General features: G+C 44.1%; 53 protein-coding genes, 1 tRNA gene, 1 pseudogene and 1 riboswitch. Of the genes and pseudogenes, 45 read left to right on the forward strand and 10 right to left on the reverse strand.

Annotated elements, in window-relative coordinates:
• Window positions 1-355: 355 nt before the first annotated feature.
• The 36 genes and pseudogenes from hpf (at window position 356) to H540_RS0127830 (ending at window position 36,704) form a co-directional block, all read left to right on the forward strand.
• On the forward strand, window positions 356-889 hold the full coding sequence (gene hpf / locus H540_RS0127640; RefSeq protein ID WP_028403328.1) for a ribosome hibernation-promoting factor, HPF/YfiA family: 534 nt from the start codon (window positions 356-358) through the stop codon (window positions 887-889).
• Between the two features lie 424 nt (window positions 890-1,313).
• Window positions 1,314-3,821 carry a preprotein translocase subunit SecA gene (secA, locus tag H540_RS0127650; protein ID WP_028403330.1) on the forward strand — a complete coding sequence of 836 codons (2,508 nt, stop codon included), beginning with the start codon at window positions 1,314-1,316 and terminating at the stop codon, window positions 3,819-3,821.
• Between the two features lie 200 nt (window positions 3,822-4,021).
• A protein-coding gene (gene prfB / locus H540_RS0127655) for a peptide chain release factor 2 (RefSeq protein ID WP_155891167.1) occupies window positions 4,022-5,123 on the forward strand; the annotation gives its coding sequence in 2 pieces (ribosomal slippage) (window positions 4,022-4,093 and window positions 4,095-5,123; 1,101 coding nt in all).
• A gap of 212 nt (window positions 5,124-5,335) precedes the next feature.
• On the forward strand, window positions 5,336-5,470 hold the full coding sequence (locus H540_RS35345; protein WP_281172552.1) for a hypothetical protein: 135 nt from the start codon (window positions 5,336-5,338) through the stop codon (window positions 5,468-5,470).
• A 252-nt stretch (window positions 5,471-5,722) separates the two neighbouring features.
• Entirely contained in the window at window positions 5,723-6,589 is an 867-nt protein-coding gene (locus H540_RS0127665) for a YitT family protein (protein WP_028403333.1), read from the forward strand.
• Window positions 6,590-6,646: 57 nt separating this feature from the next.
• Window positions 6,647-6,973: a cytochrome c551 gene (gene cccB, locus H540_RS0127670; RefSeq protein ID WP_028403334.1), complete on the forward strand. Its 327-nt coding sequence runs from the start codon at window positions 6,647-6,649 to the stop codon at window positions 6,971-6,973.
• Between the two features lie 318 nt (window positions 6,974-7,291).
• Complete coding sequence (gene ftsE / locus H540_RS0127675; protein WP_051317323.1) at window positions 7,292-7,978, forward strand: cell division ATP-binding protein FtsE; 687 nt, start codon at window positions 7,292-7,294, stop codon at window positions 7,976-7,978.
• On the forward strand, window positions 7,968-8,861 hold the full coding sequence (gene ftsX, locus H540_RS0127680; RefSeq protein ID WP_028403336.1) for a permease-like cell division protein FtsX: 894 nt from the start codon (window positions 7,968-7,970) through the stop codon (window positions 8,859-8,861). Before ftsE ends, ftsX begins: the two co-directional genes overlap by 11 nt.
• 122 nt (window positions 8,862-8,983) lie before the next feature.
• Window positions 8,984-10,420: a S41 family peptidase gene (locus tag H540_RS0127685; RefSeq protein WP_028403337.1), complete on the forward strand. Its 1,437-nt coding sequence runs from the start codon at window positions 8,984-8,986 to the stop codon at window positions 10,418-10,420.
• Between the two features lie 134 nt (window positions 10,421-10,554).
• Window positions 10,555-11,745, forward strand: a complete 1,191-nt coding sequence (locus H540_RS0127690) for a PDZ domain-containing protein (RefSeq protein ID WP_028403338.1) — start codon at window positions 10,555-10,557, stop codon at window positions 11,743-11,745.
• A gap of 184 nt (window positions 11,746-11,929) precedes the next feature.
• Window positions 11,930-12,544: a LysE family translocator gene (locus H540_RS0127695; protein WP_028403339.1), complete on the forward strand. Its 615-nt coding sequence runs from the start codon at window positions 11,930-11,932 to the stop codon at window positions 12,542-12,544.
• Between the two features lie 128 nt (window positions 12,545-12,672).
• A complete protein-coding gene (locus H540_RS32780; RefSeq protein WP_081415309.1) occupies window positions 12,673-12,816 on the forward strand; it encodes an AsnC family protein in 144 nt (47 codons plus the stop codon).
• 782 nt (window positions 12,817-13,598) lie between these two features.
• A pseudogene (locus H540_RS35060) lies at window positions 13,599-13,676 on the forward strand (YjcZ family sporulation protein); the annotation flags it as partial.
• 372 nt (window positions 13,677-14,048) lie between these two features.
• Window positions 14,049-14,233, forward strand: a riboswitch (cobalamin riboswitch).
• Window positions 14,234-14,363: 130 nt separating this feature from the next.
• The gene (locus tag H540_RS0127710; protein ID WP_425388195.1) at window positions 14,364-15,335 is read left to right on the forward strand and encodes an ABC transporter substrate-binding protein; all 972 of its coding nucleotides are present in this window, start codon (window positions 14,364-14,366) and stop codon (window positions 15,333-15,335) included.
• Window positions 15,298-16,356 carry a FecCD family ABC transporter permease gene (locus H540_RS0127715; protein ID WP_028403341.1) on the forward strand — a complete coding sequence of 353 codons (1,059 nt, stop codon included), beginning with the start codon at window positions 15,298-15,300 and terminating at the stop codon, window positions 16,354-16,356. The genes H540_RS0127710 and H540_RS0127715 overlap by 38 nt, the downstream gene beginning before the upstream one ends.
• A gap of 2 nt (window positions 16,357-16,358) precedes the next feature.
• Entirely contained in the window at window positions 16,359-17,822 is a 1,464-nt protein-coding gene (locus tag H540_RS0127720) for an adenosylcobinamide amidohydrolase (protein ID WP_028403342.1), read from the forward strand.
• 296 nt (window positions 17,823-18,118) lie between these two features.
• Window positions 18,119-18,697: a bifunctional adenosylcobinamide kinase/adenosylcobinamide-phosphate guanylyltransferase gene (locus H540_RS0127730; protein ID WP_028403343.1), complete on the forward strand. Its 579-nt coding sequence runs from the start codon at window positions 18,119-18,121 to the stop codon at window positions 18,695-18,697.
• Window positions 18,694-19,485, forward strand: a complete 792-nt coding sequence (cobS, locus tag H540_RS0127735; RefSeq protein ID WP_028403344.1) for an adenosylcobinamide-GDP ribazoletransferase — start codon at window positions 18,694-18,696, stop codon at window positions 19,483-19,485. Before H540_RS0127730 ends, cobS begins: the two co-directional genes overlap by 4 nt.
• Entirely contained in the window at window positions 19,443-20,063 is a 621-nt protein-coding gene (locus H540_RS0127740; RefSeq protein WP_028403345.1) for a histidine phosphatase family protein, read from the forward strand. The genes cobS and H540_RS0127740 overlap by 43 nt, the downstream gene beginning before the upstream one ends.
• Window positions 20,015-20,455 carry a bifunctional adenosylcobinamide kinase/adenosylcobinamide-phosphate guanylyltransferase gene (locus H540_RS0127745; protein WP_028403346.1) on the forward strand — a complete coding sequence of 147 codons (441 nt, stop codon included), beginning with the start codon at window positions 20,015-20,017 and terminating at the stop codon, window positions 20,453-20,455. The genes H540_RS0127740 and H540_RS0127745 overlap by 49 nt, the downstream gene beginning before the upstream one ends.
• A 185-nt stretch (window positions 20,456-20,640) precedes the next feature.
• Window positions 20,641-22,617, forward strand: a complete 1,977-nt coding sequence (gene uvrB, locus H540_RS0127750) for an excinuclease ABC subunit UvrB (protein WP_028403347.1) — start codon at window positions 20,641-20,643, stop codon at window positions 22,615-22,617.
• A gap of 7 nt (window positions 22,618-22,624) precedes the next feature.
• Entirely contained in the window at window positions 22,625-25,495 is a 2,871-nt protein-coding gene (gene uvrA / locus H540_RS0127755) for an excinuclease ABC subunit UvrA (protein ID WP_034672112.1), read from the forward strand.
• A 63-nt stretch (window positions 25,496-25,558) separates the two neighbouring features.
• Window positions 25,559-25,870 (forward strand): magnetosome magnetite crystal formation protein family, encoded by a 312-nt coding sequence (locus tag H540_RS0127760; RefSeq protein WP_028403349.1) that lies wholly within the window; start codon window positions 25,559-25,561, stop codon window positions 25,868-25,870.
• Between the two features lie 139 nt (window positions 25,871-26,009).
• The gene (locus tag H540_RS0127770) at window positions 26,010-26,384 is read left to right on the forward strand and encodes a phage holin family protein (RefSeq protein WP_028403350.1); all 375 of its coding nucleotides are present in this window, start codon (window positions 26,010-26,012) and stop codon (window positions 26,382-26,384) included.
• A gap of 259 nt (window positions 26,385-26,643) precedes the next feature.
• Complete coding sequence (gene hprK, locus H540_RS0127775; RefSeq protein WP_028403351.1) at window positions 26,644-27,573, forward strand: HPr(Ser) kinase/phosphatase; 930 nt, start codon at window positions 26,644-26,646, stop codon at window positions 27,571-27,573.
• 21 nt (window positions 27,574-27,594) lie between these two features.
• The gene (gene lgt, locus H540_RS0127780) at window positions 27,595-28,407 is read left to right on the forward strand and encodes a prolipoprotein diacylglyceryl transferase (protein WP_028403352.1); all 813 of its coding nucleotides are present in this window, start codon (window positions 27,595-27,597) and stop codon (window positions 28,405-28,407) included.
• Between the two features lie 99 nt (window positions 28,408-28,506).
• Window positions 28,507-28,650 carry a hypothetical protein gene (locus tag H540_RS33725; protein ID WP_155891168.1) on the forward strand — a complete coding sequence of 48 codons (144 nt, stop codon included), beginning with the start codon at window positions 28,507-28,509 and terminating at the stop codon, window positions 28,648-28,650.
• A 14-nt stretch (window positions 28,651-28,664) separates the two neighbouring features.
• Window positions 28,665-29,297: a pyrophosphatase PpaX gene (gene ppaX / locus H540_RS0127790; protein ID WP_028403353.1), complete on the forward strand. Its 633-nt coding sequence runs from the start codon at window positions 28,665-28,667 to the stop codon at window positions 29,295-29,297.
• A gap of 14 nt (window positions 29,298-29,311) precedes the next feature.
• A complete protein-coding gene (locus tag H540_RS0127795) occupies window positions 29,312-29,839 on the forward strand; it encodes an acyltransferase (protein ID WP_028403354.1) in 528 nt (175 codons plus the stop codon).
• Between the two features lie 238 nt (window positions 29,840-30,077).
• Window positions 30,078-31,592: a tetratricopeptide repeat protein gene (locus H540_RS0127800; RefSeq protein ID WP_028403355.1), complete on the forward strand. Its 1,515-nt coding sequence runs from the start codon at window positions 30,078-30,080 to the stop codon at window positions 31,590-31,592.
• 78 nt (window positions 31,593-31,670) lie between these two features.
• On the forward strand, window positions 31,671-32,624 hold the full coding sequence (gene trxB, locus H540_RS0127805) for a thioredoxin-disulfide reductase (RefSeq protein WP_028403356.1): 954 nt from the start codon (window positions 31,671-31,673) through the stop codon (window positions 32,622-32,624).
• Window positions 32,625-32,910: 286 nt separating this feature from the next.
• The gene (locus H540_RS0127810; protein ID WP_028403357.1) at window positions 32,911-33,369 is read left to right on the forward strand and encodes an NUDIX hydrolase; all 459 of its coding nucleotides are present in this window, start codon (window positions 32,911-32,913) and stop codon (window positions 33,367-33,369) included.
• Between the two features lie 15 nt (window positions 33,370-33,384).
• Window positions 33,385-34,263 carry an RNase adapter RapZ gene (gene rapZ, locus H540_RS0127815; RefSeq protein ID WP_028403358.1) on the forward strand — a complete coding sequence of 293 codons (879 nt, stop codon included), beginning with the start codon at window positions 33,385-33,387 and terminating at the stop codon, window positions 34,261-34,263.
• 2 nt (window positions 34,264-34,265) lie between these two features.
• Entirely contained in the window at window positions 34,266-35,216 is a 951-nt protein-coding gene (locus H540_RS0127820) for a gluconeogenesis factor YvcK family protein (RefSeq protein ID WP_028403359.1), read from the forward strand.
• Between the two features lie 218 nt (window positions 35,217-35,434).
• Window positions 35,435-36,382, forward strand: a complete 948-nt coding sequence (whiA, locus tag H540_RS0127825; RefSeq protein WP_028403360.1) for a DNA-binding protein WhiA — start codon at window positions 35,435-35,437, stop codon at window positions 36,380-36,382.
• A 64-nt stretch (window positions 36,383-36,446) separates the two neighbouring features.
• Window positions 36,447-36,704 carry an HPr family phosphocarrier protein gene (locus H540_RS0127830; protein ID WP_028403361.1) on the forward strand — a complete coding sequence of 86 codons (258 nt, stop codon included), beginning with the start codon at window positions 36,447-36,449 and terminating at the stop codon, window positions 36,702-36,704.
• 44 nt (window positions 36,705-36,748) lie between these two features.
• Here the strand turns inward: H540_RS0127830 and clpP are convergent, their stop codons facing one another.
• The 8 genes from clpP to H540_RS0127875 form a co-directional block, all read right to left on the reverse strand.
• Window positions 36,749-37,333: an ATP-dependent Clp endopeptidase proteolytic subunit ClpP gene (clpP, locus tag H540_RS0127835; RefSeq protein WP_028403362.1), complete on the reverse strand. Its 585-nt coding sequence runs from the start codon at window positions 37,331-37,333 to the stop codon at window positions 36,749-36,751.
• Between the two features lie 451 nt (window positions 37,334-37,784).
• Entirely contained in the window at window positions 37,785-38,654 is an 870-nt protein-coding gene (locus H540_RS0127840; protein ID WP_028403363.1) for a DUF421 domain-containing protein, read from the reverse strand.
• An 18-nt stretch (window positions 38,655-38,672) separates the two neighbouring features.
• Window positions 38,673-38,879 (reverse strand): DUF1657 domain-containing protein, encoded by a 207-nt coding sequence (locus tag H540_RS0127845; protein WP_028403364.1) that lies wholly within the window; start codon window positions 38,877-38,879, stop codon window positions 38,673-38,675.
• Between the two features lie 12 nt (window positions 38,880-38,891).
• Complete coding sequence (gene spoVAE / locus H540_RS0127850; protein WP_028403365.1) at window positions 38,892-39,242, reverse strand: stage V sporulation protein AE; 351 nt, start codon at window positions 39,240-39,242, stop codon at window positions 38,892-38,894.
• The gene (spoVAD, locus tag H540_RS0127855; protein WP_028403366.1) at window positions 39,243-40,256 is read right to left on the reverse strand and encodes a stage V sporulation protein AD; all 1,014 of its coding nucleotides are present in this window, start codon (window positions 40,254-40,256) and stop codon (window positions 39,243-39,245) included.
• Window positions 40,257-40,733 carry a stage V sporulation protein AC gene (spoVAC, locus tag H540_RS0127860; protein ID WP_028403367.1) on the reverse strand — a complete coding sequence of 159 codons (477 nt, stop codon included), beginning with the start codon at window positions 40,731-40,733 and terminating at the stop codon, window positions 40,257-40,259. It lies immediately after the preceding gene.
• Window positions 40,734-41,022: 289 nt separating this feature from the next.
• Entirely contained in the window at window positions 41,023-41,487 is a 465-nt protein-coding gene (locus tag H540_RS0127870; RefSeq protein WP_028403369.1) for a YhcN/YlaJ family sporulation lipoprotein, read from the reverse strand.
• Between the two features lie 80 nt (window positions 41,488-41,567).
• The gene (locus H540_RS0127875; protein ID WP_028403370.1) at window positions 41,568-41,771 is read right to left on the reverse strand and encodes a DUF1657 domain-containing protein; all 204 of its coding nucleotides are present in this window, start codon (window positions 41,769-41,771) and stop codon (window positions 41,568-41,570) included.
• Window positions 41,772-42,303: 532 nt separating this feature from the next.
• Between H540_RS0127875 and H540_RS0127880 the strand changes: the two genes are divergently transcribed.
• A tRNA-Arg gene (locus tag H540_RS0127880) sits at window positions 42,304-42,379 on the forward strand.
• Window positions 42,380-43,183: 804 nt separating this feature from the next.
• Window positions 43,184-43,339 carry a protein YhfH gene (gene yhfH, locus H540_RS32790; RefSeq protein WP_245592381.1) on the forward strand — a complete coding sequence of 52 codons (156 nt, stop codon included), beginning with the start codon at window positions 43,184-43,186 and terminating at the stop codon, window positions 43,337-43,339.
• A gap of 113 nt (window positions 43,340-43,452) precedes the next feature.
• Here the strand turns inward: yhfH and H540_RS0127885 are convergent, their stop codons facing one another.
• Complete coding sequence (locus H540_RS0127885; protein WP_028403371.1) at window positions 43,453-43,971, reverse strand: hypothetical protein; 519 nt, start codon at window positions 43,969-43,971, stop codon at window positions 43,453-43,455.
• Between the two features lie 546 nt (window positions 43,972-44,517).
• On the reverse strand, window positions 44,518-44,946 hold the full coding sequence (locus H540_RS0127895; RefSeq protein ID WP_028403372.1) for a cell wall hydrolase: 429 nt from the start codon (window positions 44,944-44,946) through the stop codon (window positions 44,518-44,520).
• 233 nt (window positions 44,947-45,179) lie between these two features.
• Here H540_RS0127895 and rpoN point away from each other — a divergent pair, with 233 nt between their 5' ends.
• The 7 genes from rpoN to gpmI form a co-directional block, all read left to right on the forward strand.
• Window positions 45,180-46,457 (forward strand): RNA polymerase factor sigma-54, encoded by a 1,278-nt coding sequence (gene rpoN, locus H540_RS0127900; protein WP_028403373.1) that lies wholly within the window; start codon window positions 45,180-45,182, stop codon window positions 46,455-46,457.
• Between the two features lie 13 nt (window positions 46,458-46,470).
• A complete protein-coding gene (locus H540_RS0127905) occupies window positions 46,471-46,719 on the forward strand; it encodes a glutaredoxin family protein (protein ID WP_028403374.1) in 249 nt (82 codons plus the stop codon).
• 129 nt (window positions 46,720-46,848) lie between these two features.
• On the forward strand, window positions 46,849-47,874 hold the full coding sequence (locus H540_RS0127910) for a sugar-binding transcriptional regulator (protein ID WP_028403375.1): 1,026 nt from the start codon (window positions 46,849-46,851) through the stop codon (window positions 47,872-47,874).
• Between the two features lie 34 nt (window positions 47,875-47,908).
• Window positions 47,909-48,916, forward strand: coding sequence for a type I glyceraldehyde-3-phosphate dehydrogenase (gap, locus tag H540_RS0127915; RefSeq protein WP_028403376.1), 1,008 nt, complete (start codon window positions 47,909-47,911; stop codon window positions 48,914-48,916).
• A gap of 639 nt (window positions 48,917-49,555) precedes the next feature.
• Complete coding sequence (locus H540_RS0127925) at window positions 49,556-50,767, forward strand: phosphoglycerate kinase (RefSeq protein WP_028403378.1); 1,212 nt, start codon at window positions 49,556-49,558, stop codon at window positions 50,765-50,767.
• On the forward strand, window positions 50,760-51,515 hold the full coding sequence (tpiA, locus tag H540_RS0127930; RefSeq protein ID WP_028403379.1) for a triose-phosphate isomerase: 756 nt from the start codon (window positions 50,760-50,762) through the stop codon (window positions 51,513-51,515). The genes H540_RS0127925 and tpiA overlap by 8 nt, the downstream gene beginning before the upstream one ends.
• The coding region (gene gpmI / locus H540_RS31105; protein WP_034672117.1) for a 2,3-bisphosphoglycerate-independent phosphoglycerate mutase at window positions 51,515-52,871 on the forward strand (1,357 nt) is incomplete at its 3' end. The genes tpiA and gpmI, both read left to right, overlap by 1 nt.

Here is a 52,871-nt window from a genome sequence, read left to right on the forward strand (position 1 = left end):
CCTCCGCCACAAAAAGGCAAAAAGCGCCTTTTAGGGCGGAGAACCTTGGTCTCTGCACCTGAACGAGCCGGTTGCGCTTTTCCTGGTGTCCAGCTCCGCCGGCTAGGCACTGCCACCTAAGGTTCTCCGCCTAAACAAGCCGGCTCCGCTTTTCCTAAAATGTAACAAATTTTTCACACATTTGTTCGTTTTATGCAATGTTTATAGGTTAAATTATGAGTATAGATACATCTTCTCTTTCAACATTTTTCGATATTTTTTTTATAAATTTTGGATTTTTTTCTGAATGATTGGAAGGGATGTTCGGCCTTTGTGCCGAATATAGTATGTATAGCTTGAAAGGAGGAGTTCACCTATGAAATTCAACATTCGTGGTGAGAACATTGAAGTAACTCCGGCATTAGGAGAATATGTGGAGAAAAAGCTGAGCAAGCTTGACCGCTACTTTGACACATTCCCGGAAATTAAGGTTAACTTGCGAGTATACTCTGACAAGCAGCGCGTAGAGGTGACGATTCCTTTCTCAGATTTGATGCTTCGCGCGGAAGAAACTCATGATGATATGTATGCCGCTATTGATCTCGTTGTAGATAAATTAGAGCGACAAATCCGTAAGCATAAAACGAAGGTGAACCGCAAAATTCGCACGAAAGCAGTGTTTGTAGGGACGGAAGCGCTGGTTGCCGTACAGGAAGAAGTGGAAGAAGACGATATCGAACTTGTTCGTACGAAGCGATTCGATTTGAAACCTATGGATGTGGAAGAAGCGGTTCTGCAAATGAACATGCTTGGCCATAACTTCTTCGTTTTCACAAACTCCGATACAAATGAAACAAACGTCGTATATACTCGCAGAGACGGTAAATACGGTTTGATTGAAACGAAATAACGCACAAAAAGCGCAGCTGAGGCAGCTGCGCTTTTTATTATGGTTATGAGAAAACAAAAGAAGGGCTGCACAAAGGAAAAGAAGGGCTGCACAAAGGCAAAAAGCGCCTTTTTGGGTGGAGAACCTCTGCCTTCCGGAGCTGAACGAGCCGATTCCGCTTTTCGTGATGTCCAGCTCCGCCGGCTAGGTGCTGCCACCAGAGAACCTCTACCACATAAAGGCAAAACGCGCCTTTAAGGGTAGAGAACCTCTGGTTCTGCACCTGAACGAGCCGGCTCCGCTTTTCTCTTGACAAGTGCATGCGGGCATAGTATTGTTGTCATATTTATAGTTCAAGTGTTACAATTATTTGTGGGTTTCTATCGATATTTTCATCTTGCTCAAAAGATTTTCTTATATATCTCACAAAGAGGAGCGTATTCCTATGATTGGTATTTTGAAAAAGGTATTTGATACGAACCAGCGCCAAATCAATCGCATGCAAAAGATTGTAGATCAGGTTGATGCGCTTGGTCCGGAAATGACAAACTTAACAGATGAACAATTAAAAGCGAAAACACCGGAATTCAAGGAGCGTCTCGCGAAGGGAGAAACAGTGGATGATTTGCTGCCGGAAGCATTTGCCGTAGTTCGGGAAGCTGCTACCCGCATTCTTGGCATGCGCCCGTATCCGGTACAAATCATGGGCGGTATCTCGCTTCATGAAGGGAATATCTCTGAGATGAAAACAGGGGAAGGTAAAACATTAACTTCCACTATGCCTGTGTATTTAAATGCCTTGACCGGAAAAGGCGTTCATGTTGTGACAGTCAACGAATACCTGGCGCATCGTGACGCGAATGAAATGGGACAGCTGCATGAGTTCCTTGGTTTAACGGTCGGCTTGAACTTAAACAGCATGTCACGCGAAGAAAAGCAAGAGGCGTATGCTGCGGACATTACGTACAGCACAAATAATGAGCTAGGCTTTGATTACTTGCGCGATAACATGGTTTTGTACAAAGAACAGCGCGTACAGCGTCCGCTTCATTATGCCGTAATCGATGAAGTAGACTCCATCTTAATCGATGAAGCGCGTACGCCGCTCATCATTTCCGGACAAGCCAAAAAATCCGCGGAGCTGTATTTATTCGCAAATGCTTTCGTGCGTACGCTCCGTCAGGAAACAGATTTCTCTTATGATGAAAAAACAAAGAATGTCATGCTGACAGAAGAGGGCATTAACAAAGCGGAAAAATCATTCCATGTAGAAAATTTATTCGATTTGAAGCATGTAACATTGCTTCATCATATTAACCAAGCATTGCGCGCTCACGTAGTCATGAGTCTCGATATTGATTACGTTGTGCAAGACGGCGAGATCGTAATTGTAGACCAATTTACAGGCCGTCTTATGAAGGGACGCCGCTACAGCGAAGGCTTGCATCAAGCGATTGAAGCAAAAGAAGGCGTGGAAATTCAAAATGAAAGCATGACGCTGGCAACCATTACGTTCCAGAACTACTTCCGTATGTATGAAAAGCTTTCCGGTATGACGGGTACAGCGAAGACAGAGGAAGAAGAGTTCCGCAACATCTACAATATGCATGTTATTGTAATTCCTACAAATAGAGATATAGCGCGTGATGACCGCCCTGACTTGATTTTCAAGACGATGGAAGGAAAATTTAACGCCGTTGTAGAGGATATCGTAGAGCGCTACAAAAAAGGCCAGCCTGTGCTTGTAGGTACGGTTGCGATTGAAACATCTGAATTAATTTCCAAAATGCTTCTGCGCAAAGGCGTAAAACATAACATATTGAACGCGAAAAACCATGCGCGCGAAGCGGATATCATTGCGGATGCCGGTCAAAAGGGCTCGGTTACAATCGCTACAAACATGGCGGGCCGCGGTACGGATATTAAGCTCGGCGAAGGCGTGAAAGAGGTTGGCGGTCTTGCGGTTATCGGTACAGAACGTCATGAAAGCCGACGCATCGATAACCAGCTGCGCGGACGTTCCGGCCGTCAAGGAGATTCGGGGGTTACGCAATTCTATCTTTCCATGGAAGATGAATTGATGCGCCGTTTCGGTTCTGACAATATGAGAATGATGATGGACCGCCTTGGCATGGACGATTCTCAGCCGATTGAAAGCAAGATGGTATCACGTGCCGTAGAGTCTGCGCAAAAACGCGTAGAGGGTAATAACTACGATGCGCGTAAACAATTGCTTCAATACGACGACGTGCTTCGCCAGCAGCGCGAGGTTATTTACAAGCAGCGTCAAGATGTATTGGAATCCGAAAATCTGCGCAGCATTATTGAAGACATGATTCATGGCACAATTGAACGCGCAGTGGGTACTCATACAATAGAGGAGCTTGACGAAGATTGGAACATCAAAGGCTTGATTGACTATCTAGAAGCATCCGTCCTTGAAGAAGGCGACGTAACAGAGGATGAGCTTCGCCGTCTGGCACCGGAAGAAATGACGGACCTTATCTTCGGCAAGGTAAAACAGCACTACGATGCGAAGGAAGAAATACTTCCATACGAGCAAATGCGCGAGTTTGAAAAGGTTGTTGTGCTTCGTGTGGTAGATACGAAGTGGATGGATCACATCGATGCGATGGATCATTTGCGCGAAGGTATCCACTTGCGCGCTTACGGCCAAATCGACCCGCTTCGCGAATACCAAATGGAAGGCTTCGCTATGTTTGAGGCAATGATTGCTGCTATTGAAGAAGAGATAGCCCGTTACATCATGAAGGCACAAATCGAAAATAACCTGGAGCGCCAAGAAGTAGCGCAAGGTGAAGCAGTTCACCAAGGCGACGGCGAGGAAGTAAAGCGCAAGCCTGTTGTGAAAAACGATCAAATAGGCCGCAACGATCCATGTCCGTGCGGAAGCGGCAAAAAGTATAAGAGCTGCCATGGAATTATAAAATAAAATAGAAAAGCTTTTTCACTCTGCTGATATTTTCTTCAAAAAGATATTTTGCCATAAAATATGCAGTGTATGTTACTGAGGGCAAGATTAGAGGGAAGTATCTCCGGAAAGATTAACGCTACACAAGAAGCAATTTGCAAACTCTCTCTGCGGATGCAGGGAGAGTTTGCGTTGTTTACTACGTAATAGAGGTGACGTATATGGAATTGGTAGAAATTAGACAAGAGCTTGAAAAAATGGCTAAGCGATTAGCTGACTTTAGGGGGTCTCTTTGACCTCGCTAACAAGCAAACGCGCATTGAAGAGCTAGAGGAAATCATGATGGGTCCGACGTTTTGGGATGACCAGCGCGGCGCTCAAACAGTTATTAACGAAGCGAACGCACTAAAAGATATGGTAGGAAAATTCACAGATTTAAGTGAAACGTATGAAAACCTTGAGCTTACTCATGATCTTGTAAAAGAAGAATATGATGAAGAATTAAAAGACGAGCTTGAAATAGAAGTAAAACGCCTGCTCAATGAAATGAATGAGTATGAGCTGCAGCTTTTATTGAGTGATGAGTACGATAAAAACAATGCCATTCTTGAATTACATCCAGGCGCCGGCGGAACAGAATCACAGGATTGGGGTTCAATGCTGCTTCGTATGTATACGCGTTGGGCGGAGAAGAGAGGCTTCAAGGTTGAAACGCTTGACTATCTTCCTGGTGACGAAGCGGGAATCAAGAGCGTTACGCTGCTCATTAAAGGCCATAACGCATACGGTTATTTAAAAGCGGAAAAAGGCGTTCACCGTCTTGTTCGTATTTCGCCGTTTGACTCTTCAGGCCGCCGTCATACATCCTTCGTTTCATGCGAAGTCATGCCTGAATTTGACGAAAATATTGAAGTTGATATACGCACAGAGGACTTGAAGATCGACACATACCGTGCAAGCGGTGCGGGTGGACAGCACATCAATACGACGGATTCCGCTGTTCGTATTACGCATACTCCGACGAATACGGTTGTCACATGTCAGTCTGAGCGTTCTCAAATCAAGAACCGTGATAGAGCAATGAAAATGCTGCAAGCGAAGCTGTACCAAAAGAAATTGGAAGAACAACAGGCGGAGCTGGATGAAATTCGCGGTGAGCAAAAGGAAATCGGCTGGGGAAGCCAAATCCGCTCATATGTATTCCATCCGTATTCTCTCGTGAAAGATCACCGCACAAGCACGGAGGTCGGAAACGTACAAGCTGTGATGGACGGAGAAATCAATGCGTTCATCGATGCATACTTGCGCTCCCGCATTTCCTAAGAAAAGCGGAATCGGCTTGGTCAGCTCCGGAAGGCAGAGGTTCTTCACCCAAAAAGGCGCTTTTTGCCTTTATGGGTGGAGGTTCTCTGACAGGAGGAGCTAGCCGATGGAGCTGGACACCAAGAAAAGCGGAGCCGGCTTGCCCAGGCGCAGAACCTAAGGTTCTCCGCCCTAAAAGGCGCTTTTTGCCTTTTTGTGGCGGAGGTTCTTAGGTGGCAGCGCCTAGCCGATGGAGCTGGACACCAAGAAAAGCGGAGCCGGCAGCGCCGGACATAAAGAAAAAAGCCAACATAGCGTTGGCTTACATGGGGAATACGAGGCAAGATCGAAGAAACAACAGAGGATGACAGTTTTCTTTCTCGTATGGAGGATAAGAGAGGAAGAGAAGTTGAGAAGCGCAACTTCTCTTTTTTTATGGGAGATGACTTAATCATAGCCTATATACATATTCGCCGTAAAAAGTAGAAAATTAAAAAATATAGAGTGTGATTTTACGGCAAAGGCTGTGGGAATTACAGTTTCAATACAATTTTAAAATAGGAAAGTGTAAGCGGGGACAAAATAGGAAATATCGGTTTTTAGAAGGAGTACAAAGTATTATGGGAAAAAAATATGCAGCACGGCATACAAATCCTGCTTTGCAAATCATTTTGGAATATTTATATATCATTATCGGATCAGCCATGATCGCTCTTGCCTTTAACTTGTTCCTGCTCCCGAATAAAGTAGCTTCAGGAGGAGTCAGCGGTATTAGTACGATTTTAAAAACGCTGTTTAATTGGGAGCCAGCTTATGTGCAATGGGCTTTCAATATCCCGCTGTTTATCGCAGGAGTGATTTTGCTCGGAAAACAGTTTGGAATCAAGACATTGGTGGGGACAATTTTCTTGCCGCTGGTCGTATTCTTGTCAAAGGATTTAGAGCCTGCTACCCACAATCCGCTGCTTGGATCGTTGTTCGGCGGCATCGGCGTCGGACTTGGACTTGGTATTGTGTTTCGCGGCAAAGCTTCTACAGGCGGCACAGATTTGGCTGCGCAGATCATACATAAGTACACGGGCTTTACGCTTGGGCTGTGCGTTGCGGCTATTGACGGACTGATTGTAATAGCCTCTGCTATTGTATTCAGTTTAGAAGCAGGGATGTACGCGCTTATCGGTCTGTACGTAACGAGTAAAACAATTGATCTTGTACAAGTCGGTCTCGGGCGTTCGAAAATGGCCATCATCATTACGAAGGAAGAGGAAGAAGTCCGTAAAGGCATTCTGGAGAGCATTGACCGCGGGGTGACGAAACTGCCCGGAACAGGCGGTTTTACAGATGATGAACGCCCTGTATTAATGTGCGTGGTTGATCAAACCGAGTTCACAAAATTGAAACAACTCGTAAGAGGCCTTGATCCGTCAGCATTCGTTGTAGTAATGGATGCTTCAGAGGTATTGGGGGAAGGTTTTAAAAGAGCATAAATTCCTTATAATGAATATGAGGAAATGTGTAATTCTGATAGATGGGGAGCGAAATGTATGAAGAAAAAACTTCTTGTTGCTATGGTTGGAGCTGCGCTTGCTCTTAGCATGGGAGCTTGCGGAAAGAAAGAAGAAAGCAAACCTTCCGATACGACGCAAACAGCGAGCGGCGATGGAGAAAAGATTTATCAGCAAAGCTGTTCTAGCTGTCATGGGGATAATCTGCAAGGGAAAATTGGTCCTTCTTTAGCGAAAGTCGGCGGCAAATATGAACAGGCAGACATTGAAAAAATCATCGCAAACGGACGCGGCGGCATGCCGGCCGGCGTCATCAAAGGCGCGGACGCCACAAAGGTTGCAGAATGGCTTTCAGGAAAAAAATAATGCTTTGGAGCCTTCTGTCTGAAGAGACAGAAGGTTTTTTATTTTTTATTAAATTTCCTTTATATTAAAAATCTCCTTGTTATTTCCATAAAATAAAATACGCTTTTTTATTTTGTAATTATAATAGTTGCATATATAATACCTTTTCTATTGTAACGTAACTGTAATATAAATGTAGCGGCATTTGAAAAATAATGATGTTACAATATAGAGCGGTAACTACTTTTCTGTGGTTTTGTGTAGAAATTTGCATGAAAGTCTTATATTTTCGTAGACTATGTCGAAAAGGACAAATTTCAAAAATTTGGGTGATGTATAATGATAACAATGACCAATGTGTATAAAACATATGCCAACGGCGTGCAGGCGGCGAACGGCATTACAGTGAAAATCAAGCAAGGCGAGTTTGTCTATGTAGTGGGACCGAGCGGCGCGGGTAAATCTACATTTACTAAAATGATGTACCGCGAGGAGAAACCGACAACTGGATCCATCAATGTAAACGGGTTGTCTTTAGAAACGCTTCATGAGCGCGATATCCCGTATTTCCGTCGTCAAATCGGCGTGATTTTCCAAAACTTCCGTTTGCTTCCGAAGCTTACTGTTCACGAGAACGTAGCCTTTGCGCTTGAAGTAATTGAGGAAAAACGTGAAGTGATTGAGAAGCGGGTTGCAGAAGTATTGAAGCTTGTTAGACTTGACGACAAAGCTGATTCTCTTCCAAACCAGCTTTCTGGCGGCGAGCAGCAGCGTGTGGCAATTGCGCGCGCCATTGTAAATGAGCCGAAGGTTGTGATTGCGGACGAGCCGACAGGGAACTTGGATATGGATACAGCGTGGGAGATTATGGACATTTTTAAAGAAATCAACAGTCAAGGAACAACGATTATTATGGCGACGCATAATGCTGAAATCGTAGATACGATTCGCCACCGCGTTCTTGCGATTGAAGGCGGAAAGATTGTCCGAGACGAGGTTGAGGGAGGATACGGATATGAAAGCTAATACCTTTACTCGACATTTGCGCGAAGGCGTCAAGAGTCTGGCTCGTAACGGCTGGATGACGTTTGCCTCTGTCAGTGCAGTAACAATTACATTATTGCTTGTCGGCGTATTTTTAGCTGTTATTATGAATATGAACCATTTTGCGTCCAAGGTAGAAAAGGACGTAGAGATTCGTGTGCACATTGATCCTGCTGCTTCAAAAGAGGATCAGAAAGCCTTAAAAGCGAATATAGAAAAAATTTCACAGATAGAATCCATTAAATATTCTTCTAAAGAAGCAGAGCTGAAGCGTGTCATTAAAAGCTTTGGAGACACTGGAAAGTCCTTTGAGCTGTTTGAGCAGGACAATCCGCTGAAGGATGTATATATTGTGAAAACAAAGCAGCCGCGTGATACGGCAAATGTTGCAGCAAAAATCGAGAAATTGAATTATGTCAGCAACGTACAGTACGGAAAAGGAGAAGTTGAAAAGCTGTTCAGTACTGTAAAGGTCGGACGAAATATCGGAATCGTATTGATTGCCGGTCTCTTATTCACGGCAATGTTCCTGATTTCCAATACAATTAAAATTACGATTTATGCAAGACGTACAGAAATCGAAATCATGAAGCTTGTCGGCGCGACAAACTGGTTCATTCGCTGGCCGTTCTTGCTTGAAGGCTTATTCCTTGGTTTCCTAGGCTCCTTGCTGCCAATGGTGCTAATTATGTCAGCATACAGCTCTGTGCAGTCTGTACTGCAGGAAAAATTTGCGGGCACTATTTTTGAATTGCTTCCATACAGCCCGTTCATATTCCAATTGACAGGTCTGCTCATTTTAATCGGCTGCTTAATCGGCATGTGGGGAAGCGTTATGTCCATCCGTAAATTTTTGAAGGTTTAACGAGAAAAAGTTGCAAACATATTTCGTACAAGCTTATCATATAGTAGACATAGGTACAGGCATCACACAATATGTGTGATGCCTTTTGAGTACATAGTTGGAACCGGAAAGGAGATTCCGTATTGAAACGTAAAATAGCGATTATTTGGATCATTGTGGCGTTTTTAGCAGGTGCAGGCGGAATGTTTGCAGGTATGCAATATGTAAACAGTCAGTCGTACGCAGGAAGCGCGTTGTCGAGCAAGTCAAATGCGCCGACAAAAGAGGAGGATCTGCAGAAGATCCGGCAAGCTTACGATTTGATTGATTCAAAGTATGTAGAAAACGTAAATGAAGACAAACTTGTCGAAGGTGCCATTCAAGGGATGCTTGGTACATTGAAAGACCCGTATTCCACCTATATGGATAAGAAAACGGCAGAACAGTTTACGCAATCTCTGGATTCTTCTCTAGAGGGAATCGGGGCAGAGGTTAACAAAGTGGATGATAAGCTGGTTATCGTTTCACCGATTAAAGATTCGCCGGCCGAGAAAGCGGGTATTAAGCCAAACGATCAAATCCTCGCCGTGAATGGAGACAATGTAAAGGATTTAACGCGTGAGGAAGCTGTGCTGAAAATTCGCGGTAAGAAGGGTACGACGGTAACACTTCAAATTCAGCGTCCGGGCGTTGATAATCCCCTTACTTTTAAAATTACACGCGATAAAATTCCATTGCTGACTGTATTCAGTTCTGTGAAAAAGGAAAATGGAAAAGATATCGGTTACTTGCAAATTACTTCTTTTTCAGAAGAGACAGCGAAGGAATTCAAAGATAAATTGACAGAGCTTGAGAAAAAGAAAATTCAAGGACTTGTTATTGATGTACGCGGCAACCCGGGCGGTTATTTAACAAGCGTAGAAGATATCCTGAAAGTGCTTGTAACTGACAAGAAGCCAATGGTGCAGGTAGAAGATCGGGACGGCAAGCGTCAAAAGGCATTTACATCCTTAAAAGAACGCAAGCCGTATCCGATTGCTGTACTGGTTGATAACGGAAGCGCCTCCGCTTCTGAGATACTTGCCGGTGCGCTGAAGGAAGCGGAGAACTATCCGCTTGTCGGAGTTAAAACGTTCGGTAAAGGGACTGTGCAGCAGGCTGTGCCGCTTCCAGACGGCAGCAATATTAAGCTGACGATGTTCAAATGGCTGACGCCGGACGGCAACTGGATTCACAAAAAAGGCATCGAACCGACTGTAGAGCTGAAGCAGCCCGATTACTATTACGCAACACCGATTCAATTCGAAAAGCCGCTGTCCTATAACGTGAACAACGAACAAGTGAAACGCGCACAAGAGCTGTTAAAAGACCTTGGCTTTGAACCGGGGCGCGCGGACGGCTATTTCAGCAAAGAAACGGAAACAGCGGTCAAAGCGTTCCAGCAAACGAATAAAATGAATACAACAGGTGTTATCGATCAAAAAACGGCGGATGCCATCCAAAATAAAATCATCGAAAAAATTCGTTCCGGCGAAAATGACCTGCAGCTGCAAGCAGCAGTGAAGCTCGTCGCAAAATAAGACAGGAATTTTATAGAAATTGTCGAAAGTATACAGACAAGTGCGTCTGTATACTTTTTTATGGACCCTAAACCGAAACGCTGTAAGAATATGTTAAGATAAACAAAGAACTACTTCGAAGAGGAGGCGGTAAAGTGGAGGCTTGGCTGTTAGAAGGTCTGAAAGCCATCGGGCGTTTTTTTCTGCATCCTGCAGTGTATATGTTTTTTATTAGCAGTTTCCTAGTAGGCTATTGGCGAGTGAGAAGGGAACGAAAGGAATTTTCCTTTAAGGTGTATGATATATTATACGAAACTCGTACTTCCCTCTTTACAGGCGTGAGCATCGGACTGCTGCTGTCCCTGCTTACAATCGGCGTGGGACTCGTGTTATCAAAAGCAAGCTTGACGGTAATTGCTTTATGGACGGTATGCTTTGCACTCCTCCTGCAATATCGCTATTTATCAGCGGCGTACAGCGTGGGGATTGCGATTTTTTTCTTTATGTTTGTGCCGAAGCTGCAAACAGGTATGCCGTTTGCAGACAAATTGCTGGCTGATACAGAAGGGACAAGCTTGACCGCGTTAGCTTTCCTCCTGTCATTCCTGCTGTTTGCCGAAGGGTTTCTCATCACGAGACGCGCTGTTGGCGGGTCAACGCCGCGCATTTTAAAAGGAAAACGCGGTTTGACAATCGGCATGCATGTATGTAAACGCTTGTGGATTGTACCGCTATTCGTTCTTGTGCCAGGGGATGGTGTGAAGGAATTATTTGCATGGTGGCCGGTTATTTCAGTTGATTCGCACACCTTCTCTTTGTTTCTTGTGCCGTTTGGCATTGGTTTCTCCAATAAAACGAAGGGGATGCTGCCAAGCAAAGCTATTTTCTATACAGGCCGCCGCGTGACCGGACTCAGCTTGCTTGTATTCGTATTGGCGCTCATCAGCTTGTGGCTTCCGAGCATAGCGATTGCAGCGGCAGGTATCGCAATGCTCGGCCGATTTACAATTACCATTCGCGGACGAATAGAAGATGAAAAAGAGCCGCCGTATTTTTCAGTACAAAAGGCAGGTTTGATGATTTTAGACATACTGCCAGGATCAGCTGCAGAAGAAATGGACCTGCAGCCGGGAGAAATCATTGCGAAAGTGAACGGGATTGCACCGGAGACGGTAAGAGATTTCTATACGGCATTGCAGCACCAAGGGGCCTTCTGTAAGATGGAGGTTATAGATGTAAACGGCGAACTGCGTCTGGCGCAGCGTGCGGTGTATGCAGGAGATCACCATGAGCTTGGCGTTTTATTTGTGCGGCAGGATGGCGATCGGAGTACGGAAGCGGTGTAGGCAAAAAGAAACCGAACGTTTTTGACATGAGTCTGAACGACGATAATAAAATGAATCTTGTAAAGGAAGGCTGTCTATCTATGAGAAATCATAGAAGCCTTCCTTTTCTTCTTACTCCAGATGTTGTTCTGGAATAAGAAGAAAAGATTAAATACTTCCTAATGAAATGAAAGGCGGAGATAGGATGCTGGAGTTTATTGTAAAAGGAATTGTGCTTGGCTTATGTATTGCAGCGCCGGTTGGGCCGATTGGAATTTTGTGCATACGCCGCTCACTTGAACAAGGAAGGTGGGCAGGCTTTGTTTCCGGGCTTGGTGCGGCAACCGCAGATGCTTTGTATGGTTTGCTTGCCGGCTCAGGCTTAACTGTTTTGTCAGCGGGGCTTATACAAGGAAGAGGGATGCTGCAAATATTGGGCGGTATATTTCTGTTGTATCTAGGGTTTCATATTTTCCGTTCCAGACCGTCTTCTGAAACAGCGCAAGGAACGAAAAGCGATTGGATAAAAGCCTATATATCTACATTTCTTTTAACGCTTACAAATCCCCTGACGCTCCTGTCTTTTTTCGGTATATTTGCCGGCTTAGGGATAGGGCAAGGAGAAGCTTACGGGAATATGGCTTCTTTTGTAGCCGGCGTATTTATCGGTTCAGCGCTGTGGTGGCTTTTCTTAAGCTTTGGAGCTGCAAGTCTGCGGGGAAAGCTTACGTATCGGCACTTTCTGTTTGTGAATCGTGCGTCCGGTACACTTATCGTGTTGTTTGGAATTCTCGCTCTTTATAAGGTAGCTGCAGGATGAGAAGTCTGTCCATGGCATCATTGCCGCGTCCGTAAGTCTTGTTCCAAAGCCTTTGAAGTGTTGCTTGCATCTGTATGGGTGAGAAAGCATTTGTGGAAAGTGGGTACGTATAAAGAGGAGGGGAGAATATGGACGCTTTAGATCGAAAAGTGCTTGAGGTGCTGATGAGAAACGGCAGAACAACTTGGGCGGAACTGGCGCAGGAGCTTGAATTGTCCGGTCCTGCCGGGCGTAAGAAAAACAAGAACCACTATTGTCATGGATTCGTGTAAGGAGAGCCCGGTGTTTCCGCTTTTTGAAGGCAAATTTACAGAATAAGCATAAAATGAAAGTTTGGATAGTAAATGTGTGAATTTGGATAATAAATGGTCCAAATTGGATAGTAAGTGCATCATTTCGGATAATAAATGGCCTAAGTCGGATAATAAACGGTGCAATTTGAGAGATGAAGCGTGAAAATTTGAGGAAACTAGTCAGTTATATATAGATTCGGCATATATGATTCTAACTAATTATGGACCCTGTTAAATTTCATTGTGGATTTTAAAGAAAAAAGACCGAAATCGGTCTTTTTTTTTTTTACCGTATTCAATTAACGCGACTCGTTAGTACAATAAAGAGTAGTCCGACAAACCGCGAAACTTGTACACTAAAGATGAAAGAATCTATCCGTGTATATAGATTATCGGCAGTTATATATAAATGATTTATAATTTCGACGTTTTCATTTGCTATTTCGAACAAAACGGCATTGGCACTTACTTCCTCTCTCTGGTTTACCCTTGCATGAACCAAGGGTTTGACCGCTTCTGCACGTCGCCGGATGCTCTCGCCCCACTATAAAAAGACGATTTTTTTATTCAGTTTTATATAGTTCGCTTTTTAGGATGTGTAGTAATGATAGCATTTATGAGCCTATTTGTAATACGGACTAGTTCCATAGTTATTGAAAAAACATACGATAAATTATCCGCTGTTCTGCTTGATTATATTGTAATGATGACTCGTTAAGTTACTCCCCCCAATATATTTAGAGTAAAGGAGGCATGAATGTATGAGTGGACATAGCTTTAGTAGTGGCTTTGCTTTAATTGTTGTATTGTTTATCCTATTGATCATCGTCGGTGCAGCTTGTTGCTGTGGCCATGGTGGCTATGGTGGCTATGGTGGTTACGGTGGTTATGGTGGTTATGGATACTGTTAAAAACTATAGAAGAGCTCCTGTATAAACAACAGGAGCTTTTCTTTTGATTAAAGTTTAAGATAAGAACAATTTTTGACGGCAGGACCTCTTCAGTTTCTTGTTGAACTAACCTGCCCGTTCAACGATGCCGCGCTTCGCGGCACCACAGATTATAGAAGAGACTCTGTTCTTCCATGGGAGTTCAACAAGAAAATTAACCGCATGTTTTAACAGAGTCTAATTACAAAACAACTTCATTTTAACAAAAATTTATAATTTTCAACTAAAATAGTATATAATTTGTTTGAACAGAGATGTTCATACAACTAAACAGAAACAGGTGTCTTCTTTCTGGAATACTGAAAAGGGAAGTTGGTGAAATTCCAACGCGGTCCCGCCACTGTAAATGGGAGCAATCTGCAATGGTCCACTGTACAAGCGAGTACGGGAAGGCGCAGAGAGCGATGATCATAAGCCAGGAGACCTGCCTGATTTTGTGCACCGAAAAACCTACGAGGATAGGAGTCCGGCCAGCTTAGAGACCTTTGGATTATTTGTGTTTCTATATGTCTAGCTGTACAGGCATCTCTTCGCAGGGGTGTTTTTTTATTTTTCAAAAATAGGAGGATCGACATGATGAAGAAGCTGTATGCACTATTATTTGCGCTATTGTTGTCAATCGGGATGCTGGTTGGCTGCAGTAACGAGTCCGGTTCCGCGAAAAACAATGCCGGCGGAGAAAAACAGACGCCACAGAACGAGAACACTGCTTTTCCAGTTACTGTGAAGGATGCGGCGGGTGAAAAAGTAACAATAAAAGAAAAACCTAAGAAAATTGTATCGCTTATTCCAAGCAACACAGAAATTGCTTTCGAGTTAGGTTTAGGAGATAAAATTGTCGGAGTATCCGATTTCGATAACTATCCGAAAGAAGCGGCTAGCAAAGAGAAGGTTGGTGGTCAGGAAATGAATTTAGAAAAAATCATTTCTTTAAAACCGGACTTAGTTCTTGCCCACGCGTCAAGCGCTCATAATTCTGCGAAGGGACTTAAACAATTAAGAGATGCGGGTATTGCCGTGCTTGTTGTAAATGACGCAAAAAGCATTCAGCAAGTATATGAATCTATTGAAACAATCGGCCGCGCAACAGGCGAGAAGGAGAACGCCGATCATGTTGTCAAAAGCATGAAAGAAAAGATAAAAATGATTCAAGCTGAAGCGGCCAAAATAAAAGACGTAAAGACAGTATTTGTTGAAGTATCGCCTGCCCCTGAAATTTACACAGCGGGGAAGAACACGTTTATGGATGAAATGCTGAGCATCATCAATGCGAAAAATGCGGCTGGCGATTTGGAAGGCTGGAACAAAATTGATCTGGAAGCAGTAGTGAAACGCAATCCAGATGTGATTGTTACGACCTATGGGTACTATGTAAAAGATGCAGCAGCACAAGTGTTGAATCGAAAAGGCTGGCAAGAGGTGAATGCGGTGAAGCAAAAGCGGGTGGTGGATGTAAATTCTGACATTGTAACCCGTTCCGGCCCAAGACTTGCCGAAGGAGTAGAGGAACTTGCAAAGGCTGTTTACCCTGAAACTTTCAAAAAATAAGACAGGCATCGCTTATTTGACGGCGGGGAGCTTTCTGGTGGCCGCCGTGCTTTTAGGCATATCAATCGGAACGGTATTCGTTCCGATTGATGCCATCCTCCGCATTATAGGAACAGACATATTGCGTTTGCCTATGGGAAACGCTGATCCCATGTATACGAGCATCGTGCTGAATATCCGGCTGCCGAGGGTCGTATTGGCGGGGCTGGTAGGGGCTTCTCTTGCGATTGCAGGTGCAGCTTTTCAAGGGCTTTTGCGAAATCCGCTGGCAGACCCTTATACGTTGGGAGTTTCATCCGGAGCATCTGTAGGAGCGGTCTTAACTTTGTACTTTCATCTTGCGCTTCCAGTTGTGGGAATCTATACACTGCCTTTGCTCAGCATTCTGGCCTCATTCACTACCATTTTGCTCGTAGTATGGTTTGCCCGAAAGATCGATCGATTCATGAAAGTGGAAACGGTTATTTTAACGGGTATTATTTTCAGCTCTTTTTTAGGGGCCTTCATCTCGCTCATGATTGCCTTGGCAGACGAGGAATTGATGCAGATTATCGGCTGGCTGCTTGGAAGCGTTTCCGCCCGAGGCTGGGAGTATGTCGGAATCATAGCCCCTTTTACTGTCATTGGCTCCGCTGTCATGATGATATGTGCCCGCGATTTGGACGCTATGTCTTTCGGAGAAGAGCAGGCGCGGCATTTGGGCGTGAACGTGCAAAGAAAGAAGCTGCTGATTTTAATCGCAGGTTCCATCTTGACCGGCGCTGCTGTTTCTGTATCGGGAACAATTGGTTTTATAGGGTTGGTGATTCCTCATTTGACAAGGCGGTTATGGGGAGCGAATCATAAGCATCTACTGCCTCTTTCCGTTTTGACAGGAGGCGGCTTTTTAGTGCTGGCTGATTTAGTATCGCGAACCGTTATCGCACCGACGGAACTCCCGATCGGGGTTATTACAGCTCTGATCGGAGCGCCTGCATTTGCCGCCATTTTATTAAGAAGACGCAGAGAAAGAAGAGGATAAAGATGCTTAGTGTGCAGCATGTTACCGGAGGATATGCGGAAGAGTCCGTTTTGCATGATATCTCCTTTGATGTGGAAATGGGCGAAATTCTTGGGATATTGGGTCCGAATGGCAGCGGCAAGACGACGCTGCTGAAGATGCTCAGCGGAGTTTTGCCGTATGAGCGGGGAAGCATTGCGATAAAGGAACGGGCGCTTTCCGGCTACTCGCCCAAACAATTGGCTAAGGTGGTAGCGGTTCTCCCGCAGCATCAATCACAGGCCTTTTCTTATACAGTAAAAGAAACAGTCTCTCTCGGACGTTATGCTCATCAAAAGAGCTGGCTTCATACATGGAGCGAAGAGGACGAAGAAGCGGTGCAAAGGGTCATGAATCAAACCGGAATCTCCTCTTTTCAGCATCAATTCATCCATGAACTGTCCGGCGGTGAGAGACAGCGGGTGTTTTTGGCGCAAGCTCTTGCGCAAGAACCGGAAATTTTGTTATTAGATGAACCGACAAATCATTTAGATCTTTCTTTTCAAAAGGAGCTATTGGATTCACTGCAGCGCTGGACCGATGAATACGGGCTGACGGTGATTTCCATTTTTCATGATTTAAACCTGGCCGGATTGTATTGTGACAAGCTGTTGCTTTTACAAGACGGAATGATTAATATGTATGGCAATGTCAATGAAGTGCTTCGGGAAGAACGGATTAAGACAGTCTATCGGACGAATATTAAGAAGCATGCTCACTCAAAAGTGCCAAAGCCACAAATGCTCCTGCTCCCTGAGGAACAGGATGAAAGACACATCCGTATAGACGAATCCCTTTTAAACATATCCAGCGAGATCATTTCACTTCAGTCCCCCGCCCCGCTTCGGACGTTGTCCTCGGCAGTTATCGGCTCTGGAACCGGCTGGCATCAAACGTTTGTCAATCGCCATGTGCATCTTGGCTATGATTGTGATAATCATCGCGATGAGATGACCGCCTATTTAAAAGCTAAGGGCTATGAACCAGAAGAAACAGTCGGCATGATGACAGCAGCCGCTTTAAAAGACGTTTCATTCCGTTTATATGAACAGGATGGATTCTCTGTATTTATTGTTGTAACCGCCGGACTGACAAATGCTGTAGACGCATCCAGAAGCGAATGTCATGTTTTTAAAGCAGATCCCGGAACTATTAATACATGGGTGTTCGTAAATGGGGAACTGACGGAGGAAGCTCTTGTTCAAAGCATCGTGACAGCTGCGGAAGCGAAGACGAAGGCGCTGCATGACCAACAAGTCACGGATTCTGTAACCGGCACGCTGGCGACCGGCACTTCTACGGACAGTATCTTGATTGCGGCCACTCAAAGAGGGAAACTGCTTGAATTTGCGGGAAGCATTGCTCCGTTAGGAAAGCTGATTGGAAAAGGCATATATGAATGTACGACAGACGGCGTACGAAAATATAAGAAGAGGATGCAAACATGATGTTTTATCACCTGATTGCAATCACTGTAGTTTTTATCATCGATTTAGTTATCGGAGCACCGCCTATATACAAGTGAATAAAAAACCGTCTTTTTATAGAGGGGAAAGCGCATCCAACTAAGCGTAGAAGCGGTCAAACCCTTTTCGTGGCCCATGCAGGGAGAGGGAGCGAGCGCAGTTTCCCTTTTGTTCTACGTGGCAAACGATAGATATGTCGGAATAAAAAAGTGGACTTATATAGTTACGATTTACCATTAAAAGTTTTGAACAGAATGGCAGATTAATGGGGGGAGAACATGGCGACAGATACATCATTGATTTTTATTACCGGGGGCGTTCGCAGCGGCAAAAGCACATATGCCGAAAGAATTGCCGCTTGTCTGGCTGAAAGAACGGATGGCAATCTTCACTATATCGCTACCGGATACGCTTCAGACCAAGAGATGAAATCTCGAATCGCTTGTCACCAAAAGCAGCGCGCCGAAAGCCCCCGCCCCTGGCGAACGTGGGAACAGTCTGTACATATTCATAAGCTTGCTCCTTATTATGGCTCAGATGATATTGTACTGCTCGATTGTATAACTACGCTTGTAAGTAATGAGCTGTTTAGCAGCGAAGAGCGCTGGAAGGATAAGGACGGACAAAGGGCTGTGAAGCAAGCCGTTTTAGAGGGGATTTCAGAAATACGAAAAAGAAGCAAAGTTTTGATTGTTGTCAGCAACGAAGTGTTGCACGAACCGATCCATCACAACGAACTGGTTGTTGTGTACGGAAAATTAATCGGTCAATTGCACCAACATTTAGTGAAGGAATGCACCCAGGCATATTTGGTCGAGGCGGGTATACCTATTTTGATGAAAGGAGAGCCGATATGAAACTCATTAAGGGTTTTCTTATTAACGTCCAGTTTTTCACCTCTATCCCAATCCCGATACAGCTGGAGATGGACAGAGAACATCTTGGCAAAGCGGTGAAGACATTTCCGCTGCTCGGGTTATTTCAAGGATGCATATATGCGGGTATATTATATGTTTTTTTACATTGGACTCCTTTTTCATCTTTAACGGCTGCTTTTGCGGTTTGGCTCGCTGCCATTCTTTTGACGGGAGGCATTCATCTTGACGGCTGGATGGATGCAAGCGATGCTTTCTTTTCTTACCGTGACCAAGAAAAAAGGCTGGAAATTATGAAGGACCCGAGAACGGGAGCGTTTGGAGTTATTTCTATTATCATATTATTAAGCAGCCGCTTTTTGTTTATCTATGAGATTACGTTGCATACTCAAGCAATCTCTTATATTTTTATAGCCATGATCCCGTTCTTGGGGAAAGAGATTATGGGCGTTCTTCTTTTAAGGGTACAAGCTGCAAAAGAAGAGGGATTGGGCTCTTTATTCAAACAGGCAGCGGCTCCCGGAACGCTTTGGATATACGCAGGCTACGCAGTTGCTTTCCTGCTTTTGGCGGGGCTGTTCAACAGGGAGGCGGTATTAGGAATCGTTATCTTATTATTGGGGGCATTGTTCCTTCTTTGGGTTATATCTAAGAAAATTGTAAAGTGGTTTGGCGGAATCACGGGCGATGTGTTGGGAGCGTCAGTGGAAGGAACGGAGGCGGTATTATGGATGATTGTGTGGTTATTGCATTATTTCGTCATGGCCTGACAGAAGACAATAAAAGACATGCTTATTTAGGATGGACCGATTCTCCTTTATGTCCCTTGGAGGAGCAGAGGCTGCGCGGGCGGATGCTGTCCCATACTTATGAGCATCTCTTCTCCAGCGATCTTGGCCGTTGTTTAGAGACGTTAAACCTTCTATTTTCTGGAGCTGCTCCAAAGCTGGTGCCTGAATTTCGTGAAATGCATTTTGGCAGATGGGAAGGAAAAACGTACGGGGATTTAGAGCGGGATGCAACATATCGAAATTGGTTGGAAAATCCGTTTACACTCTCCCCTCCAGGCGGGGAGGCATTTTCTTCTTTCTCTGACAGAGTGCGAGCAGGCTGGGAAAAAGTATTTCATCACATATGTGATACAGGTGAAAATGCAGCTATTATGACACATGCAGGAGTTATTCGATATTTATTATCAGAGTTTGCTCCGGAAAGAAAAGAGTTTTGGGAATGGAATATTCCCCACGGGATGGGTTATGAGCTTGTTTGGACGAAAGACGCATTCAGGAGGCGAGAGCGATGCACTTTGTTACGGGAGGCGCCTTCAACGGAAAGGCGTCATGGGTAAAAGAGTATTATAGGTTAGAAGAACGAACAGACTTTCAATGGATTTCCGCTTATCGGGGCGATGGAAATCCTGATGTTATAGACTCTATAAAGGGAAGGCTGCTAATCTTGGAGGGCATTGAAAAGTGGGTCAAGGATGTTTGGATTGAGCATGACATTACCTTGTATAGAGAAGGATGGAAGAATCGATTAAAGCAATGGTATATATGGGAGAACGCACAGCCTGACCGAAGGCTTGTAATAATCGGGACCGACATTACCAAAGGAATCGTTCCGATGGAAGCGGGAGACAGAGAATGGCGCGATGCGACAGGCTGGGCATATCAAGAGGCAGCTGCAGCCGCGAAGCGCGTTGACCTTATTTGGTACGGTATACATCAGAGGATTAAGTAAAAGAGACTATGAGACGAGAGTTAAAAGGACTGAGCACGGGGGGTTCCCGTGCTCGTTTTTTTTACAAAAATATATTTACAATAGAACAAAATTTTACAGCGAATATTTGTTCGTTTTTTTGGCTTTTTTTCATTCTTTCATGGTAAAATGAGCATACATATTTTGTTAGGAGGAGGTTGAAGAGTTTGGAACAGCAATTCGAAGTAGTGTCCCACTATTCTCCTCAAGGGGACCAGCCGAAAGCAATCGAGAAGCTGGTAAAGGGAATTAACGAAGGCAAGGAACATCAAGTACTGCTTGGAGCAACAGGAACGGGAAAGACGTTTACGATGTCAAACGTCATCAAAGAGGTAAACAAGCCGACACTTGTCATTGCGCACAATAAAACGCTTGCTGGGCAGCTATACAGTGAGTTTAAGGAGTTTTTCCCGAACAATGCTGTCGAGTATTTTGTCAGCTATTACGATTACTATCAGCCGGAGGCGTATGTGCCGCAAACGGATACATTCATCGAGAAGGATGCGCAAATAAACGATGAAATCGATAAGCTGCGCCACTCGGCAACATCCTCGCTGTTTGAGCGCCATGACGTCATTATCGTGGCGAGTGTATCGTGTATTTACGGCTTAGGTTCACCGGAGGAGTATAAAGAGCTTGTTGTATCGCTCCGTACCGGTATGGAAAAAGGGAGAGACGAGCTGCTTCGCCAGCTTGTGGACGTGCAATATGCCCGCAACGATATCAACTTTCAGCGCGGAACGTTTCGCGTGCGCGGCGATGTTGTGGAAATCTTCCCGGCATCCCGCAGCGAGCACTGCATCCGTATCGAGTTTTTCGGAGATGAGATCGACCGTATTCGCGAAGTGGATGCGTTAACGGGCGAAGTGCTGGCCGAGCGCGACCATGCTGCGATTTTCCCTGCATCCCACTTCGTAACCCGCGAAGAAAAGATGCGTGTAGCGATTGGAAATATTGAAAAAGAGCTTGAGGAACGGTTAAAAGAGCTTCGGGATAACGATAAGCTGCTGGAGGCACAGCGCTTGGAGCAGCGGACTCGTTATGATTTAGAGATGATGCGCGAAATGGGATTTTGTTCTGGAATCGAAAACTACTCCCGTCATTTAACGCTGCGTCCGCCCGGCTCTACGCCGTATACATTAATGGATTATTTCCCGAAAGACTTCTTGATCGTTGTCGATGAATCGCACGTGTCGTTGCCGCAGGTGCGCGGCATGTTCAACGGCGACCAGGCGCGCAAGCAAGTGCTTATTGACCATGGCTTTCGTCTGCCGTCCGCTCTCGACAACAGACCGCTCAGGTTCGAGGAGTTTGAGGAAAAGACGAATCAAATTGTATATGTATCAGCTACGCCAGGTCCGTACGAGCTGGAGCATTCACCTGAGGTTGTGGAGCAAATCATTCGCCCGACAGGACTGCTGGATCCGACGATTGACGTTCGTCCAATTGAAGGACAAATCGATGATCTGCTTGGCGAAATCCAGGATCGCATCGCGAAAAATGAACGTGTCCTTGTAACGACGCTGACGAAAAAAATGTCAGAAGATTTAACGGATTATTTAAAAGATATCGGCATTAAGGTCAATTATCTTCATTCTGAAATTAAAACACTGGAGCGAATCGAAATTATTCGCGACCTCCGTTTAGGAAAATATGATGTGCTTGTGGGAATCAACCTCCTGCGGGAAGGTTTGGATATTCCGGAAGTATCGCTCGTTACTATTTTGGATGCGGATAAAGAAGGCTTCCTTCGTTCGGAGCGTTCGCTCATTCAGACCATCGGCCGTGCCGCGCGCAATGCGAACGGTCACGTTATTATGTATGCTGATAAAATGACAAACTCAATGGAGCTGGCAATCAACGAAACGAAGCGCCGCCGCGAAATTCAAGAAGCATATAACGAAAAGCACGGCATTACGCCGCAAACGATCCGCAAGGAGATCCGTGACGTCATCCGCGCAACGACGGCGGCGGAAGAAGAAGTGAGATACGAAGCAACACCGGTGAAGAAGATGACAAAGGAAGAGCGTGCAAATATGATTGCGCGTCTTGAAATCGAAATGAAGGAAGCGGCGCGCGCGCTGGATTTCGAGCGTGCGGCAGAGCTTCGTGATCTAGTGATAGAGCTTAAAGCGGAAGGGTAGGATAGCGTTGGCAAATGATCATATTATTGTAAAAGGTGCACGGGCACATAACCTGAAAAATATAGATGTTACCATTCCGAGAAACGAGCTTGTAGTCGTAACGGGGCTGTCCGGTTCAGGAAAGTCATCCTTGGCGTTTGATACGATTTATGCGGAAGGACAACGGCGCTATGTCGAGTCTTTATCGGCATATGCCCGTCAATTCCTCGGTCAAATGGATAAGCCGGATGTAGATGCAATCGAGGGGCTGTCCCCGGCCATTTCCATCGATCAAAAAACAACAAGCCGCAACCCGCGTTCCACCGTCGGAACGGTAACCGAGATTTACGATTATTTACGTTTATTGTACGCGCGAATCGGTACGCCAATTTGTCCGAATCACGGCATTGAAATTACGTCGCAAACGATTGAACAAATGGTGGACCGCATTTTGGAGTATCCTGAGCGCACGAAGCTTCAAGTATTGTCCCCGATTGTTTCCGGACGAAAAGGAACGCATGTGAAAGTACTCGATGATATTAAGAAGCAAGGCTATGTGCGTGTGCGCGTGGACGGCGAAATGCGCGAGCTGTCTGATGATATTCAATTAGATAAAAATAAAAAGCACTCTATTGAAGTTGTAGTGGACCGTATCGTTATTAAAGATGGAATCGCCTCTCGTCTTGCGGACTCATTAGAAACGGCATTGCGGCTTGGAGAAGGACGCGTGCTGATCGATGTAATGGAGCAAGAGGAGCTGTTGTTCAGCGAGCATCATGCTTGTCCGCACTGCGGATTTTCCATCGGTGAGCTCGAGCCGCGCATGTTTTCTTTCAACAGCCCGTACGGCGCTTGTCCGTCCTGTGACGGTCTGGGCTCTAAGCTGGAGGTGGATCTTGATTTAGTCATTCCAAACTGGGATTTAAGTCTGCGCAGCCATGCGATTGCGCCTTGGGAGCCGTCGAGCTCGCAGTATTATCCACAGCTTTTGGAATCGGTATGCAATCATTACGGCATCGATATGGATGTACCGGTAAAGAACATTCCAAAGGCGCTTTTTGATAAAGTATTGTACGGAAGCGGAGACGAAAAAGTGTATTTCCGCTATGTGAATGATTTTGGACAAGTAAAAGAAAGCGATATTATATTTGAAGGCGTGCTCCCGAATATTGAGCGCCGTTACCGCGAAACGAGCTCTGATTATATTCGCGAGCAAATGGAGAAGTATATGGCGGAACAGCCGTGCCCGAAATGTAAAGGCGCGCGTTTAAAGCCGGAAAGCTTAGCCGTATTTGTAGGCGGCAGGCATATTTCGGATGTAACGAAGCTGTCTGTGACGGAAGTGCACGACTTTTTCTCCACAGTGATCTTAACGGAAAAGCAAGAGCAAATCGCGCGCTTGATTTTGCGTGAAATTAAGGAACGCTTGAGCTTTTTAAATAACGTAGGTCTCGACTATTTAACGTTAAGCCGTTCAGCCGGCACATTATCGGGCGGGGAGGCGCAGCGTATCCGGTTGGCAACACAAATCGGATCTCGTCTGACAGGTGTTCTTTACATTCTTGATGAGCCGTCCATCGGTTTGCATCAGCGCGATAATGACCGCTTGATTCAAACTCTTCAGAATATGCGCGATTTAGGCAACACATTGATTGTTGTAGAGCATGATGAGGATACGATGCTTGCGGCGGATTACCTCATTGATATCGGACCAGGTGCCGGCATTCACGGCGGGCAGGTCGTATCTGCGGGTACGCCGGAAGAGGTGATGAAGGATCCGAATTCTTTGACCGGCGAATATTTGGCGGGCAAGAAATTCATTCCGGTACCGCTCGAGCGACGCAAAGGCGACGGCCGTAAGATTGAAATCGTCGGTGCAAAGGAAAATAACCTTCATAATGTGAAAACGTCATTCCCGCTCGGCACATTTGTTGCGGTAACAGGCGTTTCCGGTTCGGGAAAAAGTACGCTCATTAACGAAATCCTGTATAAAACCTTGGCTCAAAAGCTGTATAATGCAAAAAGCAAGCCAGGGACTCATAAAGAGATTAAAGGGATCGAACACCTTGATAAAGTAATTGATATCGATCAATCTCCAATCGGAAGAACGCCGCGTTCCAACCCGGCAACGTACACAGGTGTATTCGATGATATCCGCGATGTGTTTGCGCAAACGAACGAAGCGAAGGTGCGCGGCTATCAGAAGGGCCGCTTCAGCTTTAACGTAAAAGGCGGCCGCTGTGAAGCTTGCCGCGGGGACGGCATCATCAAAATTGAAATGCACTTCCTGCCGGATGTATACGTTCCGTGCGAGGTTTGTCACGGAAAGCGTTATAATCGCGAGACATTGGAAGTAAGATATAAAGACAAGAACATTTCGGATGTACTCGAAATGACAATTGAAGATGCGGTGGAGTTTTTTGAAAACATTCCAAAAATCAAGCGCAAGCTGCAAACACTGGCGGATGTCGGCTTGGAATATATGAAGCTCGGTCAGCCGGCAACGACGTTATCAGGCGGCGAAGCGCAGCGCGTGAAGCTTGCTTCCGAATTGCATCGCCGTTCAAATGGCCGTACGCTCTACATTTTGGATGAGCCGACAACAGGTCTTCATGTGGATGATATCGCGCGCTTGCTGAAGGTGCTGCAGCGCCTTGTGGAAAACGGCGATACCGTTCTTGTCATTGAACATAATCTGGATGTTATTAAAACGGCAGACTATATTGTCGACCTTGGACCTGAAGGAGGCGACAAAGGCGGTCAAATTGTGGCAGCCGGCACGCCGGAGCAGGTCATGAAGGTGAAACAATCTTATACAGCCAAATATTTAAAAACTGTCATTGAGCGTGATAAAGCACGCATGAAGCAAAAAGTAGAAGAAGTCGAAATGATGCAGTAATATACAATCTCCAAAAGAAAAACAGTTCTTTTGGAGATTTTTTTTACATAAGGAGGGAAATGCGTGAATTTCACAGAAAAACTATTAGCAGCAGGAAGTTATTTCAGCTTGTTGATTTTCCCCTTTTTGTTTCCGCTTGTTGTGTATTTCATCGCTTCTAATGAAACGGTAAAGCATCATGCGAAGAAAGCTTTTTTATCGCACATTTTACCTACAGTGTGGATCATTGGGTCCGTTTCGTTTCTGTTGTTGATGCATACGGTAGAAACGATGAATGTGGTAGCCGTTTTCGTTATAGCCGGCTTCGGTCTTTTGAACTTCGTTATTATCGTTTGGAACATCGGCAACGGCATTCATGTGCTGGCAAAGGAATAAGCGGGATGTGTGACATGCAGCTGCAAAGGAAAATGACTAAGCAGACTGCAGCATCTGTGCTTGGTATTTTATGCGGTTTTGCCGTATGATGAGTAATATAACTTTTTTTATTGTCTTATGGGAAAAGGATGTGCTGGAAATGAGATGGATTCTGTCAATTTTAATAAACAGCCTTGTGCTGATTGTTGTATCCGGTTTGCTGAAGCTTGTGGCGCCTGAGTCTTTTTACATAGAAAATATTACAACGGCTATTATCGCGAGTGTGATTTTATCCATGCTGAACGTATTCGTGAAGCCGCTGCTTATTTTAATTACGCTGCCGATTACAGTGTTCACATTCGGCTTCTTCCTTATTGTTATTAATGCGTTTACGTTGAAAATTGTGGACAGCATTTTAGGAAATTCCTTCAATATTGAAGGGTTTGGAACGGCAATCGTAGCGGCCATTTTCATTTCTGTTTTCAATATGCTGATCGATAAGGTCGTATTGGACCCGTTAACAAAGCGTGACTAAAAACATTTCACCCTCTGTGGAATGTTTTCTTTTTGCATAAAAAATGGCGCGTATCGTCAAAAGCGCATTTCGTGTTTTTTTGAAAAAGTGTTACAATGGTAAGGTGAAACTTCATCATCAGGGTGACTCTCCCTGATGATGTTGGTTGAACCAATCGGGCTCATAGCGTTCGTTCCTGATTCGAAGAAAAGGCAGAGGATTACGGACGGTTAGAGCGCGGAAAGGTGAAACTTTATTAGTGGAATTGTGGAGGTATGACATGCCAAAGGTTCGTACGAAAGATTTAATGGAGCATTTTCATCTGGAGCTTGTAAGTGGAGAAGAAGGCATTCACCGCCCGATTAAAACGAGCGATTTATCGAGACCGGGAATTGAAATGGCCGGCTTTTTTACATACTATCCTGCAGGCCGTGTGCAGCTGCTTGGGAAAACGGAGCTGACTTTCTTTGGAACGCTGTCTGCGGAGCAGAAGAAAGAACGCATGGAAGCGCTTTGCACACCGAAAACGCCATGCATTATTGTAACGCGCGGGCAAGAGGTGCCTGAAGAGCTTATGCGTGCATCGCGTCAAGCGAATGTACCGCTTTTATGTTCGGCGCAAAAAACAACTCGTTTATCCAGCCGTTTGACAAACTACTTGGAAAGCAAGCTGGCGCCGACAACGGCTATTCACGGCGTGCTTGTAGATATTTATGGTGTCGGCGTGCTTATTATGGGTACAAGCGGTGTTGGTAAAAGCGAAACGGCCCTTGAGCTTGTAAAACGCGGTCACCGTCTCGTCGCGGATGACAGCGTAGAAATTCGCCAAGAGGATGAAGATACGTTAGTCGGAAGCTCCCCAGAGCTCATCGAGCATTTGCTTGAAATTCGGGGCTTAGGCATCATTAATGTGATGACGCTCTTCGGTGCGGGTGCTGTGCGCAACCATAAACGCATTTCCCTTGTGATTAATCTTGAAATTTGGGATCAACAAAAAAACTATGACCGCCTTGGCTTAGATGAAGAGAAAATGAAAATCATTGATACAGAGATTACGAAAATCACGCTTCCTGTTCGACCGGGACGAAACTTGGCTGTTATTATCGAAGTGGCAGCGATGAACTTCCGTCTCAAGCGCATGGGCGTCAATGCCGCACAGCAATTTTCAGAACGCTTGATGAATGCGATTGAAACAGGAAACGAACAGTAGAAGAGAAAAGGAGTGAAAAGCATGCTGCTTGGAAATGCACCTTATTTTGACCGTGTCTTTATTCAGCTGGGACCGTTTCCGATTTATTGGTACGGTGTGATTATCGGTTCAGGCGTGCTGCTTGGGCTATGGCTTGCAATACGGGAAGCGGAGAGAAGAGGCTTACCGAAAGATTTATTTATTGATGTAGTGTTATTGGCAGTTCCGATTGCCATTATTTGCGCGCGTACGTACTATGTTATTTTTGAATGGAATTATTATAGTGAAAATCCATCGCAAATTTTTAATATACGGCAAGGCGGCCTTGCGATTCATGGGGGCTTAATCGGCGCTATCATTACAGCCATCGTGTTTGCGAAGGTACGCCGCGTTTCGTTTTGGAAGCTTGTAGATATTGCAGCGCCGAGCATTTTGCTTGGACAGGCTATCGGCCGTTGGGGCAATTTCATGAACCAGGAGGCGCATGGCGGACCTGTTACGCATGAATTTTTAGAGGGCCTTCATTTACCGAGCTTCATTATTAATCAAATGAACATTAACGGCACTTATTATCATCCGACGTTTTTGTATGAATCTTTGTGGAGTATTACGGGCGTTATCATCTTACTGTTATTGAGAAAGGTAAATCTTCGTCGGGGCGAGCTGTTCTTTACCTATTTGATCTGGTATTCTATCGGCCGTTTCTTCATAGAAGGACTTCGCACAGACAGCCTTATGCTTGGCCCGCTTCGCGTGGCGCAAGTCATTTCCATCGTAATTATCGTAGTTTCCATTATCTTTATTGCGGTTCGCCGCAAAATGGGATATGCGGATAAAAGATATTTAGAAGCGTAATCGTTACAGCGCCTTTTTATAAGGCGCTGCTGTTTTTAATAAGGGGAGAAAACGTAATGGAGACGTTGAAACGGGGGGGGGGGCAGGGTTTAAAACAACATGGGTGCTCGGAAAGATTATTTTTCCGATTACCTTATTGATTACGATTTTGAAATATACGCCGGTTCTGCTGTTATTCCTTATTCGCATGGTTGCAGTCTTGCTTACTATCATTGTATCCATCATCTGGAGAAGGATGGATAGAAAGGATTTTGCATATGAAAATTAACACAGTATTATTTGATTTAGACGGCACTTTAGTTAACACGAACGAGCTCATTATTGCTTCCTTTTTGCACACATTGAACTTGTATTATCCAAACCGTTATCAGCGTGCGGATGTTTTGCCGTTTATCGGACCGTCTTTGAGCGAAACCTTTTCCTCAATTGATCCGGCGCGTGTGGAGGAAATGATTCAGTGCTATCGTGAGTATAATCATAAGCATCACGACGCGCTCGTGGAAGAATTTGAAACAGTATATGAAACCGTAGAAGCGCTTCAGAAAGACGGATATAAAATCGGTATCGTTACAACAAAGGTACGTCAGACAGTAGAAATGGGTCTGAAGCTTTCTCGATTAAAGCCGTTTTTTGATGTAGTTGTGACAATTGATGATGTACAAAAGGTCAAACCAGATCCTGAGCCGATTCAGAAGGCGTTGCGGTTGTTAGGAGCAAATCCGTCCGAAACGCTTATGGTAGGCGATAATCATCATGATATTTTGGCAGGGCAAAATGCCGGTACACAAACGGCAGGCGTAGCGTGGTCGGTGAAGGGCCGGGAGTACTTGGAATCGTACAAGCCGACATATATTTTAGAGAAAATGAGCGATTTGTTGACTATTTTATAGAGGGAGAGAAGTGTGTGAGGCGCACGACGCGTTATCCCGTTTCCGGGGCGAATTCTTTATGGCATGTATATAAGACAGTTCCATTTTGGAAGGTCGTTAAAAATTTTATCGTCATTCAGGCGGCAAGATACATCCCGTTTTTGCATGTGAAAAACTGGCTGTACCGCACATTTTTGCGCATGGAGGTCGGCAACCAAACATCATTTGCGCTTATGGTCATGCTTGATATCATGTTTCCGGAAAAAATCAAAGTTGGGCGCAACACGGTCATTGGATATAATACGACCATTTTAGCGCACGAATATTTGATTACAGAATATCGGCTCGGTGATGTAATAATAGGTGATGAAGTGATGATCGGCGCAAACTCGACGATTTTGCCGGGTGTCGTAATTGGCGACGGAGCCATTGTGTCAGCAGGCACGCTTGTACATAAAGATGTACCTGCCGGGTCCTTTGTCGGCGGAAATCCGATGCGCATTATTTACACAAAAGAAGAGCTGGAAGAACGGAGACTGGAAGAGTCGAATCTCTCCAAATGAGCAAGAGCGGGCGTAACCCGATAATGACCGCTAAAAACAGAGAAGCGGCGAAATGCTGGAAATCTCAAAGCGGCTCAAAAGGAACGTTTTCTCTTTTGGGCTGCCCTCTTTTTTCCCTAGTGTGTATGAAAAGGCATAAATTGCATACAATATATTGTTTTGTTTTCTTAGGAATCGTTTATACTTATAGTTAGAGAATACTGGACTTATTGTTTAACAAATGAAAAATGGAGGATTTATGGGGAAAAAACAAAGAATGGAAGAAGAGAAGGGACAAGTTATTGCCTTTCATCAATCTGCCCAATTTTTCTATGAAAAGGGAATGAAAGCTTATCGCCGTCATAACTTGGATGATGCGATTAAATATTTGAAGAGAGCGGCGCATGCAGAAAAGGAGCCGTTTGTTTTATGTCAGCTCGCATCTGCTTTGTCAGAAGCGGGTCAGTATCATGAATCAAATCAACTTTTCAATAATGTTCTTCGCATGGATGCTGAGATGACGGAGTGTTATTACTATTTGGCAAACAATTGCGCTTTTCTCGGTTTGTTCCAGCAGGCGAAAAAATACGCTCAACGCTATCTTGAAGCTGAGGAAGATGGAGAATTTGCAGAGGAAACGCTGGATTTATTGGATATTATTGCAATTGAAGAAGACGACGAGGAAAAGTTTGAAGATGAGGATGAGCTCATTATCATGCAGGAGCAGGCAAACAGTTTTATTCGAAACGGACAGCTGGATGAAGCAATCTCTACATTAGAGACAGTTTTGACAGAATATCCGGAGTTTTGGTCTGCCTATAACAATTTGGCCATCGCTCGTTTTCAGCTCGGTGAAATTGAAGAAGCGATGCGTATTGTCGACACGGTGCTTGAAAAAAATCCAGGCAATCTGCATGCTTTGTGCAACAGCTTAATTTTCTTATATTCCATCGGACGCGAGGAGCAGGCAGAGGAGCTTGCCGATCAACTGGAGTATGTGTATCCAATGCTTGTGGAGCACCGCTTTAAGCTGGGCACTACGCTCGCTACAGTCGGCCGGTTCCAAACGGCCTATAAGTGGCTGAAGATTTTAAAAAGACAGGGCTATGAAGGGGATGTCAGCTTCCATTACTGGCTTGCCTATTCCGCTTATATGATAGGGGATACGCATACCGCTGAAAAAACATGGAAGCATGTAGTAGAAGTATATCCTGAAAAAGAAGGTCAGGAGCCATGGAACGGCATTGGCTTCACAGATACAAACCAAGAGGCGCTTCTCGGGCAGCTAAGAGTGTCATTCCAAGAGGCGAAAAGCGAAGAGGAGCAAATGCTTGCCTTGTATTTAATGAATGAGCTGCAGACAAAAGATAAAATACAAGTCTTTTTTGATATCCTTCAATCCGCGGATAAGCCCGTTATTGCAAACTGGGCGCGCTACTTCTTTCTGGCAAGCAGCGGAAAAAGAATGCCGAAAGAGCTGAAGGAATTTCAAAAATGTGCGCAGATAGCAGATGTACTATATAATCATACGGAAAAAGACGATATGTTGATTGAAGAATGCTTACAGCTTTGGTTCCATACGTTTTCTTCGTTCTATCATACAAATATGTCCTTCTCCAATGCGTTCGGCTGGTCTGCGGCTGTGGAATATGTGGTCCGCAGCGAGCAAAAGGAAAACATGACGCAAGCAGAAATCGGACATATATATAATGTATCTATATCCACTGTGCGCAAATATATTCAGGCTGTGAAGCAGATTAAGGCAGATTATTAGAAAAAAGCAAATCCGGTAAGTATAATGAATTTGTATATAATATAAGAAGGACGTAATTCCATATAAGGAGTGAAAAACGTGTCTGAAGAAAAAGTTTATGATGTCATTATTATCGGTGCAGGTCCTGCAGGCATGACGGCTGCTTTATATACATCTCGTGCAAATTTGAGCACTTTGATGATTGAGCGCGGTATTCCAGGAGGTCAAATGGCAAATACCGAGGAAGTGGAAAACTACCCGGGCTATGACCATATTTTAGGACCGGAGCTGTCCACAAAAATGTTTGACCATGCGAAGAAATTCGGAGCGGAATATGCGTATGGCGATGTGAAAGAAGTTATTGACGGCAAAGAGTTTAAAACGGTAGTTGCCGGCAAGAAGGAATATAAAGCACGTGCGATTATTGTTGCAAGCGGAGCTGAGTATAAAAAAATCGGCGTTCCGGGCGAAAAAGAGCTTGGCGGACGCGGCGTATCGTATTGTGCAGTATGCGACGGCGCTTTCTTCAAAGGCAAAGAGCTTGTTGTAATCGGCGGCGGCGACTCTGCGGTAGAAGAAGGCGTATATTTAACGCGTTTTGCGACAAAGGTAACGATTGTTCATCGCCGCGATAAATTGCGTGCGCAAAAAATTCTCCAGGACCGCGCTTTCCAAAACGAAAAAATTTCCTTCATCTGGAATCATACAGTGAAGCAAATCAATGAAGCGAACGGAAAAGTGGGCAGCGTCACATTAGCGGATGTAAACACAGGAGAAGAGCAAGAGTTCAAAACGGACGGTGCATTCATTTACATCGGCATGCTTCCGTTATCCAAGCCGTTTGAGGCGCTTGGCATTACAAACGAAAACGGTTATATTGAAACGAATGATCGCATGGAAACGAAGATAGAGGGAATATTCGCGGCCGGCGATGTTCGTGAAAAAGGGCTCCGCCAAATCGTAACAGCGACAGGCGATGGCAGCATTGCTGCACAAAGCGCGCAGCATTATATTGAAGAGCTGATGGAAGAGCTGAAGGTCGCGAAACAGTAACGGAAGAGTAACGGCTCTTTAATTGGGCTGTAACAGCAATGCAATATGGATAGGGTATAGTAAGTACAAGTTGACCCCCCTTATTATATAAGGTCCTATTGACAGAGCATAAGTGCTGCGACTTATGCTCTTTTTCTTTTGCTCCTCAGACCTTATTTTTCTAAATTTTCTATTTTTTTAAAACGGACTGTTGTCCGTTCGTTGTGACAAACAGTTTTTGATAGTATAATAAGATGAGAATAGGTTTATTTGGGTGCCTGCCCTATATAACTGAGGTGAAATGAACTTGCAAAGAGTGACAAACTGCGTATTAGTAAAAGATAATAAGGTGCTCTTGTTACAGAAGCCGCGTCGCAATTGGTGGGTAGCTCCGGGCGGAAAAATGGAGCGCGGAGAAACCATCCGGGAAGCAGTAGTGCGCGAGTATCGGGAGGAAACCGGCATTTATTTGAAAAATCCCGCATTAAAAGGCGTGTTTACTTTCGTTATACAAGAAGATGATAAGATTGTATCGGAATGGATGATGTTTTCCTTTCTGGCAACAGATTTTGCAGGAGAAAATAAAGATGAGTGTGAAGAAGGTATTTTAAAGTGGCATGATGAGGAGCAAATTGTTTCCTTGCCGATGGCGCCGGGGGATCATCACATTATCGATTATTTGCTTCAGGGCAATGGAATCATATATGGAACGTTTGTATATACACCGGATTTCGAGCTGATTTCCTATCGCTTAGATCCGAGTTAATGGGGGGAGCCGGCTATGAATAAAAATGATATTAAAATGGTCATCATTACTGGGATGTCAGGAGCAGGGAAGACAGTGGCGCTGCAAAGCTTTGAGGACTTAGGTTATTTCTGCGTGGATAACTTGCCGCCCGCACTGCTTCCGAAGTTCGTTGAGCTTATGTCTGAGTCAATGAACAAAATGGATAAAGTGGCGCTCGGCATCGATTTGCGCGGCCGTGAGTTTTTTGATCACTTATGGGAAGCATTAGATGACTTAACAGAACGCACATGGCTCATTCCTCATATCATATTCCTTGATGCGAAGGACAGCACGCTTGTTACGCGCTACAAGGAAACGAGACGCTCCCACCCGCTCGCTCCTACCGATCTTCCGTTAAAAGGAATTGAGCTGGAACGAGAATTGCTGGCGGACATGAAAGCACGCGCAAATATTGTGCTGGATACGTCTGATTTTAAGCCGAAGGATCTTCGTGAAAAGATTACGGACGTGTTCTCTGCTCCTGACCAGGAAGCGTTCCGCGTGAATGTGACATCTTTCGGATTTAAGTACGGTGTACCGATTGATGCCGATCTTATGTTTGATGTACGGTTCCTGCCGAATCCATACTACATTCCGCAAATGAAGCCTCTCACGGGCCTCGACGAGGAAGTCTCTTCTTACGTGCTGAAATTCAATGAAACGCACAAGTTTTTAGAGAAGCTGACGGACTTAATTTCCTTTATGCTTCCACATTATAAAAGAGAAGGAAAAAGTCAGCTCGTCATCGCCATCGGTTGCACAGGCGGACAGCATCGTTCCGTTACCATCGCGGAATATTTGGCGAAGTATTTCGAAAAAGAATATAAAACTCATGTGTCTCATCGCGATGTTGAAAAAAGAAAGGGACATTAAGCATGATAAGAGAGAGAAAGCCCAAAATGGTCATTGTGGGCGGAGGGACAGGCTTATCCGTTCTCTTGCGCGGGTTAAAGAAATACCCGGTGGATATTACAGCCGTTGTAACCGTAGCGGATGACGGAGGAAGCTCAGGGAGACTTCGGGATGAAATGGAGATTCCGCCTCCCGGGGACGTGCGCAACGTCCTTGTAGCGTTGTCTGATGTAGAGCCTCTTGTGGAGGCTTTGTTTCAGCATCGCTTTACAGCGGGAGATTTATCAGGTCATGCCCTAGGCAATCTTCTGCTGGCTGGCATGACATCTATAACCGGAGACTTTTTCCACGCCATTACAGAAATGAGCAAAGTATTGAATGTGAGAGGACGCGTATTGCCGGCAGCCAATCAAAGCGTGGTGCTGCATGCAGAATATGCCGATGGAACCACGGTAACCGGCGAATCAAAAATCCCGTATCGGGGAGAGAAAATCAAACGCGTGTTTCTGACTCCTGAACATGTAGAACCGCTCACAGAAACATTGAACGAAATCCGAAAGGCAGATTTGCTTGTGTTCGGTCCTGGGAGTTTGTATACGAGTATTTTGCCGAATCTGCTTGTTAAAAAAATCGGAGAAGCCGTTCTAAAAGCGAAAGCGAAGAAAGTATACGTCTGCAATGTCATGACGCAGGCAGGAGAGACAATGGGATATACGGCTTCTGATCATGTGCAGGCGCTTCATAATCATTTAGAGGAGCCGTTTATTGATACGGTGATTGCAAATAATGGAGATATTCCCGCGCACCTGCTGAAGCGGTATGAAAAAGAATTGTCAACTCCGGTTGTGTGCGATGCGGATCGTTTGAAAGAAATGAACATTGCAGTCATTCAAGATATGCTGGCTAAGTACGATGATAATGTGGTTCGTCACGATACATTAAAACTGGCATCGATTTTATATTCGTTGCTATAACTATATACAAGTGAATAAAAAAAACCGTCTTTTGATAGTGAAGAGAGATCAAAAGACGTGCAGAAGCAGTCAAACCTTTGGTTCATGCAAGGGTAAACCAGAGAGAAGAAGCATGCAATGCTCCCTTTTGGTTGCACATAGCACATGGAAATGTCAAAATTATAATTCACTCATATATAGCAATACCCTATGCAATTTAATCCGGGAGGTGAGAAACAATGTCCTTTGCATCAGAAACAAAAAAAGAATTAACAAACTTAGAGACGAAAGACTGCTGCGTAAGGGCGGAACTGTCAGCGTTAATTCGCATGAACGGCTCACTTTCCTTTTCCAACCGCCACCTTATCATTGACATTCAAACAGAAAACGCTGCAATCGCAAGGCGTATTTATACGCTTTTAAAGAGGAGCTACGAGGTTACAGTGGAGCTGCTTGTCAGAAAGAAAATGCGCTTAAAGAAGAACAATGTGTATATCGTAAGATTGGTGGAAAAGGCAAAGGAAGTTTTGGATGATTTACAAATCATCCAAGGAGATTTCACATTGATTCGCAACATTTCAAAAGGTCTCATTAAAAAGAAATGCTGCAAGCGCTCTTATTTGCGCGGTGCCTTTTTGGCAGGGGGATCTGTAAACAATCCAGAAACCTCTTCCTATCATCTTGAAGTCTTTTCTTTATATAAGGAGCATAATGATGCAGTATGTGAACTTATGAACGAGTTTGCGCTTAACAGTAAAACACTCGAACGACGAAAGGGCTACATTACATATTTAAAAGAAGCGGAGAAAATTACGGAGTTTTTAAATATCATCGGCGCGCACAATGCGCTGCTTCGATTTGAAGATATACGTATCGTACGCGATATGCGCAACTCCGTAAACCGTCTTGTGAATTGTGAGACCGCCAATTTAAATAAAACAATAGGTGCAGCGCTCAGGCAAATCGAAAACATCAAGTACATTGATCGGACAGTCGGCTTGGATTTTCTTCCTGACAAGCTGCGGGAAATTGCACAGCTTCGCGTCAGCTATCAGGATGTGACACTGAAGGAGCTGGGAGAAATGGTGTCCGGCGGAAAAATCAGCAAATCTGGTATTAATCATCGTTTGCGCAAAATTGATGAAATTGCTGATAAACTGCGTGCAGGAGAACCGATTGTAAAATAAAACCGCTTCGAGCGGAGTCCTATGAGATAAGAAGGATAAAGAAATAAAAAGGAGGAGAAGAACAGTGGTTCAAAAACAAGTGGAAGTTGCTTTGAAATCCGGATTGCAAGCGCGTCCGGCTGCTCTATTCGTGCAAGAGGCAAACCGTTTTCAATCCGATGTTTTCATCGAGAAGGACGGTAAAAAGGTAAATGCTAAAAGTATTATGGGTCTTATGAGCTTAGCGGTAAGCGCGAACAGTACAATCACGATTATTGCGGAAGGAAACGACGAAGCGGCAGCCGTAGAGGCGTTAGTAACTTACGTACAAAAAGAAAGCTGAAAAAGAGCTATCGCGCAGGCGATAGCTCTTTTGATGGTGCCATGTTATTTTTTTTCAGTAATGATTTGGTCAATTAAACCATACTCTAACGCTCTGTCGGCAGTCATGAAGTTGTCGCGTTCTGTATCGCGCTCAATAACCTCTAGCGGCTGACCTGTGCGTTCAGCAAGGATTTTGTTCAGCTTATCGCGCAAGAACAAAATGCGCTTCGCTGCGATTTCGATTTCTGTTGCTTGGCCTTGTGCGCCGCCAAGCGGTTGGTGAATCATCACTTCGCTGTTAGGAAGGGTATAACGTTTTCCTTTTGCGCCAGCCGCAAGCAAGAAGGCACCCATAGAAGCTGCCATGCCGATACAAATAGTAGAAACCGGCGCTTTGATAAATTGCATCGTGTCATAAATCGCCATGCCGGCTGTGATGGAGCCGCCTGGGCTGTTGATGTATAGATGAATTTCTTTCTCGGAATCTTGCGCTTCCAAGAATAAAAGCTGCGCTACGATAGAGTTAGCGACGTTATCGTCGATTGCGCTTCCGAGCATGATGATGCGGTCCTTCAATAAGCGGGAATAGATGTCATATGCGCGTTCCCCGCGGTTTGTTTGTTCAATGACTGTAGGAATCAAATTCATGAATATTCCTCCTTTATTGGAAATAAGAAAGTAAAAAAACTTTGGGTAGATGTCCAGCTCCGCCGGCTAGGCGCTGCCGCCTAAGAACCTCCGCCACAAAAAAGCAAAAAGCGCTTTTTAGGGCGGAGAACCTTAGACTCTGCGCCTGAACGAGCCGGCTGTGCTTTTCTTGGTAATCTCTCATTCATATAATACAATTATGGTCAAGAAAGGTCAAACGAAACCACTTGCTTTTATGTATTTTCTAAAATTGAAAAAGAAGTTTGTTTAATCTTATTCGATATGAATTAGACTTTCCCTTCTTTTCTGTCTGTCATCATCATAACCGAATGATGTGATTTTAAACGTGTCCGATTTCGAAAACTCTGCTCCCTTTCTGCTAATAAAGCCGAAAAGGTGATAAAAATAAAAGAACGCTTAACTATGCAGAAACGTTCTTTTTAGAGATTCTCTATTCTTTTAGGAGGTAGGTTACCTTATCTAAAATTCTCTGCATACGTGCAGCATTCTTTTCATACATGTTTTGAGCTGTAATCGAATTTGTTTCCAGAGCGAACAGTTCAAGGTCAGCTTGGCATTTTTTCAAGGCAGCCAACAACAATGGTTTTCCTTGAGGAGAAGGAGTTTGAATTTTATCATCATATAAATCAACAGTAAGCTGTCCAAAGGAGTCCACTTGACCGATAAATACGTTATCCAAAGTAACTCCCAGCTTTTCCAGCTCAGTGTGAAGCCATTCTTGATTATGGCCGCTCGCTGAAAGAGGCTGATTTAATAATTTTCCATCCATAATTACTGCTTGCGATTCTTTCTCTTGCGCCACTGTCAATCCGAGAATCTTTGGAGTAATCGGTTGGTTTTCTTTCTTTAATAAAACGTTTAAATCGCCGCTTGGTTCCAATAAAGCAAACTCTACATCTGCCACGTTGAACACATCTTTTCTGCGCAGCAACTCCAGCATTTCATCGATGGTATACTTTTCTTTCTTTAAATTGTCTTCAAGAACTTTTCCGTCCTTAATAAAGATAGTGGCTTCTCCCTCTATAAAATTCCGCGCCCGTTTGCTTTTTAAAGAAATAAGACCAGCGATAAAAGGTACTACAGCCCAGACCAGCATACTATAGAGACCGTGTAAATAATTTTGTTCAAGTCCCGTCGATACCTCAGCAGCAATACTACCAATAGTGATGCCTACTACGTATTCGAAGAATGAAAGTTGCGATATTTGTCTTTTTCCTAGCCATTTTGTCAATAAAAACAAAATAACTAAAAAGCTGAAGGAACGTAAGATTAGAACCAGCCATTGCGGTAACTCAGGCATTTATTTTCCCCCTTTCAATTAAAATCCTTTATATTGAGGTTCTTCGTGTTCCAGTGCACCAACTCTTTTTTGAATATCCATTATCACATCGTCCATTTCGAGCATGCATTCATGAAAAATCCGTTTTGCCTCTTCATCAGTGGCATTTTGAGCGAAGGTGCTTAAGTTTGCCTGCGCGCCTTTCAAACTCGCAAGACAAGATTTCACACTTGAAACTACAGTCATTCAAAACACCTCTTATCCTTTTGGTTTAAATAATAGAGCACCAATAAAACCGAAGATGACAGCTGCAGATACACCTGCGCTCGTTACTTTGAACATACCTGTTATAACGCCTATCAATCCGTGCTTTTCCGCTTCCGCCATTGCCCCGTGCACAAGGGCGTTTCCGAAGCTTGTAATCGGAACTGTTGCACCGGCTCCGGCGAAGTCGATCAGCGGTTCATATAAATTGATTCCGTCTAATATGGCGCCAATCACAACAAGCGTAGACATTGTGTGAGCAGGTGTAAGCTTAAATACATCGAACATAATTTGACCAATGACGCAAATGATTCCCCCTATCACAAAAGCCCAAAAGAAGATCATTTATTGTGCACCTCCGAACTCGATGGATACTGCGTGTGCAATACACGGAATCGTTTCGTTTTGCTGAAAGGTTAAAGGAGACAGCAAAGCGCCTGTTGCCACTACAAGTATTTTGCTAAATTCTCCTTTTTTCATTCGGTTTAGCAAATGACCGTAAACAACGGTTGCGGAACAGCCTGCGCCGCTTGCGCCGGCTAAAACCGGCTGATCTTCTCTGTAGATGATTAATCCGCAATCTTGAAACTGCTCGTTCGGTATAGAAAATCCGTGTTTATGCATTAAGTCAAGGGCGGTCTCCCGTCCGATTTGTCCAAGATCCCCTGTTACAATCAAGTCATAGTAGGATGGGTCAATTTGGCGCTCCCTTAAATGTGCTTCTATTGTGTCAACTGCAGCCGGAGCCATGGCGCCTCCCATATTGAACGGATCGGTTAATCCCATATCCACGATTTTTCCTATTGTTGCGGAAGTAACATAAGGGCCTTCGCCTTGCTCGCTTAACAGGGCAACGCCTGCCCCTGTCACAGTCCACTGAGCGGTAGGAGGCTTCTGGCCCCCGTATTCAGTGGGATACCGGAATTGCTTCTCTACGGCGGTGTTATGGCTTGATGCACCTGTCAGCAAGTATTTGGCACCTTTTCCGTTTACGATAAATGCGCCTAAAGCAAGTCCCTCCATTGACGTGGAACAAGCGCCAAACAACCCGAAATAAGGCAGTCCCAGTGTACGGGAGGCAAAGCTTGAGGGAGTGATTTGATTGATAAGATCCCCTGCCAATATGAATTGAATATCATCTGTGCGCAGCTTCGCTTTTTCTGTCGCCCTTTTACAAGCTTCTTCCAAAAGGATTTTATGCGCCTTTTCGTAGGTGTCTTGGCCCATCCATAAATCCTCATGAAGAAGATCGAAATCTTCAGGAATGTTTCCGTTTGCCTCAAAAGGACCTCCAACTACACCAGTCGAGAGAATTACTGGCTTATTTTCAAATATCCATGTGCGGTGTCCTTGTAACATTTACTGACCTCCCCATTGCATCCAAATGGTTTTAATAATTGCAATGACAAAGGCGGAGAAAACCCCAAACAGAATGACCGATCCGGCCAGTTTGAACATGTTGCCGCCTACACCTAGAACGAATCCTTCTGTACGGTGTTCAATACAAGCAGCTATAACCGAATTTCCAAAGCCGGTAACCGGAACGGCTGTGCCGGCGCCGCCGAATTGAGCCAATCGGTCATAAATGCCGAATCCTGTCAGAAGCATTGAAATAAAAATCATGGTAGCTACAGTAGGATTGCCTGCCGACCTTTCCGTAAAATCAAAGTAAGTAATATACATAGTAGAGATAAGTTGACCAATTAAACAAATCAATCCGCCGACAAAAAATGCCTTGATACAATTTTTTAAAATCGGCCGCTTGATTTCGCGCTCACTTGCAAATTTCTGATATTCCTGCTGGGCAGGCGTCAGATTCTTATTTTTTTTTGACATATGAACTCTTCCTTTTTATAAAGAATAAAAAAATATAAAATTGGGGGACATGTCTAGCTCCTCCTGTCAGAGAACCTTCCCCCATAAGATGAAACTTCATCCATGGAGGTGATTTTCCTCCATGGATGTTAGTTGAATCAATCGGGCTCTTAGCGTCCGTTTGTCCACCTTGTCTAAACATCTAAGTTACGGACGCTTAGAGCGGGATAAAGGCAAAAAGCGCCTTTTTGGGTAGGGAACCTCTGCCTTCCGGAGCTGACCGAGCCGGTTCCGCTTTTCTGATAAAACATCAAGTATCGGAATGCATGTCCTCTTTTATTTTTTTTATCTTTTTCTCTATTGTTTTCTTGTCTGCTTTTTTGTTTTTGATGTCCTTTTTCAGCTTTCCAATCAGCATGAAGATTTTTTTATCGACACTTACATAGATTTTTAAATCAGGGTAAGCGACATCCAGTTTTTTCTTCATTTTCTTTTTTAAACGGTCCAATTGAAAGCGTTCATGGTGTTGAGGTAGTGCAGCAACATACAGCTCTTTATCCGAAACAATAGCTTTGGCAGCTGTTATTTCTTCCATGGATCGAATTTGCTTTTCAGCATTTTGAGCGGGAAGCTGGTTGTAGGAGTTCGTGCTGATTTTCATTAATGATGTCTCATTTTTTTTTGCTGTTTTTTTATCTTTTTCATTGCTGCAGCCGATAAGCGGATGTAATAAAGAAATAGATAGTAAAATTTTTACAGCTAGACCTTTTTGCATCCTATCATTCCATTTCCAGTGGTTTATGTAATTGAGTAAAAAGAAGGGTGATCTTTGATCATCCTTCTCTGCTGATGTTATTACTGCTTGTACTGAGGCTCTTCTGTTTCAACCTGCTGAATGCGCGGGTTTAAGGAATCGATAATGCTTTGTGTTTGTTGAGCAGCATTTTTGAACAACTGTTTTGCTTGCTGGTTGTCAGTGTCAAGGGCAAAACCTTCCAAGCTTGCTTGGGCGCTCTTTAATCCAGAAACGGTTTGTTTAAGATTGTTAATAACTGTCATGATTTTACTCCTCCTTAAATGAAATTGAAGTACAAGATTTAGAATGCCTCATTCTCATTGAAATACTATTTCCAATTTTAGTAACTAAAGAAAATATAGAAATAAACAGGCCAATATGTTTAAAAACGTTATATATACAAGTGAATAAAAAAACCTTTTTTATAGTGGGAAGAGATCATCCGGCGACGTACAGAAGCGGTCAAACCTTTGTAGTGGTTCATGCAAGGGTAGACCAGAGAGAAGAAGCATACCATACTCCCTTTTGGTTGCACATAGCACATGGACATGTCGAAATTATCATTCACTCTATAGATTGAATAGCCAAGGAAATCTCATGTGCTTGCGCCGAGCAAATAGGCTGCGTTGCTTTTTAGGCTTGCGTGAGAAGGCTAAAAGCGTTATAATAGCGTATGTAACATTTCGGACACATAGCATTAGGTGTTCGTGTCCTGCGTCAAATTTTCGGGAAGAACAAACGGAAACGAGACGGAGGCTAAACAGTAATATCATCGTATTTGTAACGATGTAATTTGCGCTCGTAGCTCAGTCGGATAGAGCGGTGGTTTCCGGTACCACGTCTTGCGGGGGTTCGAGTCCCTCCGAGCGCGTAAACCTTGATGTGACAGCGTTTGTGACGATATCAGCGCTGTTAAAATGGCGCGAGAGGACGGAAGTACGAAACGTCCTAACGCGGGTTTAAGCGGTTAGGAGTCGCGTATACGTACGTATTATGCGCCAAAAACTTAATAATATTTAAGCGGAAAACCTCCGTCTGAAATTCGTTTCAGATTGGGGTTTTTTTGTTGTCTAAAAAACGTATCGTAAAACGCAGAAAAGACCTTATGCGAAAGCGTATGTACCGCTACGGGCAATTAGCGGGGCTTTTCTTTTTTAGTAGCCTTGCACGTCGGGAAAGATGGATATATAACGAATAACCTAATAATGCCTTACGTGCCTGCTACGTTATGTGAAGAGCCTGTGCTATAACTGGCGACAGGCTTCTTTTTTATGGATTAGGGTTTAGATAAGAACGGCGATAGCCATTTAAAATAGCTTAAAACAGAGAGAATTATAATTAGAAATCCAATAGCACCGCCCCAAGTAATATTGGGCATTTTTTCGTTAGTATCCTTACTACAATCACTTGTATTACCGATTTTGTACCTACTCAAAGTGTTCGCCCCCCCATATATTCTTAAAAATCGGCTGTAATTGGGCTTGTTTAAAACTGGCATGCTTATTATTTTTTGCTTCTCATAAGGCTATGCATAAACAGGAGCAGAAAGAAAAAGTAGAGTAATGCGCAAAAGCCCTTACGTTTAATTTGCATAGAAGCTTCTTTTTTGTGTATTGGTTTTATATAACAGATGTTAATTTGTTTTCTTGTGTAACAATACAACAGAACCAATAAAATGATATCTAAGGGGGCGTTTGACATCGAAGATCTGGATTTTTATAAAAATATTTCAATAAAAGTATGTAGTGGATGTGGCTGGAAAATGGATGAACAACACGAATCTTACCTACACATGTGCGAACATTGTAGAGAGATAATCGATGAACAATAAGGTTACGCCTTCTTTCATTTGAAGGCAATCGAAGCACATAAGCGAATAGTGAAAAGGCGAAAACGTTAATCTTTCACAAAATTAGATACGAAAAAAGAACGGTTTCGCCTTCACTATTTGTTCGCTTTTCCCCACTTCGTCATATTGTAATATTTGCCGTCACCGTCGGCACGATTCATTACAACGTCAAGGTCGTGAAGATATCGGTGAAGTTTTCGAAGTTTAAGTGTACTCAATACATTATTGGCCGTTTCAAGGTCTTTCGCTAACTCACGAATGTCTTTGAAATCTTTTTGCAAATCTGAATCCCCTTTATACTTCATTGCGTCAAGTGAATCAACAATTTGTTTTGCGTTCAATTGAACTTCGTCCCAATTCGGGTTGTTGATGCGTCCCCAACCCGTCAAATCGTTCAATATTTGGTGATAATGCGAAATGAATTCCGACGCCTTTTGATCTTCTTCGGTTGTCGGTGCGCTTTCTTTGTCTTCTTGTTGTGAAGAAGACGCCGTCGCTTCTTCGGGTTGAAACGTTTTTTCTCCCGTAATATAAGGCGTGACGGTGTACGCACAAAACGAAATTACGGCAACGACCACAATCCAAAATATTGACCAACCTATTTTCCCCTTCAATGTGAACAACCCCTTTGAACGTTTTCAAGTAATTATGTATGCATTTTCATTGTAACTAATAAATTGAATATTTTGAAATGTTACTTCATAAAAGAGGAGCCGTGAGAAGTTGAATTACGTAATAAGCTATGACAAGAGATATCACAGTGAATGCATACTTTTACCCATTCGTTTACATTCGTGGCATCGGTATGCTGCAATTTACGATGGCAATGAGTTTATATAACGTATGTGTGCTATCGAAGATCAGAATAAGGGTTTGCTCTCAATAAAAGGTGAGCTCTTTATGAAGTTAACGAGGAGGCTTTCGGGAGACATAACTATCACATTCGAGGATATTAGCGGCAAGATGACGATTAGGTTATTCGCTGAGCTCGAAAAGCCGAGCACAAGCCTTAAGTGGATTGTTTAAACGAGACACACCGGCGGTCATGCGGCGCAAAATAAAAGGAGTTGCATATACAACTCCTCAAATCAGCAAAAAGGTGCTGAATTAACACTTTTGTCTATTCCCTTTGTAACTATTGATTTTTTCTTATCATTGTCTTAATACGTGTTATAAACATGTTCACAGGTTGCAGCTGTTGGTTGATAAAAACAATGTTTCTTGAAACGTCCCACTATAGGTTGATCATACCATTGTGGAGGACAATCACCTGGTGGTCTAAAATACCACAAACTAAATTTTGCAGGCCAATGTCTCTCTCCATTAATAGCTCGGCGTGCTAAGCGCTTTTCGCTTTCTCTTGCCCTTTGATAGAAATAACCGTGCTGAACAGCTTCAAATGCATGTTCTTGATAAATCATTTGCCGAATGGTACGAAGTCCTTTAAAATCGGAACAATTTGCTCTTATTCGATTGACTCCTACGTTCCCGACGAGCAACATCCCTTGAGTCCCTTCTCCTTCGGCTTCCGCCCTAAGCAACCTTGCTAAGAGTGCAACATCCGAATCCGTAGCATTAACAACTGCCATAACTTCACCTCCATTGTATTTTCTCCTCTATAATATTGCTTTTTAGTTAGGTTAATGACCATTAAATTATCTGATGAGCTATTTATGGCACTTGAAGGAGAATTTCTCATCCATTTTGTCGTATTTTTTGCCGTCGACTAATAAAAATGAAATAACAAAGGAAGCTGGATTATTTTTTTCATTCAATTTTTGTGCCAATGTATTGTACAATAGAATCCAAGGGGGAGATTGTATTGAAGGCAAGTCTGTTACAGGAACAAACACTGCGGTTGGCAATGACACAGGAATTACGGCAAGCAATTACGATGTTGCAGTATAATGCGCAGGAACTGACGGAATTTTTGTATGAGCAATCGCTTGAAAATCCCCTTATTGAATTGAAGCGTTCTGAGGGGAAACGGCGCACAGTTGAAAATCGAATGGAAATTTACAGTTCAAACAGCGATACGCTGCAGCAGCATTTATTGAAGCAGCTGCAAGAATATGTAATTGAGGAAAAACAAAAACGGATTCTTGCTTTTCTTGTACACAATATAGATGAGAACGGATACTTACGCGAGACGGATGAGGAATTGGCTGCTTTGTTAAATATGCCGATTGACCAAGTGTGCGAGTGCATGAGAATCATACAGTCGCTTGAGCCTGCAGGCGTCGGAGCACGTACGCTGCAAGAATGTCTTAAGCTCCAGTTAAAGCGCTTACAAGAACGGGATATATTGGCGGAAGAAATGATAGAGTACCATTTTGCATCCTTTGCGAAAAAGGATTGGAAGCATCTTTCGCAAGTATTAAAATGTAAGACGGAAGAGCTGCAGGAAGCGATGCGGATTATCGTTTCTCTTCAGCCCAAGCCGGGTCTGGCCTTTTCTTCGGAGAAGCCGATTTATATTGTTCCAGACCTCGCAGTCCGTAAAGAGAACGGAAGGCTTTTCATTGAAATGCAGCAGGGCAACATGCCGAAGATTGAAGTTCATTCAGAATACAGCGCCATGCTTGAGCAGGAAACAGAACGGGAAGTTGCTTCGTATTTATCGCAGAAGTATCAGCATGTGCAATGGATTCTAAGGAGCTTAGAGCAACGAAAAAGAACGCTTTTGAATGTGATGGATGCAATCGTTGCAAAGCAAACGGATTTTTTTCAAAAAGGTCCGCTGTTTTTAAAGCCGCTTTCCTTAAAGGAAGTAGCAGAGGAACTTGAAATGCATGAATCTACAATCAGCCGTGCGACTCGCAATAAGTACGTGCAAACGCCGTATGGCTTGTTTGAAATGAAATACTTCTTCAGCAATTCTGTTTCAGGCGAAGACGATGAAGCCGTTTCGAGCAAACGCGTAAAAGAGTTGTTAAAAAGCTTGGTGGAGAAGGAAAATAAACAAAAACCGTTATCGGATCAAAAGCTTGTTGCGCTTTTGGAACAGGAACATGGTATTATTATATCAAGAAGAACAGTGGCGAAATACCGCGAACAGCTGAAGATTCCGTCTTCTTCGCTTCGAAAAACGATTGGATAGCGTGGTGTGAAGAATGAAAGTTGTGTTGTACGGAAAGGAAAATTGCTGTTTATGTGACGATGCCAAGACGATTTTGCATGAGTTGGCGCAGGAGTATAAATTTGAACTCGAAGAAATAGATATTTACAAAGATGAGATTTTATTGGAAAAGTATCAAATTTTAATTCCTGTCATAGAAATAGAGGGAGAAGAAGTTGAATATGGCATTGTTCATAAAGATGTTATAAGTAAGCGCTTAATAAAGTTTTCACGGGTTGAATAAGATTCAATGTCCTGTTACAATAATAAACGTAGCAGGGATTTTTTTTAAACCATGCGGGACAAAATGTGTCACCACGGGACGTAAAACGACCAGAGTGAGAATGAATGAATAGTAGCGAGGAGAAAGTATATGCGAGCATGGATTGACTATGCAAAAAAATTGTTGCCCGATCTGCTACCTGTTATGCAAATTAGAATGCAAATTCTGCAGTACATACGACTCACGCAGCCGATTGGACGCCGGAATTTGTCAACTAGCTTGAACATGACAGAACGGGTTTTACGAAGCGAGGTTCAAGTTTTAAAGGAACAAAACTTAATTCACGTCGCATCTGCAGGGATGACTTTAACAGATGAAGGAACATCTCTTGTCATTGCTCTTGAGGAATTTATGCGAGAGATTTCCGGACTTAAGCTTTTAGAAGAAAAGCTTAAGGAAGCATTAAATCTGGATGAAGTTTTTGTAGTTGCCGGTGACAGCGATGAATCTCCTTGGGTAAAGCAAGAGATGGGCCGGGCAAGCGTGGCGTGTATAAAGGAACGTCTCGGTGCGAATAATATCGTTGCCGTAACCGGGGGTACAACGCTTGCGGCTGTAGCGGACATGATGCAACTAGATTTTAAGAACCTGAATCCGCTGTTTGTGCCGGCACGAGGCGGCATTGGTGAAAGTGTCGAAAATGAGGCAAACACCATTTGCGCCAAAATGGCAAAGAATACAAATAGCAGTTATCGTCTTCTTTATGTTCCAGACCATGTCGGCAGCGAAGTATATGCTTCCATCATGACAGAGCCTTCTGTGAAATCGATTTTAGAGCTGATTCAGTCTTCTAATATTGTCATTCACGGAATCGGCGATGCGCTTACGATGGCGCGGAGACGAAAGACCCCGGAAACAGACTGGAATAAGATTGTGGAAGGTCATGCGGTTGGGGAAGCCTTTGGATATTACTTCAACGAAACCGGCGAGGTAGTCCACAAAGTGCTAACGGTCGGCATGCAGCTTGAAGATTTACAGCATGTACGTCATGTTATGGCAGTAGCTGGAGGATCTTCTAAAGCAAAAGCAATTCAAGCAGTTGTTCGGCAAGGCCACACTTCTCTGTTAGTAACAGATGAAGGTGCAGCAAAAGAGTTACTAAGGGTTAACCCTTAACATAAATTTTGATCTATACGAGGAGGAAATTCAAATGGCAGTTAAAGTTGGTATTAATGGTTTTGGACGTATCGGTCGTGTAGTATTCCGTGCAGCTCTTAACAATCCGAATGTAGAAGTAGTAGCAATCAATGACTTAACAGATGCTAAAACACTAGCACATCTTCTTAAATATGATTCCGTTCACGGTTCTGTAAATGCAGAAGTAACTGTAAACGGCGACAGCATCGTAGTTAACGGCCGCGAAATTAAAGTTATCGCTGAGCGCGACCCAGCTCAATTACCATGGAGCGACTACGGCGTAGAAGTAGTAGTAGAATCTACTGGACGCTTCACTAAAAAAGCAGACGCTGAGAAGCACTTAGGCGGTTCTGTTAAAAAAGTTGTTATCTCTGCTCCAGCTAACGATGAAGACATCACAATCGTTATGGGCGTTAACCATGACAAATACGATGCAAAAAACCATCATGTAATTTCCAACGCTTCTTGTACTACAAACTGCTTAGCGCCGTTTGCAAAAGTATTGAACGATAAGTTCGGCATCAAACGCGGTATGATGACAACAATCCACTCATACACAAACGACCAACAAATTTTAGACTTGCCTCATAAAGATTTACGTCGTTCTCGTGCAGCAGCAATGAGCATGATCCCAACATCTACAGGTGCAGCGAAAGCAGTATCTCTTGTATTACCTGAGCTAAAAGGCAAACTAAACGGCGGCGCAGTTCGCGTTCCAACTCCTAACGTGTCTCTTGTTGACTTAGTTGCCGAGCTTGACAAAACTGTAACTGTAGAAGAAGTGAACGCAGCGTTGAAAGAAGCTGCTGAAGGCAATCTAAAAGGAATTTTATCTTACAGCGAAGAGCCTCTAGTATCCATCGACTACAACGGAAACACAAGCTCTTCTACAATCGATGCATTATCTACAATGGTTATGGAAGGCAACATGGTGAAAGTTCTTTCTTGGTACGATAACGAAACTGGCTACTCTAGCCGTGTAGTAGACCTTGTAGATTACATCGCTTCTAAAGGTCTTTAATCAGTAAATATAGATCACATGGGGAAGAGAGGGACTGTTCCCTCTCTTCTTTTTTTATAAAAGAATTAATTGAATATATCTAGTTCTACAGGGAAAATGCGCCTTTCTTGCAGGGAAGAACCTCTGGTTCTGCACCTGAACGAGCCGGTTGCGCTTTTCTTGGTGTCTAGCTCCACCGGCTAGCTCCTCCTGTCAGAGAACCTCCCCCCATAAGATGAAACTTCATCCGTGGAGATGATTTTTCCTCCACGGATGTTAGTTGAATCAATCGGGCTTTTAGCGTCCGTTTGTTCATCTTGTCTAGCATCTCTGTTACGGACGCTTAGAGCGGGATAAAGGCAAAAAGCGCCTTTTTGGGGAGAGAACCTCTGCCTTCCGGAGCTGAACGAGCCGGTTGCGCTTTTCAGTGGTGTCTAGCTCCACCGGCTAGGTGCTGCCACCAGAGAACCCCCGCCGCAAAAAAGGCAAAAAGCGCCTTTCTTGGTCGGGGAACCTCTGGTTCTGCACCTGAACGAGCCGGTTGCGCTTTTCTTAAATATAAGCGGGACAAAATCCATCCAATGAAGTTCCGTTTTGCAGAAAAATGTGGTAAGCTGATGAATGGGTTTTGTCAATCCAACCAAATCGGAGGGAAATCCAATGAACAAAAAATCGATTCGTGACGTAGATGTGAAAGGAAAACGAGTATTTTGCCGTGTTGACTTCAATGTACCAATGAAGGATGGTCAAATTACGGATGAAACTCGTCTCCGTGCAGCACTTCCTACTATTCAACATTTGGCTTCACTTGGCGCGAAGGTTATTTTAGCCAGCCATTTCGGCCGTCCAAAAGGACAAGTAGTAGAAGAAATGCGTTTGACGCCGGTAGCAAAGCGCCTTGGTGAATTGCTTGGCAAGGATGTAATTAAAACAGACGAAGCATACGGTCCGAAAGTACAAGCTGCAATCGAAGGCATGAAAGAAGGCGACGTATTGCTTCTTGAAAACGTTCGTTTCTATCCAGGTGAAGAAAAGAACGATGCGGAACTTGCGAAGGAATTTGCAAAGCTTGCTGATTTGTATGTAAATGATGCGTTTGGCGCAGCTCACCGTGCTCATGCTTCTACTGCAGGTATCGCGGAATATTTACCGGCAGTATCCGGACTTCTCATGGAGAAGGAAATTGAAGTATTAGGCAAAGCGCTGTCTAACCCGGATCGCCCGTTTACAGCAATCATTGGCGGTGCAAAAGTAAAAGATAAAATTGACGTAATCCGCAATCTTCTTGAAAAAGTAGATAACTTAATCATCGGTGGCGGTCTTGCGTACACATTCGTAAAAGCACAAGGACATGAAATTGGAAAATCCTTATGCGAAGATGATAAACTAGATCTTGCAAGAGAGTTCATGCAAATTGCAAAAGAAAAAGGCGTAAATTTCTACATGCCGGTAGACGCAGTGGTTGCGGATGATTTCTCTGAAAATGCAAACGCTAAAACAGTCGACATCGATTCAATTCCAAGCGATTGGCAAGCATTAGATATCGGTCCGAAGACTGGTGAAATTTACGCGGATGTCATCCGTAATTCCAAGCTTGTTGTTTGGAACGGCCCGATGGGCGTGTTCGAAATGGACAAGTTTGCCGGAGGAACAAAGGCAGTAGCAGAAGCTCTTGCAGAATCTGAAGATACATATTCTGTAATCGGCGGCGGTGACTCTGCGGCAGCGGTTGAAAAATTCGGTTTAGCTGACAAGATGAGCCATATCTCTACAGGCGGCGGTGCATCTCTTGAGTTTATGGAAGGCAAAGAGCTTCCGGGCGTTGTGCGTCTAAACGACAAGAATCAAAAGGACGGTGTACCGAATGCGTAAACCTATTATCGCAGGGAACTGGAAAATGCATAAAACTCTGTCTGAAGCTGTTAGCTTTGTAGAGGAAGTAAAGGGACAAATCCCTGCTGCTGATGCAGTAGATTCTGTTGTTTGCTCGCCTGCTCTATTCTTAGAGCGTCTTGTAGCAAAGGCAGAAGGCTCTGAATTGAAGGTAGGAGCACAAAATATGCACTTTGAAAAAAGCGGTGCATTTACAGGCGAAATCAGCCCGGCTGCACTTAGCGATCTAAAAGTGAGCTATGTGGTTCTTGGTCATTCTGAGCGCCGTGAGATGTTTGCGGAAACAGACGAAACAGTGAACAAGAAAACATTAGCTGCGTTTGCAAACGGCCTAACGCCGATTGTATGCTGCGGCGAAACATTAGAAGAACGCGAAAGCGGCAAAACTTTTGACCTTGTAGCGGAACAAGTGAAAAAAGCTTTGAACGGCTTAACAGAAGAACAAGCGAAAGCGACTATTATCGCATATGAGCCTATTTGGGCAATCGGTACAGGTAAATCTTCTTCTGCTAGCGACGCAAACGAAGTGTGCGCACACATTCGTAAAGTCGTGGCAGAGCAGTTTTCTTCCGATGTTGCAGAAGCAGTACGCATTCAATACGGCGGCAGCGTAAAGCCTGAGAATATTAAAGAATATATGTCTCAGCCGGACATCGACGGTGCGCTAGTAGGCGGTGCAAGCTTAGAGCCAAACTCTTTCTTGCAGCTTTTGGAGGCAGTTAAGTAATGAGCAAGAAACCAACAGCATTGATTATTTTAGACGGTTTTGCTTTACGAGACGAAACGTATGGCAATGCAATTGCACAAGCGAACAAGCCGAACTTTGACCGTTTTTGGAACAAGTACCCGCACACCACTTTAACGGCATCCGGTGAAGCAGTCGGACTTCCAGTAGGTCAAATGGGCAACTCTGAGGTAGGCCACTTAAACATTGGTGCCGGCCGCATTGTGTACCAAAGCTTAACTCGCGTAAACGTAGCAATTCGTGAAGGCGAATTCGAAAAGAATGACACGTTCCTAAAAGCGATTAACCATGTAAAAGCAAAGGGAACAAGTCTTCATTTGTTCGGATTATTGTCTGACGGCGGTGTACACAGCCATATTGAGCATATGTTTGCATTGCTTCGTTTGGCAGCGAAAGAAGGCGTAGAGAAGGTATATCTTCATGCATTCTTGGACGGCCGTGATGTAGGTCCGCAAACAGCAAAGGGCTACATTGACGCTGCTTATGATATAATCAAACAAACAGGTACAGGGCAGTTTGCAACTGTTTCCGGCCGCTACTATTCCATGGACCGTGACAAGCGCTGGGATCGCGTTGAAAAATGCTACCGCGCCATGGTATACGGAGAAGGCCCTACTTACAAAGATCCATACGAGTGCGTAAACGATTCATACGAAAACGGTATCTTCGATGAGTTCGTATTGCCATCTGTTATGGTGAAAGAAGACGGAACACCAGTTGGAACGATTAATGATGATGACGCTATTATCTTCTACAACTTCCGTCCCGACCGTGCGATTCAAATTTCCCGCGTCTTCACGAACGAAGACTTCCGTGAATTTGACCGTGGTGACAAAGTACCTAGTATCCCTGAGTTTGTATGCATGACACAATTCAGTGAAACAGTCGGCGGCTATGTAGCATTTAAACCGACAAACTTGGACAACACATTAGGAGAGGTTGTATCTCAGGCAGGATTAAAACAGCTTCGCATTGCGGAAACAGAAAAGTATCCGCACGTGACATTCTTCTTCAGCGGCGGACGCGAAGCGGAATTCCCGGGCGAAGAACGAATCCTGATCAATTCTCCGAAGGTCGCGACATACGACCTGAAGCCTGAAATGAGTATCTATGAAGTAACGGATGCGTTGGTGAAAGAAATTGAGGCCGACAAGCACGATATGATTATCTTGAACTTTGCGAACTGCGATATGGTAGGTCACTCCGGTATGATGGAGCCTACGATTAAAGCGGTTGAAGCAACAGACGAATGCTTAGGAAAAGTAGTGGACGCCCTTCTTGCCAAAGGCGGAACAGCTATTATTACAGCAGACCACGGCAACGCGGATGAAGAATTAA

Source organism: Ectobacillus panaciterrae DSM 19096 (assembly GCF_000430785.1).
Classification (GTDB): domain Bacteria; phylum Bacillota; class Bacilli; order Bacillales; family Bacillaceae_G; genus Ectobacillus; species Ectobacillus panaciterrae.

Excerpts from the sequence above, each read along its gene's own strand:
- ftsE (WP_051317323.1), top strand. The coding sequence starts at position 7,292 with ATGATAACAATGACCAATGTGTATAAAACATATGCCAACGGCGTGCAG.
- H540_RS0127770 (WP_028403350.1), top strand. The coding sequence starts at position 26,010 with ATGAGATGGATTCTGTCAATTTTAATAAACAGCCTTGTGCTGATTGTT.
- H540_RS0127820 (WP_028403359.1), top strand. The coding sequence starts at position 34,266 with ATGATAAGAGAGAGAAAGCCCAAAATGGTCATTGTGGGCGGAGGGACA.
- yhfH (WP_245592381.1), top strand. The coding sequence starts at position 43,184 with ATGATATCTAAGGGGGCGTTTGACATCGAAGATCTGGATTTTTATAAA.
- H540_RS0127740 (WP_028403345.1), top strand. The coding sequence starts at position 19,443 with ATGGATGATTGTGTGGTTATTGCATTATTTCGTCATGGCCTGACAGAA.
- ppaX (WP_028403353.1), top strand. The coding sequence starts at position 28,665 with ATGAAAATTAACACAGTATTATTTGATTTAGACGGCACTTTAGTTAAC.
- H540_RS0127745 (WP_028403346.1), top strand. The coding sequence starts at position 20,015 with ATGCACTTTGTTACGGGAGGCGCCTTCAACGGAAAGGCGTCATGGGTA.
- clpP (WP_028403362.1), bottom strand. The coding sequence starts at position 37,333 with ATGAATTTGATTCCTACAGTCATTGAACAAACAAACCGCGGGGAACGC.
- H540_RS0127695 (WP_028403339.1), top strand. The coding sequence starts at position 11,930 with ATGCTGGAGTTTATTGTAAAAGGAATTGTGCTTGGCTTATGTATTGCA.
- cobS (WP_028403344.1), top strand. The coding sequence starts at position 18,694 with ATGAAACTCATTAAGGGTTTTCTTATTAACGTCCAGTTTTTCACCTCT.
- H540_RS0127895 (WP_028403372.1), bottom strand. The coding sequence starts at position 44,946 with ATGGCAGTTGTTAATGCTACGGATTCGGATGTTGCACTCTTAGCAAGG.
- H540_RS0127665 (WP_028403333.1), top strand. The coding sequence starts at position 5,723 with ATGGGAAAAAAATATGCAGCACGGCATACAAATCCTGCTTTGCAAATC.
- lgt (WP_028403352.1), top strand. The coding sequence starts at position 27,595 with ATGCTGCTTGGAAATGCACCTTATTTTGACCGTGTCTTTATTCAGCTG.
- hprK (WP_028403351.1), top strand. The coding sequence starts at position 26,644 with ATGCCAAAGGTTCGTACGAAAGATTTAATGGAGCATTTTCATCTGGAG.
- rapZ (WP_028403358.1), top strand. The coding sequence starts at position 33,385 with ATGAATAAAAATGATATTAAAATGGTCATCATTACTGGGATGTCAGGA.
- spoVAE (WP_028403365.1), bottom strand. The coding sequence starts at position 39,242 with ATGATCTTCTTTTGGGCTTTTGTGATAGGGGGAATCATTTGCGTCATT.
- spoVAC (WP_028403367.1), bottom strand. The coding sequence starts at position 40,733 with ATGTCAAAAAAAAATAAGAATCTGACGCCTGCCCAGCAGGAATATCAG.
- H540_RS33725 (WP_155891168.1), top strand. The coding sequence starts at position 28,507 with ATGGGTGCTCGGAAAGATTATTTTTCCGATTACCTTATTGATTACGAT.
- H540_RS0127840 (WP_028403363.1), bottom strand. The coding sequence starts at position 38,654 with ATGCCTGAGTTACCGCAATGGCTGGTTCTAATCTTACGTTCCTTCAGC.
- H540_RS32780 (WP_081415309.1), top strand. The coding sequence starts at position 12,673 with ATGGACGCTTTAGATCGAAAAGTGCTTGAGGTGCTGATGAGAAACGGC.
- tpiA (WP_028403379.1), top strand. The coding sequence starts at position 50,760 with ATGCGTAAACCTATTATCGCAGGGAACTGGAAAATGCATAAAACTCTG.
- H540_RS0127905 (WP_028403374.1), top strand. The coding sequence starts at position 46,471 with ATGAAAGTTGTGTTGTACGGAAAGGAAAATTGCTGTTTATGTGACGAT.
- ftsX (WP_028403336.1), top strand. The coding sequence starts at position 7,968 with ATGAAAGCTAATACCTTTACTCGACATTTGCGCGAAGGCGTCAAGAGT.
- secA (WP_028403330.1), top strand. The coding sequence starts at position 1,314 with ATGATTGGTATTTTGAAAAAGGTATTTGATACGAACCAGCGCCAAATC.
- whiA (WP_028403360.1), top strand. The coding sequence starts at position 35,435 with ATGTCCTTTGCATCAGAAACAAAAAAAGAATTAACAAACTTAGAGACG.
- H540_RS0127925 (WP_028403378.1), top strand. The coding sequence starts at position 49,556 with ATGAACAAAAAATCGATTCGTGACGTAGATGTGAAAGGAAAACGAGTA.
- hpf (WP_028403328.1), top strand. The coding sequence starts at position 356 with ATGAAATTCAACATTCGTGGTGAGAACATTGAAGTAACTCCGGCATTA.
- H540_RS0127720 (WP_028403342.1), top strand. The coding sequence starts at position 16,359 with ATGCTTAGTGTGCAGCATGTTACCGGAGGATATGCGGAAGAGTCCGTT.
- H540_RS0127875 (WP_028403370.1), bottom strand. The coding sequence starts at position 41,771 with ATGACAGTTATTAACAATCTTAAACAAACCGTTTCTGGATTAAAGAGC.
- H540_RS0127870 (WP_028403369.1), bottom strand. The coding sequence starts at position 41,487 with ATGCAAAAAGGTCTAGCTGTAAAAATTTTACTATCTATTTCTTTATTA.
- cccB (WP_028403334.1), top strand. The coding sequence starts at position 6,647 with ATGAAGAAAAAACTTCTTGTTGCTATGGTTGGAGCTGCGCTTGCTCTT.
- H540_RS0127730 (WP_028403343.1), top strand. The coding sequence starts at position 18,119 with ATGGCGACAGATACATCATTGATTTTTATTACCGGGGGCGTTCGCAGC.
- H540_RS0127845 (WP_028403364.1), bottom strand. The coding sequence starts at position 38,879 with ATGACTGTAGTTTCAAGTGTGAAATCTTGTCTTGCGAGTTTGAAAGGC.
- H540_RS0127910 (WP_028403375.1), top strand. The coding sequence starts at position 46,849 with ATGCGAGCATGGATTGACTATGCAAAAAAATTGTTGCCCGATCTGCTA.
- gap (WP_028403376.1), top strand. The coding sequence starts at position 47,909 with ATGGCAGTTAAAGTTGGTATTAATGGTTTTGGACGTATCGGTCGTGTA.
- spoVAD (WP_028403366.1), bottom strand. The coding sequence starts at position 40,256 with ATGTTACAAGGACACCGCACATGGATATTTGAAAATAAGCCAGTAATT.
- H540_RS0127710 (WP_425388195.1), top strand. The coding sequence starts at position 14,364 with ATGAAGAAGCTGTATGCACTATTATTTGCGCTATTGTTGTCAATCGGG.
- H540_RS0127800 (WP_028403355.1), top strand. The coding sequence starts at position 30,078 with ATGGGGAAAAAACAAAGAATGGAAGAAGAGAAGGGACAAGTTATTGCC.